Raw genomic sequence first — 56967 nt, 5'->3', positions numbered from 1 at the left:
GTGACCACCGACGCGCCGGCGCCGCCGCGACGGCGCGCGGCCCGCGCGGCGGTGCTGCTCGCGGTCTTCGTCTGCGCGGCCTGCGGCCTGGTGTACGAGCTGGCGCTGGTCGCCCTCGGCAGCTACCTGATCGGCGACGCGGTCGGCCAGGCGTCGATCGTGCTCGGCGTGATGGTCTTCGCGATGGGCATCGGCGCGCTCGCCGCGAAGCCGTGGCAGTCCCGGGCGGCGGCCGCGTTCGCCGCGGTCGAGCTGACCCTCGCCCTGCTCGGCGGCCTCTCCGTGCTCGGCCTATACGCCGCCTTCGCCTGGCTCGACCTCTACGGGCCGGCGCTGGTCGGCACCGCGTTCGTGCTCGGCCTGCTGATCGGCGCGGAGATCCCGCTGCTGATGGTGCTGCTGCAACGCATCCGCGAGCAGTCCGCCGGCGACGCGGTGGCCGACCTCTTCGCCGCCGACTACGTCGGCGCGCTGCTCGGCGGGCTGGCCTTCCCGTTCCTGCTGATACCGGTCTTCGGCCAGCTCAAGGGCGCCCTGGTGGTCGGCGCGGTGAACGCGGTCGCCGGCCTCGCGCTGGTCTGCACGGTGTTCCGGGCCGACCTCGGGCGCCGGGCGCGGCTCGCGCTGGGGGCCGGCTCCGTCGTGGTCGCCCTCCTGCTCGGGTACGCCTGGATCACCGCGCACGACTTCGAGGTGACCGCTCGCCAGCAGCTCTACCGCGACCCGGTGGTGCACGCCGAACGCAGCCGCTACCAGGAGATCGTGCTGACCCGGTCGGTGCGCGAGGTCGGCCACGCCGACAGCGACCTGCGGCTCTTCCTCAACGGTGACCTCCAGTTCAGCTCGGTCGACGAATACCGCTACCACGAGTCGCTGGTGCACCCGGTGCTGCGCGGCCCGCGCGGCGAGGTGCTGGTGCTCGGCGCCGGGGACGGGCTGGCGCTGCGGGAGATCCTGAAGTACCCGGACGTGCGCCGGGTGACCGTGGTCGACCTCGACCCGGCCGTGGTACGGCTGGCGATGCGCGAGCCGCAGTTGCGCGAGCTCAACGGGAATTCGTTCGCCGACCCCCGGGTGCGGGTGCTCAACCTGGACGCGTTCGGTTGGCTGCGTACCGCCACGGAACGCTTCGACGTGGTGGTGGCCGACCTGCCCGACCCGGACGAGACGGCCACCGCCAAGCTCTACACGATCGAGTTCTACGCGCTGGTCCGCTCGGTGCTCGCCGCCGGCGGGCGGCTGGTGGTGCAGGCCGGGTCGCCGTACTTCGCGCCGCGGTCGTACTGGTCGATCGAGCGATCGGTCCGCGAGGCGGGCTTCGCCACCGTGCCGTACCACGTGGACGTGCCGAGCTTCGGCGACTGGGGGTTCGTGCTGGCCGCACCAGGCACCGGCGCGCCGGCGCTGGAACTGCCCGCCGACGCCCCGCCGCTGCGTTTCCTCACCCCGTCGGTGCTGGCCGCGGCGGCCACCTTTCCGGCCGACCGGTCCCGGGTGGACGTGCCCGCCTCCACGTTGCTGCAACCCCACGTGCTGGAGTACGCCCGCGCGGAGTGGCGCGGCTATTAGGTTCCGGGCGCGGCGGGTCCCCGCTCTCGTGTCGTGCCCTCCTGGCCTGGTCTCGTTACCGTGGTCGTGTGATCTAGGGAAGGAGAAACAATGGTCGATGCCCAGGGCCCCCCGGCCCGCACCCGCCCGGGAGTGGTGACGCTCTCCAGTTGGCTGCTCATCCTCGTCGCCGCCATTCAGGTGGTGAACCTGATCCTGACGCTCGCCACCATCGGCACTGTCCGGGACGTCCTGCGGGACGCCTATCGGGGCAGCGCCGCCGAGCAGGCGGGCGATTTCGCGTACGCGGCCGCCATCGGCGGCGCCGCGCTCACGCTGCTGCTCGCGATCGCGCTCGTCGTGCTCGCGCTGCTGAACAACCGGGGAAAGAACGGCGCCCGGATCACCACCTGGGTGCTGGGCGGCATCCTGTTCTGCTGCAGCGGCGCGGGCCTGGTGAGCAACGCGACCGGCGGCCTGACCGGCGGTGGCTCGACCGGCGGCAACATGCCGAGCCCGGAGGACCTGCAGCGCCGGCTCTCGGACGCCCTGCCGTCCTGGTACGGGCCGGTCAGCAACCTGCTCGGCCTGGTCGCCCTGCTGGCCCTGCTGGCCGCGCTGATCCTGCTGGCGCTGCCCAGGTCCAACGAGTTCTTCCGCAAGCCGAAGCCGGCCTGGGAGCCGCCCCTGCCGGGTGGCACCTACCCGGCCTACCCGCCGGCCCCCGGGTACCCGCCCGCGCCGGGCTACCCCGGCCAGCCGCCGGCGCCCGGCTACCCGCCGGCTCCGGGTCAGCCACCGGCTCCGGGTCAGCCTGGCCAGCCCGGTCCGTCGTCGGCTCCCGAGGACCGGCCCGGTCCCCAGCCGCCATCCGGAAGTTGACGCTCCGATAAGAGCGACTCGGACGATCCCTCCGAGTAGGTTGCAAGCCGACGCCTACCGGAGGGATCTGTCGTGTCGCACCCCGTTCAGGCTCCGCCCCGCCGTCCGGGGGTGGTTGTCGCGGCGGCGGCGGCGGTGCTGCTGCTGATGGCGGCCGGCGCCGTGGCGTACGCGGTCGCCAACCTGGCGGTCACGCCCGGCACGGTGGACCGGTTCCGGGTGGCGGCGCGCGCCACCGGGGCCCGCGAGAGCGAGATCGACCCGCTGGTGTCGCTGCTGCGGGGCTCCACCGCACTGTCGGCCGTGGTCGGGGTGCTCGTCGGGCTGGTGCTCGTCGGGCTCGCTCTCGGCCTGCTCGCCGGCCGCCCCGGAGCGCGAGTCGGCACCTGGGTGGTCGCCGGCCTGGGCCTGTTCTGCGGCTGCTGCGGACTGGCGGTGCTGGTCGGTCAGCGGGCCGCCCCGCTGCGTCTCGGCGCCGACGAGCGGGTGACCGCCGACCTGCTCGCCCGGCTCGGCGACGCGTACCCAGGCTGGTGGATTCCGCTGAACGCGGCCCTGTCGGTGGCCCAGGTGCTCGGGTACCTGGTGGTCGCCGCCCTGCTGACGCTGCCTGGCGCGAGCGCCTTCTTCCGCCGACCCGCGCCCACCGGTCCCACCGCCGGCCCGGCGGCCCCCACCGGCCCCGTCCCGCCGGCCGGTCCGCTGCGCCCGATGCCGTCGGCCGGTCCGCTGCCGCCGGCCGGGCCGGCCACGCCGGCATCCGGTCCGGCCTACGGCCCGCCGTCGTCCGCGCCGCCCGCGTCCGCCGGCTCGGCTCCGCCGTATTCCGGCCCGCCCGCTTCGACACCGCCGTATCCCGGTCCATCCGCGGCCCACGGAGCCCGCTCGCCGTGGGCGCCACCCGCACCTCCGCCGGCCGGGCCGGGACCGGGCGGCCCGCCGCCCACCCCGTCCGGACCGACGCCATCCCCTGAGGATCGCCCGTGACCGACGAACCGCTCCCCTCCCCGCGCCGCGCGTTGATCACCGGCGCCAGCCTGGGCATCGGCGAGGCGTTCGCCCGCCGGCTCGCCGCCGACGGCTGGGATCTGGTCCTGGTGGCCCGGGACGCCGGCCGGCTCGCCGCCACCGCCGCCGAACTCAGCGGGCGGTACGACCGCCAGGTCGAGACGATTTCCGCGGATCTGTCCACCGACGACGGCTGTTCGGTGGTGGAACGCCGCCTCGTCGCCGAGCCGCCGGTCGGGCTGCTGGTGAACAACGCGGGCATCAGCCTGAACACCCCGTTCGTCCGCTCGACGGTCGAGGACGAGGCCCGGCTGCTGCGGTTGAACGTGCTGGCCGTGCTCCGGCTGACCCACGCGGCTCTCCCGCCGATGATTGAGCGGGGCAGTGGGGCAGTGATAAATGTCTCTTCCGTTGCGGGTTTCGGCGTGCCCATGCCCGGATCGACGTACTCGGCCAGCAAGGCCTGGGTGACGAATTTCAGTGAGTCGATCGGCCAGTCGGTGGCGCCGCTCGGCGTGCGGGTAATGGCGCTCTGTCCCGGCTACACCCGCACCGGCTACCACGAGCGCGCCGGCATCGACATGTCGCGCACCCCCGGCTGGATGTGGCTGCGGCCCGCCGAGGTGGTCGAAGAAGGGCTGCGTGACCTGCGGAAAGGCAAGTTGGTCAGCGTGCCGAACTGGAAGTACAAGCTGGCCGTGGCGGGCCTGCGGCACGCGCCGCGACGGCTGCTGCGCGGCGTCTCCCGGGACACCCGGGGGCGGGCCGGCCGGGGCCGGGACTGACCGCCGGCCGGTCGCGTGGGCGTTTCCGTCGCCGGGATCATCGTCCGGCAACCCGGATGGACGGTCGCACAGCGTAGTCGGGCATAGCCACTCGTCGGTCGCCCGCAGGGTTGACGCGGGAGGACCCCACACACACCTCCCAGACTCGCGAAGTACCCTCTATCGCCATGGAGGACCACGACGACCTGCGTAAATTCATCACCGACCTGGCTGTGGTCCATGGCCGTGTGGTGCTCTCGTCCGGCCGCGAGGCGGACTGGTACGTGGATCTGCGTCGCGTCACGCTCCATCACCAGGCGGCGCCGTTGGTCGGCCGGGTGATGCGTGACCTGACCGCCGACTGGGCGTACGACGCGGTCGGCGGGCTGACCCTCGGGGCCGATCCCGTCGCCGCCGCGATGCTGCACGCCTCGGCCGGGACCGACCGGCCGCTGGACGCGTTCGTGGTCCGCAAGGCGGGCAAGGCGCACGGTCTGCAGCGGCGCGTCGAGGGGCCGGATGTCGCGGGTCGCCGGGTCCTGGCGGTGGAGGACACCTCGACCACGGGTGGCAGCGTGTTGACCGCCGTCGAGGCGTTGCGTGAGGCCGGGGCCGACGTGGTGGGCGTTGCGGTTATTGTTGATCGAGGCGCCGGCGACGCGGTGCGAGCCGCCGGACTGCCGTATCGGGCGGCCTATACGTTGGCTGACCTCGGCCTTGTGGCCTAAAAGTTTGCCGATTCGGATCTGCTGATATGCAGGCGGATCGATGCTGCTGGTGGAAGGATGGAATACGTGGGAACTGCGTTGGCTGAAATGACCATGCCTCAGATCTCGCCGCTTGCCGGCGAGCCGATCGAACGTGCCGACGCCGAGCGGCTCGCGGGGGTCCTCAAGGCCCTCGCCGACCCCGCCCGGCTGCGGCTGCTCAGCCTGATCCAGTCGGCCCCCGAGGGCGAGGCGTGCGTGTGTGACCTCACCGCGCCGCTCGGCCTCTCGCAGCCGACGGTCAGTCACCACCTGCGTATCCTCACCGAGGCCGGCTTGCTGGAGCGGGAGAAGCGCGGTGTCTGGGCGTACTACCGGCTGGTGCCGACCGCGATCGCCACGATCGCGGATCTGCTGACCCCGCCGCGTAAGCGGGCCACCAAGAAGGCCCGCTGAAACCGGACGTGTCCGAGCTTCGGGGTTGACTGTCCGGGCTAAGGGCGCGGCGTCAGACGGCCTTCATTCGGCCCGGCGTGCCGCCGAGCGGCGCAGCGGCCGAATTATGGCCGCCGGCCGAGCCCGGATGTCCGTAGGCCGCCCCGATTGAGTGCGGCGATGGGTGGCGTGCCAGGGGTGGCGCCACCACCGGACGGTGACGGCTGCCCGTCATCCGTTCCACCCGCAGAGCGGCAGGTTATACGCGGATGGCCGGCCCCCCGGTGAGGGGGACCGGCCATCCGGCGTATGTCGGTCAGCGGTCCTGCGGGCCGCGGCGTCGGTGGTCGTCGTCCCGCAGGGCGTCCCGGTACGCCTCGGCCGCGCCCGCCGCGCTGGAAGCGGCGACCACCGCGGCGGCCTCGCCGCGCTTGCGCGCCCGCCGGTCGCGGAGGAACTCGAAGAAGATCGGCAGCACCGAGATCACGATGATCAGGGCGACCACCGGCAGGATGTACCGGTCGATCTTGTCGCCGATGGCGTTGTAGATCTGGTCGGCCAGCAGGTAGCCGACCAGCAGGATGCCGTCCACCCAGAGGATCGCGCCGACGACGTTCCAGAGCAGGAACTGCCGGGCCGGCATGCCGAGCACCCCGGCCACCGGGTTGAGGAAGGTCCGCACGATCGGGATGAAGCGGGCCAGCACCACGGCCTTCGCCGGGCCGAACTTCTGGAAGTAGTACTCGGCCTTCTCCACGTACTCCCGCTTGAACAGGCGGGAGTTGGGGCGCTCGAACATCCGCCGGCCGTACCGGGCCCCGAACCAGTGCCCGAGCTGCGCGCCGATGATCGCGCAGAGCGGCCCGCCGACCAGCAGCGCGACCAGGTTCAGCCGGGTGCCGGCGCCGAAGATCGCGTCGGCCACCGGCGAGGCGGCTACCCCGGCCAGGAAGAGCAGCGAGTCGCCCGGGAAGAAGAAGCCGACCAGCAGGCCGGTCTCGGCGAAGAGGATCACCCAGACGCCGACCAACCCGAAGGTGTGGATCAGGTCCTTCGGATCGAGCGGGTTCAGCGCCACGCTTTCGGAGAGCGTCCGGGTCTTCTCTGCTGTGTCCACGGCCACAAAGGGTACCTGGGCCCGGCCCGGCCTCACGCCGGACCGGGCGTACCGGTCACAGCCGGGGGTCGACCGGCTCGGACTCGCAGGCCAGGATCGCGAAGACCAGCTCGTGGCGGCGCCAGAGCGGGGCGTCCTCGGCCAGCGCATCCAGGGCGGCCAGACCGAGGCCGTGCTCCCGCAGGGCCAGCCCCCGCTTGCGCCCCAGCGAGCGCTTGCGCAGCGCGGCGAGCTGCCCCGGCTCGGTGTAACCCGGGCCGTAGATGATCCGCAGGTACTCCCGGCCCCGGCACTTGATCCCGGGCTGGAGCAGCGCACCCTTCGGCGAGCGGGCGGCGAGACCGGCGTACGGCTTGACCACCATGCCCTCGCCGCCGGCCGCGGTGAGCGCCAGCCACCAGTCGGTCGCCGCCGCCACCGCAGCCTCGTCGGTCAGGTCGACCACCTGCCGCCGGGTCGCGGTGAAGAACTCCGGGTCCGCCGCGCCGAGCCGATCCGCCACGTCGAGATGCCAGCCGTGGTCTCGGTCGGCGTAGCTCGCCCCGGCCCCGGCCAGCACGGCGAACGGTGCCAGCGTCACCCCGCGCAGCCCGTCGGTCGGCCCGACGTACGCCCGGTACGCCGCCGAGTACGCCCGGACCTCGGACTCCCGGTCGGCCATCCGGCCGCGCAGCTCCGCGACCGGCAGCCCCCGCCCGGCGGCGGCGTCCAGCGTGGCGAGCACCGCCGGCAGCGCCGCCCGGCCGGCCGCGCCGACCCCGGCGTACTGCTCGCGGATCAGCCCGCCCGCCTTCGCCGACCAGGGCAGCAGCTCGCAGTCGAGCAGCAGCCAGTCGGTGTCCAGCTCGGCCCAGAGCCCGGCCGTGGTCACCGCGGCGCGTACCCGGGCCAGCAGCTCGTCGTCGAGCGGTGGCCCGAAGAAGGGCCGGCCGGTGCGGGTGTGCACCGCCCCGCCGGCGAACCGCCCCGGCTCCTGTTCCACCAGCACCACGGCCCGCGAGCCCATGTGCTTCTCCTCGCAGACCACCCGCTCGACACCGGCCGAGCGGTAGTCGGCGAACGCCTGCTCCGGGTGCTCCAGGAACCCCTCGACCGCCGACGTCGAGCAGGGCGCCATGGTCGGCGGCAGCCAGACCAGCCGGCCCGGGTCGACCGCGTACCGGCTCATCACCTCCAGCGCGGCGGCGGCGTTCTCCGCCGGCACGGTCAGCGTGCCGTACGCGTGCGTGAGGTGCCGCCGCCCGGTGACGTCGGCCAGATCCAGCACCGTGTCCGGGCGGGTGGCGGCGGGCGCGACCAGCGGTCGGGCCGGGGCGTACCACTCCTTCACCGCCGGGACGGAGACCAGCTCCTTCTCCGGGTAACGCAGCGCGGTGAGCCGGCCGCCGAAGACGCAGCCGGTGTCGATGCAGATGGTGTTGTTCACCCACTCCGGCTCCGGCGTGGGGGTGTGCCCGTACACGACCATGGCCGATCCCCGATAGTCGCGCGCCCACGGGTAGCGCACCGGCAGGCCGTACTCGTCGGTCTCACCGGTGGTCTCCCCGAACAGCGCGAAGGCGCGGACCCGGCCGGACGCCCGGCCCTGGTACGCCTCCTTGAGGCCGGCGTGCGCGACCACCAGCCGGCCGCCGTCCAGCACGTAGTGGCTGACCAGGCCGTCGATGAAGGCGGCCGTCTCGGCGACGAAGCGCTCCGGCTCCGACTCCAGCTGGGCCATCGTCTCGGCCAGGCCGTGGCTGAGCCGCACGTCCCGGCCGCGCAGCTTGCGCAGCAGCTTCTGCTCGTGGTTGCCCGGCACGCAGATCGCGTGGCCGGCCGCCACCATGCCCATCACCAGGCGGAGCACGCCGGGGGAGTCCGGGCCGCGGTCCACCAGGTCGCCGACGAAGACCGCGGTACGCCCCGCCGGGTGCACCGCGTCCACCGGGCGGCCCGCGTCGTCCCGTCGCAGTGACCAGCCCAACCGGAGCAGCAGCTCCGCCAACTCCTCCCGGCAGCCGTGCACGTCGCCGACGATGTCGAACGGCCCGGTCAGCTCGCGCCGGTCGTTGAACAGCTTCTCGTAGCGAATCTCGGCGGCGTCGATCTCCTTGACCCCGCGCAGCACGTGCACCTTGCGGAAGCCCTCCCGGGCCAGCCGCCCGTAAGACTGCCGCAGGTCGCGCTGCATCCGGGCGAGCACCTGCCGGCCGTGCGTCCGGTCGGCCCGGCCCTGCGTACGCTCCCAGGCCAGCGCCTCCGGTACGTCGAGCACGACCGCCACCGGCAGCACGTCGTGCTCGCGGGCCACCCGGACCAGGGCGGCCCGGGCGTGCGGCTGCAGGTTGGTCGCATCGACCACGGTGAGCCGGCCCCGGCGCAGCCGGAGCCCGGCGACGTGGTGCAGCGCGTCGAACGCGTCGCCGGATGCGGACTGGTCGTTCTCGTCGTCGGCCACCATCCCCCGGAAGGCGTCCGACGAGAGCACCTGGCTGGGCCGGAAGTGCCGCCGGGCGAAGGTGGACTTGCCCGACCCGGAGACGCCTACCAGCGCCACCAGGGCGAGCTCGGGAATGTCCAGGATGGTCATGCGCTCGTCTCCTCCTTCCGGGTCAGCACGGCGAGCTGCGTGGGGGTGCCCACCTCGGGGTCGTCGTCGCCGACGCCGTCGATGGTGGCGGTGTAGCCGTGGGTCGCCGCCACCCGCTCGACCCACGCGGCGAACTCGGCCCGGGTCCACTCGAACCGGTGGTCGGCGTGCCGGAACCGGCCCGCCCCCAGGCCCTCGTAGCGGACGTTGTACTCGACGTTCGGGGTGGTCACCACGATCGTGCCCGGTCGGGCGTGCCCGAACACCGCGTCCTCCAGCGCCGGCAGGCGCGGCGGATCGACGTGCTCGACCACCTCCATCAGCACCGCCGCGTCGTACCCGCGCAGCCGGTCGTCCCGGTAGGTCAGCGCCGACTGCCACAGCCGGATCCGGTCCCGCTGCCGCTCCGGCAGCCGGTCCAGCCGCAGCCGCCGGGCGGCCAGGGTGAGCGCCTGGCTCGACACGTCGGTGCCGACGATCTCGGTGAACCGCCGGTCGGCGACCAGCGCGGTGAGCAGCGCCCCGCCCCCGCAGCCCAGGTCCAGCACCCGGCTGGCGCCGCTGGTCCGCAGCGCGGCCAGCACCGCCTCGCGCCGGCGCACGGCCAGCGAGGCACGTGGCGCCTCGCGCGGCTGGTCGCTCTCGACGCTGTCGTCGACGGGTACCTCGTCGGCGAGGCGCAGCTCGGCCAGGCGGGCCAGCGCCTCGCCCGCGAGGGCCCGGCGGTGGGCCAGGTAACGGCGGCTGATCAGGGACCGCTCCGGGTGGTCGGCCAGCCAGCCCGCACCGGCCCGGAGCAGCTTGTCCACCTCGTCCGGCGCCACCCAGTAGTGCTTGGCGTCGTCCAGCACGGGCAGCAGCACGTACAGGTGGTTGAGCGCGTCGGCGAGCCGCAGCGTGCCGGAGAGCGTCAGGTCCACGTAACGGCTGTCGCCCCACTCCGGGTACGTCTCGTCCAGCGGGATCGGAGTGGCCGTCACCGTCCAGCCGAGCGGGGCGAAGACCCGTACGGCCAGCTCGGCGCCGCCCCGGCAGCGCAGCACGGGCACCCGCACCTCCAGCGGGATCGGGGTGGCGGCCAGCTCCGGCCGGTCCCGGGACTCGCCGCGCAGCGCCGACCGGAACACCTTCGCCAGGGCCGAGGAAAGCAGGCTGGACGCGGCGTACGGGCGGTCGTTGACGTACTGGCCGAGGGTGAAGGTTTCCGGGGTGGTCGCCTGTGCCCGGCCGCGACCCCGGCCGCCGCCCAGCCGCAGCGGGTCGATCTCGACCAGCAGGGCCGCCGTGCACCGCTGCTCGTCCGCCTCGGGGTAGAGCACGTGCGCGGTGCCCGCCGGCAGGTCGAAGCTCTGCACGCGGTCCGGGTGCTTGACGAGGAGGTGGCCGAGGTCGGTCGCGGGGCGGTGGGTCGTGGTCAGGGTCAGCAGCACGGTTTCGATGCTCTCAGGGGTGTCGATCTGATTTCGGGTCTCCCCTTACCTGTGGGGGTTCCCGCTCGCGGTGGGGGTCCGGGGAACCCCGCCCGCTCCGGGCGGTCAGGCTTGATCCCTCCGCAGGCGGGAGCCCCGGAAACCCGTTGGTGGTCGTCCGGCGTCCGTGCGGTTCAATGCTGCTGCCGCTGGTGGGGTACGTCTGCCGGGGTGACCCGGAAATGCAAGGTGCCCCGCCGACCGGGGGTCGGCGGGGGCACCTTTCGTTGGGTGCCTCTGGTCAGGCGACGAAGCGGGTCTTGCGGCGACGGGCCACCAGGTAGCCGCCCAGCCCGGCGACCAGCAGCAGGGCACCGATGCCGGCGATCAGGCCGGTGGAGCTACCGGTAATCGGCAGGGAGCCCCCGTCACCGCCCTCCCCACCGCCGTTACCGCCGCCGCTGCCCGGGCTGTTGTCGCCATCGCCTGGGTTGTCGCCACCGCCGGGGGCGTTGACCAGGATCTTGGCGGTGTCGTTGGCCGGGTTGAGATCGGTCTCGCCGGGGCCGGGGTTCACCGCGATCACACCGGTTAGCGGACCCGCCTTGTCGATGCGGAGCGCGAACTCGAGCGTCACCTGGTCGCCCTTGTGCAAGATGGTCGAGTCCTGGCAGACGTACGCCGGGAAGCCGGGCATGTTGACCGGCTTACGGTCGAGGTCGCCGTTGTAGCCCCTGGGCACGCACCGGTCCGGCACCTTCGCCGCGTAGGCACCGGCCGGGATTTCCACCAGCGCCGTGGCGGTGGCGGCCGCCGGCCCGTTGTCGGTCCAGCCGACCGTGACCGGGACGGTGCGGCCGACCGTGCCGGTGACGCTGGCGCCGTCGGCGACCACGTCTGCCTTCTGGTCACCGGTCACCACGAGCCACATGTTGGCGCCGTTGTCCGGGTTGGTATTGGTCTGCGGCGTCGACTGGGCCCTGGCCGGCGTCGCCAGCTTCAGCGTCGGTCCGGTGCCCTTCTGGAATTGGCCGAAGACGCTTGGCTCGTCCCGGAAGTCCTGCCACTCGGCCCGGGTCAGCCAGCGGTGGCTGGCCTCCTGCGCGTTCGGCGCCCAGGCGTCGGACGGAATGGTGAAGCCGAACGACGAGTCGACGACGGCACTCACGCCCGGCGCGAGCGGGTCGTCGAAGGTGCAGGCGAAGGCGTGGTCCTTGAAGCGCGTGACGGAGTACTCGCAGTTCTCGTAGTGCTCCGAGGGGATGAAGTGGGCGGGGCCGTAGAAGAAGAGGACGACTCCGTCCGCGGTCGTCCTACCCACGTTGAAAACCCTGATCGGGGCCCGGACCGTCTCGCCGGGCGCGCCCTTCATCTCCATCGTGGGCCCGGCGGCCAGGTCGACACCCTCGCCGACGATGACCGTGGAGCGGAAGGTCTGGGTGCCCGCGTAGGGGGTGGAGACGGTGAAGGTGAGGTCACCGTGCTGCCCGAGCTTGGCCGTGTCCTTGGCGAACACGGGCAGCACGAGCAGTCTGCTGTCGCGCTCGTCGTCGTCCTCGACCGTGCAGCTCAGGATCGGGCCGTCCTCCCGGCAGACGCCGTTGTTGAACCCACCTGACTGCACATGGGCGAAGCTTTGGACCGCGCTGCGGTCCACCTTTACCGTGTAGCTCGTCAACGGCTCGGTTGCCAGCGAGTCGAGCCGCACCCATTTCATGGATCCGTCCGAAGCGACGATGACGTTGTTCGCGTACAGCCCGAACTCGGTGGCCTGTCGGTCCGACAGTGGGACCCCGGGGGCCGCGACGGCGGGGACGGCGGAGGCGGCGATCAGCGCGCCTGCGACGCCGAGCCCGGCCAGCCAGCGCCGGGTGGGGTTGCTGAGCATGTGCGGGATCCTCTCGAGGGATGGATGTAGCGGTGCCCCGCCGGCCTTGGGCCGGCGAGGCACCTTCGTCCTACTGAGGTGTCCGGATCAGGCGACGAAGCGGGTCTTGCGGCGGCGGGCCATGACGTAGCCACCCGCGCCGGCCGCGAGGATCAGGGCGCCGATGCCGGCGATCAGGCCGGTGGAACTGCCGGTGATCGGCAGGGTGCCGCCGTCACCGCCGCCCTGGCCACCGTCGCCCTTGATGACCAGGGCCGCGGTGTCGTTGCGCGGGTTGAGGTCAGCCACCGGGCCGTCGCTCTCCAGGTCGAAGTGGATCAGCTTCACCGAGCCCGGCGCGGCGTCGACCTTGTCGATCCGCAGGCCGAACTCGAAGAGGGCCTGGTCGCCCTTGTGCAGGGTTTCGAACCACTCACAGAAGTAGACCTTGGCACCCGCCTCGGCCGGGCCGCCCTCGATGTCGGTGGCGCACCCGTCCGGTGCGGTCACGACGGTGGCGCCAGCGGGGATGGAGACCTGTGCAACGGTCACGATCTCCCCGCCCGGCGAGTACGAGTTGGTCATGGCCGGGCCGTTGTTCACGAAGCCGACCTTGGCCCGGACCGTCTTGCCCTTGGTGCCCGGCAGCTCAGCGCCGATCGCGGCTACGTCGGCCCGCTGCTCGCCGGTCACCTTCACCTCGATGCCGGCGCCGTTGTTGGTGGTGTCCTTGTCGGTCTGCCGCAGCGGCTGCAGCTGCGCCTTCGTCGCGGGGGCCAGCTTCAGCGGCGCACCGGTGCCCTGCTGCCAGCCGTCCAGCTCCTTGAGCTCGGTCTCGATGTCCTCCCAGTCGCCCTTGGCGTACCACGACGCGAAGCCGAACAGCTCGCCCGGGGCCCAGGCGTCCGGGGCGATCCGCAGCCCGGACGTGCTGTCCAGCCGCATCCCGGCACCGGGGGCGATGTCCTCGTCGAAGGTGCACTGGGCGAAGTGCGACCCGAAGCCGTCGAGGTAGGAGCAGTTGCTGTAGCGCTGGGTGGGGGCAAGTGCCTCCATGGTGGCCAGCAGGAGCACTGCGCCGTGGGTGGTCGTGTCGCCGACGTTCGCGACCATGATCGGAGCCGTGATGGTGGCGCCCGGAGCACCCGCCGCGGTGATGTCGGCCCCGGCCGCGAGGTCGACGCCCTCGCCGATCTCGACGGTGGAGTGGGTGGTTGCCTTCCGGCCGTCGCCGGCCAGGCTCAGTACGATGTCGCCCTTCGCGCCGACCTCGGCCTTCTCCTTGGCCTGGACAGTCAGGTCGACGACGTAGTCGACGAGGTCCTTGTCCTTGAAGGCACAGGTGATGACAGCGCCGCTCTCGGTGCAGTTCTTCAGGTCGTCGGTCAGGGTGACCGAGGCGAAGCCCTGGACAGCGGTGCGGTCGATGGTGAGGGTCAGGTTCTTGGGCAGGGCCTCGGCGTAGGCGAACAGGGCGACGTTCCGGGCCTCACCGCCTGGAGCGACCAGGGCGTTGTTCGCGTAGAGCAGCATGTCGTCCGAGGCCGGGGCGGCTGCGGCGGGGGTGGCGGAGGCGGCGACGAACGCGCCTGCGACGCCCAACCCGGCGAGCCAGCGCCGAGTGGAGTTGCTGAGCATGTGGGGGGTTCCTCCCGTGGGAATTTCAGGCGGAGTCGGTGGAGCTTAAAGAATCTTTAAGTCGCGCCGCTGCCCTGACTGGCTGGTTGGCCTGCCGAACCGACCGAAAGGTTGATCGCCCGGGTGTGCAATCTTCGGCCGCCCCGGGTCCGTCAATGAGTCGGGACACCGGGAGGTGCAGATGACGTACGAGGAGTTCGCCGACGCGCGGCTGGATGCCCTGCTGCGGTACGCGGTCATGCTGACCGGCGATCCGCACCAGGCGCAGGACCTGGTGCAGGACACCATGGTGCGGGTCCACCTGAACTGGCGGCGGGTGGCCCGTAGCGACTCCCCGGAGCGGTACGTCCGCCGGATGCTCACCAACCAGTACGTCGACTGGCGGCGCGGCTCGTGGGCTCGCCGGGTGCTGCTGCGCGGCGAACCGGACGCGGCGGTGCCGGCGCCGACCGACCACGCGCAGGCCGCGGTGGATCGCGACCAGGTCTGGTCCTGGCTGTCCCGGCTGCCCCGACGGCAGCGCGCCACGCTGGTGCTCCGGTACTACGAGGACCTGCCCGACGCGGAGATCGCCGAGATCCTCGGCTGCGCCGTCGGGACCGTCCGGTCCTGCATCTCCCGCGCGCTGGCCACCCTCCGAGCCGAGTACGTGGAGGTCTGCTCATGATCGAGGACGACCTGCGAGCCGCCTTCGCGCGGCACGAGTCGCTGGCCCCGCCCGCCGGCCCGGTCCGGGCCGCCATCGACCGGGCCGTGGTCCGCCGCCGGCGACGCCGATTCCGCCTCCGCCTCGGCGGCACCGCGCTGGCGGTGGCGGCCGCCGCTCTGGCCGGCTTCACGGCGGTCGTGCCGCGCCAGCCGCCGCCCGCGGCCCTGCTCGGCGAGCCGGCACCGCCGGCCCCCACCGGCGCGCTGAACGTGCTGCTGCTCGGCATCGACTCGACGTCGGCACAGCGCCCACCGCGGGCCGACTCGGTGCTGCTCGTGCACATCCCGGCCGACCGTGGCCGGCCGTACCTGATCTCAATCCCGCGCGACCTGGAGGTCGACATCCCCGGGCTGCACCGGGACAAGATCAACGCCGCCTTCGCCTACGGTGCGGGCTACGACCCGGCCGACCGGAGCAAGGGCTACGACCTGACCCGTCGGACGGTCGCCGCCCTGACCGGCGTACGCGTCGACGCCGGCGCGGTGCTGACCTACCCAGTGCTGCGGAAGGTGACCGACGCGCTTGGCGGGGTGGAGGTCTGCCTGCCGCAGCAGATCACGTCCTCCCACACCCGCCGGGTCTACCCGGCCGGCTGCCAGCGCCTCGACGGTGCCGCCTCGGTCGACGTGCTGCGCCAGCGGCGCGGGCTGCCCGACGGCGGTCTGGACCGTGACCGCAACGCCCAGCGCTTCGCGGCCGGCCTCCTCCGGCGCGCCGGGGAGGAGGACGTGCTGCGCAACCCGGTGTGGCTCTCCCGCGTCGTCGCCGAGGTCGGTCCGGATCTGACCGTGGCCGGCGGATCGGTGCTGGACCTGCTGCGGGTGGTTCCGGAGCTGGCCGCGATGGAGCCGGTCGGGCTCAGCCTTCCGGTCAGGGGTCCGGAGGGCCGCGACCCGCGGCTGCGTGCGGATCCGGAGAGTGCTCCGGCCTTCCTCGCCGCGCTGCGCGAGGACCGGCTGGCCGAGTGGGCGGCGGCGCACCCGGACGAGATCACCCCGACCCGCTGACCGGGCGCCGCCCGGCCTGTTTGCCGGGCGGCGCCTGCGCGAGCGCGGTGCGACGTCGGGCCGGTGTGCCGGCCGCCGGGAACGGCGTCAGCGGTAGTCGTCCTCGTCGGCGGTGACCACCCGGGCCTGTTCCATCGCGTCCCAGTCGCCGACCTCCAGGCCGCGGTTCGGCTCGATGTCGCCGTCCTCCGGGTTGATCGCCGCCGCCTGCTCGACCGCGTCGGCCGGCTCCGCCTCCAGGTCCCGCTCCTCCGGAGCGAGGTGGTCGCTCGGGGCGAAGTCCTCGTCGGGCTGACCCATCGTCCCTCCCTGGATCTCGGTGCGGACAGTCACCACCACACCGTACGGGCTGGCTCCGGGTCCCGCTCGGTGCCGGCCGAACCGCAGGGCGGGGCCCGGCGGCGGGTGCGACCTGACCCCCGCCCGGGCGAGTCGGCGGATTGTCCCTCCGGGCCCGGTTTCCGGTGCCAGGATGGTGGCGTGGGCCTCCTGATCCGACTGGTGATCACCGCGTTCGCGCTGTGGATCACCACGCTGATCGTGCCGGGGGTGGAGGTGACCGGGCGCACCGGTACGGAGACGGTGCTCACCCTGGTCGTGGTGGCGGTCATCTTCGGCGTGGTCAACGCGGTGCTCAAGCCGGTCATCAAGGTGTTCGGCTGCGTGTTCTACCTGTTCACGCTCGGTCTGTTCGCGCTCGTGGTCAACGCCCTGCTGTTCCTGCTCACCGGCTGGATCGCCCGGCAGCTGCAGCTGCCGTTCCAGGTGGACGGATTCTGGGCCGGCTTCTGGGGAGCGATCGTGATGGCCGTGGTGAGCTGGCTGATCAATGTCGTGGTGCCGGACCGGCCGGGCCGCCGGTGAGCCGTTCCCGGGCCGGTTGTGCCGGTCGCCGCCTGCTACGGGATACTGCCCGCGGTGGACAGCGCGGTCCGGCGCACCCAAGGAAGACAGCGGCCTGCACGGCCGACAGCGGTAAGTAAGGAGCGTTCGACATGCCCATCGCTTCCCCCGAGGCTTACGCGGAGATGCTGGATCGCGCCAAGGCCGGCCACTACGCGTACCCGGCCATCAACGTGACGTCGTCGCAGACGCTGAACGCGGCGCTGAAGGGCTTCGCCGACGCGGAGAGCGACGGCATCATCCAGGTCTCCACCGGTGGCGCCGAATACCTCTCCGGCCCGTCCGTTAAGGACATGGTCAGCGGCGCGGTCGCCTTCGCGAAGTACGCCCACGAGGTGGCGAAGCACTACCCGGTCAACATCGCCCTGCACACCGACCACTGCCCGAAGGACAAGCTGGACAAGTTCGTCCGGCCGCTGATGAAGATCTCCCAGGAGCGGGTGCAGCGCGGCAAGGAGCCGCTGTTCCAGTCGCACATGTGGGACGGCTCGGCCGTGCCGGTGCCGGAGAACCTGCAGATCGCCGAGGAGCTGCTCACCGAGGCCGCCAAGGGCAAGATCGTCCTCGAGATCGAGGTCGGCGTGGTCGGCGGCGAGGAGGACGGCGTCGAGAACGCCATCAACGAGAAGCTCTACACCACCGTCGAGGACGGCCTGGCCATGGTCGAGGCGCTCGGCCTCGGCGAGAAGGGCCGCTACATGGCGGCGCTGACCTTCGGCAACGTGCACGGCGTCTACAAGCCGGGCAACGTCAAGCTCCGCCCCGAGGTGCTCAACCACATCCAGGTGGCGGTCGGCGCCAAGTACGGCAAGGAGAAGCCGCTCAGCCTGGTCTTCCACGGCGGTTCCGGCTCGCTGCTGTCGGAGATCCGCGAGGCGCTGGACTACGGCGTGGTGAAGATGAACATCGACACCGACACCCAGTACTGCTTCACCCGCCCGGTGGCGGACCACATGTTCCGCAACTACGACGGCGTGCTCAAGGTCGACGGCGAGGTCGGCAACAAGAAGATGTACGACCCGCGGGTCTGGGGCAAGGCCGCCGAGGCCGGCATGGCCGCCCGGGTCGTCGAGGCCTGCGAGGCGCTGCGCTCCACCGGCACCACGATGAACAAGTAGTCCACCAGCCCGTCACGGCGGCCGGCTCCCCGCAACGGGAGCCGGCCGTTCGGGTCTCACGCGGCGGTGAGCAGCCGGACCGCCTCCCGCACGTCGTCGGTGAGGTGCACCGTGGACGACAGGTCGCCGAATGGGGAGGCGGCCAGCAGCGGCCGCAGCAGCGACTCGACCGGCAGTTCGGTGGTCCAGTAGGTCCGGTCGAGGAACACGTACGCGCCGCTGGCCCCGTCGGTGCCGTAGTAGGTCTTGGTGGCCGCCTGGAACACCTCCTGCACCGTCCCGGCCCGACCGGGCGCGAAGACGATCCCGCCGCGGGCCAGCCGCAGGATGGTGTCCTCCCGGATCGCGTTGGAGAAGTACTTGGCGATCCGCCCGGCGAACAGGTTCGCCGGCTCGTGCCCGTATAGCCAGGTGGGGATGGCCAGCCCGCCGGAGCGGGCCCACTCGGTGCCGGCCGCGGCGGGACGGGGCGTGGGCAGCGTCGGCCCGGCGGCGTACCGCTCCCGGACCCGGAGCGCGACCTCGGTGTAGCGGTCGTGGTCGGTGAAGTCGGGGGCGGTGGCGAGCAGGTCGATCGCCGCGGTCAGCTCCTCCGCCGGCCAGGCCGCGAGGAAGGCGCCCAGGTTCGCCGCCTCCATCACGCCGGGCCCGCCGCCGGTCACCACCAGCCGGTCGGCCCGCGCCAGCTCCCAGCCCAGCACCGCCGCCATCCGGTACGCGGCGCTGCCGCGCGGCACCGCGTGCCCGCCCATCACCCCCACCACGGACTGCGGCCCGTGCACCGCCAGCCAGGTCCGGGTGGCATCGGCCAGGGCGTTGTCCACCCCGTGGTCATGCAGCCGCTGGCCGAGCGCCTCCCGGACGTCCGGCAGCGCGCCGCCGTGCGCCCGGAAGTGCGCGTACACCCGGGTGTCGTACATCCCGGCGAAGCCGCCGTCCGGGAAGCCGGCGGCCAGTTCGTCGGCGGTGTAGAGGTGGGCCGGCTGGGTGGGGTAGGGCAGCCCGGAGAAGGGCGGGACCACGTTGGCGCCGCGCCGGACCAGGTCCGCGCCGACCTCCCGGCCGGCGAACCGGCAGCCCACGAAGAGGGTTCCGGCGACCTCGACGCCGCGCAGGTCGGGGACCGGGTCGAGGTCGAGGCGGAGGCCCTGCACGGTCAGCCCGGCGAGGGTGCCCTCGGCCAGCCGCCGGTCGAACTCGGCCCGGGTCTCGATCTCGTCGATGCTGGTGTCGTGCGGCTCGATGACGTCCGCGGGAGGTGGGGTCGGCACGAGATCATCCTGCCCCGGCCGGGCAAGCCGGCCAAACGTCGGCCGGACGGACAGGAGCCCGGCGGCCAGGCCACCGGGCTCCTGCATAACCGGGTCCTGGGGAGGCTCCGGATCTTTAGTTGTAGTGGAAAATATCTCCGGGTGGCATGGGCCGGGGGTACGTGCCGGCCCGCCGCAGGCGTGACGAACCCCTCAGCCGTTCAGTTGACCGGCTCGCCGGACCCCCTCGCGTACCCCTACGCGAAGCGGGTTGAATGGGGCGATGCAGAACCTGTTGCCTGAGCCACCGGCCACCCTCCTGCCCGCGCACGAGGAGGCCGACGCCGCGCTGGCCGCCGCCGCCGAGCAGGACACCGACGAGGCGTACCAGGACGTCGCGGCCCGCTTCCCGGCCCACAGCGCGGCCTGGGCGGCACTGGCCGCCCGGGCGCTCGCCGCCGGCCAGGTCGTCCCGGCCTACGCCTACGCGCGTACCGGCTACCACCGCGGGCTGGACCAGCTGCGCCGCGCCGGCTGGAAGGGGCACGGCCCGGTGCCGTGGTCGCACAAGCCCAACCGGGGCTTCCTCCGCTGCCTCTACGTGCTCTCCCGGGCCGCCGGCGAGATCGGCGAGGCCGACGAGGCGGCCCGCTGCGCCCAGTTCCTCCGCGACTGCGACCCGGCCGCCGCGGACGCCCTCGCCACCCTCTGACCTGCGGCGACGGCCGGTCCGACCACCGGGTCGGGCCGGCCGTCGCGCCTGTTTACAGTCCTTCCGCCACGGCGGCGGCGATCTTCAACCAGGCGTCCCGGGTGGCCGAGGAGAGCTGCCCGTACCGGATCGGCTCGCCGGTGTCGATGAGCCGCTCGTACGGCGCGAGCAGCACCGCCCGGGTCCGGGCGGCGAAGTGCCCCTGGATGGCCGGCAGGTCGATCTCCTTGCGCGACGGCGGCATCGACACCACCGTCACCGCCTGCCGGACCAGCCGCTGCCGGCCGCTCTGCTCCAGGTGGTCGAGCATCCGCGCGGCGGTCTCCGCCGAGTCGTTCCGCGCCGACATGGTGACCACGAGTTGGTCGGTGGCGTCCATCGCGGCCTGCCAGTTCTGCGCCCGGACGTTGTTCCCGGTGTCCACGAAGATCAGCTTGTAGAAGCGGCTGACCACCTCGCGGATCTCGGCGAACGCCGCCGCCGTGAGCATCTCGCCGCCGGTCGCCGACTCGTCCGAGGCGAGCACGTCGAACATCCCCTCGCCCTGCGAGCGGACGTACTGCGACAGGTCGCCGACCCGGCCGTGCGCGCCCTGGAACTGGGCCAGGTCGCGCAGCATGTCCCGCACCGTACGCGAGTGGAAGTCCTGCTGGGCCCGCATCCCGAGGGTCCCCTGGGTCTCGTTGTTGTCCCAGGCCAGCACGTATCCGCCGCGCTTCTGGCCGAAGGTCATGGCGAGCAGCAGGATGGCCACCGTCTTGCCGGCGCCGCCCTTCGGGTTGACCACGGTCACCTGGCGCAGCCCGCCGAAGTTGCGGCGGACCATCTCGATGTCGCGCCGTACCTCCTGCTCGTGCTGCCCTGGTGGGAGCCGGACCAGGCCGAGCCGGTTCACCACCGCGCGGACGCCCATGGTGGCCACCGGATCGAGCGGCCGGGCCTGCCGGCGTCGGGCGAAGTCCTCGGCGGTCGGGGGCGCCCCGCCCTCCGGCGTCCAGGCCGGCTCCGGGTACGCGGCGGGCGCCGGCTGCTGCGGCGGGCCGGGCTGCGGCGGCGGGGTGCCCTGCTGGGGCCAGGCGGACGGGTACCAGCCCGGTGTCGGGGTGGGCGACACGGGCCCGCCCGCCGCGGGTGGCGGCGGGTACGCCGACCCGTCCGGCTGCCCGTACCCGCCCGGCCCCGGCGGATAGCCCGTGCCGTTCCCGTACGCGGACTGCGGGAGCGGCACGCCCGGCGACGGCGGGAACGGCCCGAGTCGGGGCGACGGCGGAGCGTCCGGCTGCCCCTCGGCGGGCGGCACGGCGTCCGGACCTGGCGCGTCGGTGGCCGGCTCGGCCGGCCCGGTGGTCGACCGCTGCGGCGGCTGGGCCCAGGGCGAATCCGTCCGGCTGCCGGTGCCGGCCGGGGGGTCGTCGGCCTGCCCGGACCCGTTCGAGGAGCGGTCCGGGGCGCCGGATCCGCCGCCCGCCCCCGCGCCGGCCGATGCCGACCCGGCCGCCGGGGTGCCGGCCGACGGGCCATCGGCGCCCGTGGACCTGCTCGGGGCGACCGCCGGTTGGTCGAGGGTGAACGGGAGGTCCAGGTCGACCGGAGGCTGTGCCGGGCGGGGCGTGGGCACCCCGTGGCCGGCGCCGCCCGCCCGCGTCACGTCGTCCGTCGCCGCGCCGGTGGCCGTGGCGTCCCGGGCCGGCCCCGTGGGCGGGCCGTCCACCGGCACGCCGGGCGCCGGTGCGGCGGCGTCCGGGGGCGGGGCGGGCCCGGCGGGCCCGGCGGGCGCGCCTGGTTGGCTGGGAGCCGCCCAGGGCGGAACGGCGGTGGTCGGGTCGGTCTGCTCCGGCGGCCAGAGCGGTTCGATGTCCCGCTCCGGCACCTGCGGATGGCCCGGTACGTGGGCCCGGTCGGCGTTCTCGTGCACCACGGTTCCTCCCCCTTCCTCCCGCCGAGGATAGGCCGTCCGGTCAGCCGGGGAGCCGCACGAGATCGACGGAGGTCAGGACGTCCAGACCGCCCAGGCGCCCGGCTCGGTCCACCAGGACCGCTTCCGGTTCAGCTCGCCCTCGACGCCGTCGTCGAGGAAGGGCACCTTCTCGTCGCGGGGCACGACCGCCACCGCCCGGCCCCGGGCCCGGCGCACCTCGAGGCGTACCCGCCTGCGGCCCAACCTGGAGCGGGTGACCACCGGAACGGCCACCGCCACCTCGACCCGGCCGTCGGTCGGGTCCGGGCCGGCCAGCAGCGTCACGTCGTCGAGGCGCGCGTACCCGGCGGCGTTGCCGATCGCGCAGGCCATGATCGCTTCCTCGCCGTCGGAGAGGATCGCGTCGTCGACCTCGACCCGGCCGCGCCAGTGCAGCGGCCGGCCCGCGTCGTCGGCCGCGCCGAGCAGCGCGCCGTCCAGGGTCACCGAGCCGCCGTCGTTGCGCAGCAGGTCGAGCCGGCGGGCGGTGCCGTCCAGCACCGTGGCGGCCACCGCCGCCGGGTCGCGCGGCAACCCGAGCTGCGCGGCCAGGTCACGGGCCGTCCCGGTCCGGGCCGGATCGAGCGGGAGTACGCCGACCGGCGGCAGGTCCGGGACCGTCCGGTTGCCGGGCAGGTCGGCCGGACGGCGGCTCGGCGGCGGAGCGTACCGCCGGACCAGCCGGCGCAGCACGGCGCGCAACTGCCCGTCACTGGCCGTGGCGACCACCAGGCGGGTCTTGCCGTCCGGATCGGGCCAGGTGAGGCCGTCCGCCCGCGGCGGTCCGTCGAGCCGGGCCAGCACCTGGTCGATGTCGGCGTCCGAGCGGGCGGTGACCGTCTCCACCCGGGCACCCCGGGCGGTCAGCGCGTCCGCGCAGGCCAGCACCGGTACGCGCGGGGTCTCGCAGCGCTCCTCGGGCGTCGCGCCGCCGGCTTCGTCGGCGCCACCGCAGCAGGCCCCGCCGCTGCCGCAGCCGCCGCCGGGCGCGTCCCGCTCCGAGCCGAGGCTGAGCAGCACCACGTCGTACACGAAGGAGCCTCCTGCTTCTCGACGAACCCCTGCTGGTCCCGCCGTTACCTCTTGTTAGCCTGACACCCCGGGCTCGCTGACCGGTCGCCGCCTGGCACCCGAGCCTTCTGGAGGCGGAGAAGATGCCAGCGATCGTGCTCCTCGGCGCCCAGTGGGGCGACGAGGGTAAGGGCAAGGTTACCGACCTGCTGGGTGGGCGGGTTGACTACGTGGTGCGCTACTCCGGCGGCAACAACGCCGGGCACACGGTGATCACCCCGGACGGCCAGAAGTACGCGCTGCACCTCATGCCGTCCGGCGCGCTCTCGCCGAGCGCGATGATCGTGATCGGCAACGGCGTGGTGGTCGACCCGAAGGTGCTGCTGGAGGAGATCGACGGTCTCGCCGAGCGGGGCGTGGACGTCTCCCGGCTGCGCATCTCCGGCGACGCGCACCTGATCATGCCGCACCACCGGGCGCTGGACCGGGTGGTCGAGCGTTACCTCGGCTCGTCCCGGATCGGCACCACCGGCCGCGGCATCGGCCCCGCGTACGGGGACAAGGTCGCCCGGATGGGCATCCGGCTCCAGGACCTGCTCGACCCCGGCATCCTGCGCAAGAAGCTGGAGCTGGCGCTCCGCGAGAAGAACCAGGTGCTGTTCAAGGTCTACAACCGCAAGGCGATCGACGTCGACGCGACGATCGAGGAGTACCTCGGGTACGCCGAGCGGCTCAAGCCGTACATCGCCGAGACCCGGGCGATGCTCTGGGACGCGCTGGACCGGGGCGAGACGGTCCTGCTGGAGGGTGCCCAGGCCACCATGCTCGACATGGATCACGGCACGTACCCCTTCGTGACCTCGTCGAACCCGACGGCCGGTGGGGCGTGCGTGGGCGCGGGCATCCCGCCCACCGCGATCACCAAGGTCATCGCGGTCAGCAAGGCGTACACCACCCGGGTGGGCGCGGGACCCTTCCCGACCGAGCTCTTCGACGACAACGGCCGGCACCTTGTCAAGATCGGCCACGAGTACGGCACCACCACCGGCCGGGAGCGCCGGGCCGGCTGGTTCGACGCGGTCGTGGCCCGGTACGCGTGCCGCCTCAACGGGGTCACCGATCTGGTCGTCACCAAGCTGGACGTGCTCACCGGCCTGCCCAAGGTGCCGATCTGCGTCGGCTACCAGATCAACGGCGAGCGGGTCGACGACATGCCGATGACGCAGACCGACTTCCACCACGCGACGCCGATCTACGAAGAGCTCGACGGCTGGTGGGAGGACATCACCAAGGCCCGCACCGAGGACGAACTCCCCGAGAACGCGCGCCGCTACATCGCGCGCATCGAGGAACTAACCGGCACCCGGGTCAGCGTCGTCGGCGTAGGCCCCGGCCGCGACGAAAACGTCCTCCGCCACCCCCTCCTCTAACCCACCCCCCATCCCGGATCGCTTCGTTGATCATGAGATTAGCGGCACGGTCAGAGATCCATCTCGCCGCTAACCTCATGATCAACGGGGTGGGGAGGCGGGGTCAGTAGGATGCGGGGTTGTGCGGGTTTTGCTTGTGGGTGGTGGGGGGCGGGAGCACGCGCTCGCGCTCGGGTTGGCCGGTGATCCGTCCGTCACGGCGCTGATCGCGGCGCCGGGGAATCCTGGGATCGCGGCGGTGGCTGAGCTGCGGGAGGTTGCTCCGACCGATCCGGCGGCGGTGGCGGCGCTCGCCGTCGAGGTGGGTGCCGACCTGGTGGTGATCGGGCCGGAGGCGCCGCTGGTGGCCGGCGTCGCCGACGCGGTACGCGCCAAGGGCATCGCCGTGTTCGGTCCGTCGGCGGAGGCGGCCCGGCTGGAGGGTTCCAAGACGTTCGCCAAGGACGTGATGACCGCCGCCAAGGTGCCGACCGCGCGGGCGTACACCTGCACGGAGCAGGAGAGCACCGGCAGGGCGCTGGACGAGTTCGGGCCGCCGTACGTGGTGAAGAACGACGGGCTGGCCGCCGGCAAGGGTGTCGTGGTGACCAGCGACCGGGCGGTCGCCGAAGAGCACGCACGGGACTGCGGCCGGGTGGTGGTCGAGGAGTACCTGGCCGGCCCCGAGGTCTCCCTCTTCGTGGTCACCGACGGGGAGGCGGCCCTGCCGCTGCTGCCCGCGCAGGACTTCAAGCGGGTCGGCGACGGCGACACCGGCCCGAACACCGGTGGCATGGGCGCGTACGCGCCGCTGCCCTGGGCGCCGCCCGGCCTGGTGGATGAGGTGATGCGCGACGTCGTGCACCCGACGCTGGCCGAGATGCGGCGCCGGGGCACCCCGTTCGCGGGCCTGCTCTACGTGGGTCTGGCGATCACCGCCGCCGGCCCTCGTGTGATCGAGTTCAACGCCCGTTTCGGCGACCCGGAGACCCAGGTCGTCCTCGCCCTGCTGGAGACGCCGCTCGCCGGGCTGCTGCACGCCGCCGCCACCGGCACGCTGGCCGCGCACCCGCCGCTGCGCTGGCGGGACGGGGCGGCGGTCACCGTCGTGGTGGCGGCCGAGGGATACCCGGCGGCGCCGCGTACCGGCGACGTGATCACCGGCGCGGACCGCCCCGGGGTCATCCACGCCGGCACCCGCCGGGACGCCGACGGCAAGCTGCGTTCCGCCGGGGGCCGGGTCGTCTGCGGTACGGCCACCGGCCCGGACCTGGCCGCCGCGCGGGATGCCGCCTACGCCCTGGTACGGGACATCGAGCTGGCCGGCTCGCACCACCGCACCGACATCGCTGCCGCGGCGGTGGCCGGCCAGGTGACCGTCCCCGCCTGACCCGGCGACCCGCGGAGCGGCCGAGGCGCCAGAAGGTGGTGCGCGGCCGACCGTATGCCCTCGGGCGACGGGACGGGCGGCGACGTCGACTGCCGGCTCGATGAGATCCGACCTGCACGATGATCAACCGCGGCGCCGATTGCGGCACGAACGGCCCGGCCCGGCGAGCCGGGCGGTCGGTCTCGCTATCCCGCAGCGGGCTCGGACGCCCGGGCCTCGGCCGCGGTTCGGGCGCGGCCGACGATCCGGTCGAGCAGGTTGGCGGTGGCCCGTTCGATCCGCTCGTCGCGGTGCCCGGGGCGGTTCAGCGCCATGGTCCAGCAGAGCGTGCCGGTGGCGAAGACGAGACCGCCCTGCGGCGTCTCGTACAGGTGCGTGTTCTGCACCCGCCGCCCGCCCTCCCGGGTCCGGTACGGCGACCGGCTCAGCACGGTGGCGGTGACGGCGGCCGGGCGGGGCGTCCTGGGGTTGAGGCCGTCGGCCTCGCCGCCGACCACCCCGGGGATCCGGTCGCCGTCGGCCACCCCCGTGCCGGCCCAGAACCAGTGGCTCGCCGAGTTGACGACCAGCGGTTGCGGCGCGCCGACGATGCCGTTGTATTGCACGCCGATCAGCGCCTGTTCGGGCTGCCGGATGCTGCGCCACCGGAGAGTGGGGCCGGCGCCGTCCTGACCAGGATCGGGCATGGTCTTGGCGCAGGCGACCACGCGCTCGGCGCGCCCGTCGGCGGCCGGCCGGACCCGGACGTGCCAGTAGACGCTGTTGGCGCCGAGGAAGGCCAGGCTCCGGCCGGCCGCGACCGCCCGTTCCGCGGCCCGCCGCATCTCCACCGACCAGTACTCGTCGTGCCCGGCGAACACAATGCCCTGGTGCCGCGTCGGGTCGAGCCGACCGGAGTGCAGGTCGAAGCTGGTCGCGTAGCTGACGTCGTACCGGTTGCGTTCCAGCCACTGGATGACGTCGTGGTCCCGGCTGAGGTGGATCGGGATGCCCTCGTCGGAGTACGGCCGGTCGAACGAGACCTCCCGGGCCCGGACCAGCGGGTCCCGCCGGCCGGCTGTGTAGCCGTTGTAGAGGCTCTTGCCGATCAACCGGTCCGTCGGCCACTGGTTGTACGCCTGCCAGGTGGTCACCGGCAGCACCACGCAGAGCGCGGCGGCGCGCCGGTCGTCGCGCACCACGAACGGCGTGCCGGCGCGCCAGCCCGCGGCCGAGGTGAACACCGCCTGGTAGAGGCCGGAGGTCCAGTGGTCGGGGATCCGCAGGGTCCAGGACACCGGCCAGCGGCACGCGATGGTGCCGGTCGCCGGGTCGGCCGGCGGGACGGGTTGCGGCACCCCGGCCAGCTCGGGACTGGTCAGCATGGTGCGGGCGCCGGCGCCGTCGTACCAGCCGAGCCGGTGGACGGTGATCCGGAACGGGCCGGCCGGGTTGACGGCGACGTGGAAGTCGACGGTCTGCCCGGGGGCGACGCTGGTCGCCGAGGCGTACCCCTGGATCTGGCGCTGCCGGTCGTCGGCGGCGCGGGGGCCGTCCTGCGGCCACCAGGGTTCCCCGGCCGCGTGGTTCTCCACCTCGACGGGCGGGGGCTGGCGGCGGACGAGGGTGCCGGCGCGGCGCCGGCCGAGGACGGGTTCGGTGGCGCCGAGTGCGGTGGCGGAGGCGCCGCCGAGGAGGAGGCCGAGTGCCCAGCGTCGGCGGAGTCGGACCATGGAGGCAGCTCCCGGACGAGTGAACGGACCTGCCGGGGACCGCCGGCGGATGGAACGTACCATCCCGCCCTCCCAGGGCAGTAGGTCCCTTTTGGCCCCTTGACTCAGCCGTAGTAGCGGCGTAGCTCGCGGGCGAGCACCTTGCCGGTGGCGTTGCGCGGCAGGTATTTCACGAAGACCACGTCCCGGGGCACCGAGTAGCGGGCCAGGTAGTGCCGCACGTACTCGCGGACCGCCTCCGGGTCGAGGGTTTCGCCGGGGTACAGGGCCAGGAACGCGGCGAGCCGCTGGCCGTACTCGGCGTCCGGTACGCCGATCACCGCGACCTCGCGGACCTGCGGCAGCCGGGCGATCAGGTCCTCGACCTCGGCGGGGAAGACGTTCTCGCCCCCGGAGACGATCATGTCGTCGGCCCGCCCGTCGACGAAGAGCAGCCCGTCGTCGAGCCGGCCCAGGTCGCCGGTGTCCAGCAGGCCGTCGCGGCGCTCCCGGCTGGCCCCCGAGGTATAGCCCTCGAAGAGCATCTCGTTGCCCACGAAGATCCGCCCGACCTGCCCCTCCCCGACCGGCTCGCCGGCGTCGTCGAGGATCGCCAGCCGGGTGCCGTGCGGCGGGCGGCCGGCACTGTTGGGCGCCGCACGCAGGTCGGCCGGGCCGGCGATGGACGCCCAGGAGACCTCGGTCGAGCCGTAGAGGTTGTGCAGGACATCGCCGTAGCGGTCCATGAACGCGGTGGCCAGCCCGCCGGGGAGGGCGGAGCCGCTGACCGCGACCACCTTCAGCGGCGGCCGGGGGTCCGGCGCCGGCACCTCCATCAGTCGTTGCAGCATCACCGGTACGGCGAACAGTGCGTCGCAGGACTGCGCCACCAGGGCGGCCAGCGTGGCTGCCGGGTCGAAGCGGCGGTGCAGCACGATGGTGGCGCGCATGGCGAACGCCACCTGGAGGGCGGCGTACCCCCAGGTGTGGAAGAGCGGCGCGGCGATCATCACGGTGTCCCGGGCGTGCAGCGGGATCCGGTCGATGATGGAGACCAGGGGGCCGAAGCCGTTCGGCGTGGGCCGGCGGGCGCCCTTGGGCGCGCCGGTGGTGCCGGAGGTGAGGACGATGGTCCGCCCGTCCCGCTCCGGCGGCTGGAGCTGTTCCCCGGGCAGGGCCCCGGCGATCAGGTCGTCCCGGGCGCGCTCGTCGACCCGGTGCACGTCGGCGGGGAGGCCGAGGATGCGCTCGGCGAACTCGGCGTCGTGCACCAGCACCCGCAGCGCCTGCTCCTCCGCCACGGTGGCGAGCTGCGCCGCGGAGAGTCCGGTGTTCACCAGTACGGCGTCCGCGCCGAGCAGCATCGACGCGACGACCGTCTCGACCAGCCCGTGGTGGTTGCGGCAGAGCACGCCGATCCGGTCGCCGGCCCGTACGCCGAACCCGGCCCGCATCGACCGGGCCAGCCGTTCCGTCCGGTCCAGCAGCTCCTGGTACGTCAGCGTGGCGCCGTGCTCGTCGACGATCGCGGTGCGCCCGGGGTCGCGGGCGGCGGCCTGGCGCAGCTCACCGGCGAGGCTCCAGCCCCATTTCCGCAGCGCGCCTAGTTGGGTGGCGACCCGGATCGGCCGGCCCGGGTTGAGCAGGCCGCGTCGGGTCAGCGTGGCGACGACGAACGGCAGGTCCACGGGGCAACCCTCCTCTCGATCAGGTACCGTGGCGGCGCGGCGCCCAGCCGGGGTGATCACCGCCGGAGCGCCTGGGCCGCCTGTGCCGGAGACCGGCGGCCCGACCCGCGACGGCGTGCCGCTCGGCACAGCGGTCGGTCGTCGCGGGCCGGATCGGGGTCCGCCGGCGATCAGCGGAGCTGCATCCCGGAGATGGCCCGGGAGATGACCAGGCGCTGGATCTCGGAGGTTCCTTCGAAGATGGTGTAGATCTTGGCGTCCCGGTACCACCGCTCCACCGGGTGGTCCCGCAGGAAGCCGGCCCCGCCGAGGAGCTGGACCGCCTTCTCGGTGACCGAGACGGCCACCTCGCCGGCCTTGAGCTTGGACATCGAGCCCTCGCCCGCGGTGAACGGCCGGTTGTTGCGGCCCATCCAGGAGGCCCGCCAGACCAGCAGCCGCGCTGCGTCGATCTCCATCTTCATGTCGGCGAGCGCGAACGCGACCGCCTGGTTCTCGATGATCGGGCGGCCGAACTGGACCCGGTTCTTGGCGTAGTCGAGGGCGTACTCGTACGCGGCGCGGGCCACGCCGAGCGCCTGCGCGCCGACGGTCGGGCGGGACAGTTCGAAGGTGCGCATCGCCGCCTGGCCGGAGGCGCGCTGCCCGGAGCGGGCCCGGGCCAACCGCTCGTCGAGCGCCTCCTTGCCGCCGAGCAGGCAGCGCCCCGGCACCCGGACGTCGTCGAGGAAGACGTCGGCGGTGTGGGACGCGCGCAGCCCGAGCTTGCGCAGCTTGCGGGTGGCGTTGAGCCCCGGCGTGCCCGGCGGTACGACGAATGCGGCCTGCCCCCGCGAGCCCAGCTCGGGGTCGACCGAGGCGGTGACCACGTGCACCCCGGCGATCCCGCCGTTGGTGGCGTACGCCTTCTGCCCGCTCAGCACCCACTCGTCGGTGGCCTCCTGGTAGACGGCCCGGGTGCGCATCGACCCGACGTCGGAGCCGGCCTCCGGCTCGGTGGTGCAGAACGCGGCGACCGCGGGCTGGTCGACGTCACCGAAGCACTGCGGCACCCATTCGACGAGCTGGTCGGGTGTGCCCGCGCCATAGATGGCGGCGACGGCCAGCGAGGTGCCGAAGATGCCCAGCCCGATGCCGGCGTCGCCCCAGAACAGTTCCTCGCTGGCGATCGGCAGCGAGAGCCCGGTGGGGTCGGCCCAGCAGGTGGCGAGGAACTCGAAGCCGTACAGGCCGACCTTCGCCGCCTCCTGGATGATCGGCCAGGGCGTCTCCTCGCGGGCGTCCCACTCGGCCGCGGCCGGGCGCACAACCTCGGCCGCGAAGCCGTGCACCCAGTCGCGGAGGTCCCGCTGTTCCTCGTTCAGGTCGAGCGAGAACTCCACCACTTCAGGCCTTCGGGATGTCGAACAGGTTGGCGATGTTGGCGGCGAGGCCCAGGTCGCCCTTGGCCTTCAGCTTGCCGGTCATGAACATCATGACCGGGTTGCCGCCACCGGAGACGATCTTCAGGAACTCGACCGGGCCCATGGTGAGGCTGAGCTTCGGGTCCCGCTGCGGGGTGTCGGAGACGGCGCAGGTGCCGTTCTCGATGACGATCTCGTAGGTGTCGGTGCCGCCGTCAGGGCGCCCGGTGACGTTCCAGTGGATGACCGCGTTGGTGGAGCCGGCACGGTCGGCCCGGAACAGGCTCGGCATCCGCTCGAAGACCGCGCTGAGGATCTTGCCGCGCAGGTCGCCGGACATGACCTCGGCGATCTTGTCGTCAGGGGTGGACTTGACCAGCTGCGCGAACTCCTTCGGGCCGACGTTCGCGAAATTGGCCGGGTCGAAGTCAGTCATGGGGGTTTGCACCTTCCGGAGCGGGCCGACTTTGGTTACTCAGCCGTAACCCTACGCACGAGTAGGTATGCTCGCAAGAGTGTCCAGCCCGACCTTCAAGCGCCTGCCCCGGGCCGTACGCGAACAGCAGATGCTGGACGCGGCGGTCAAGGTGTTCTCACGCAGGGGTTTTCACGCGGCCAGCATGGACGAGATCGCCGAAGACGCCGGCATCTCCAAGCCGATGGTGTACGCGTATCTCGGCACGAAGGAAGAACTCTTCGTCGCCTGCCTGCATCGGGAGGGCACCCGGTTGATGGAGGCCATCGCCGGGGCCGCCGCCCCCGACCTGCCCGCCGACGAACGGCTCTGGCGCGGGCTGCGCGCCTTCTTCGGCTTCGTCGGCGCGCACCGCGACGGCTGGGCGGTGCTCTACCGGCAGGCCCGCGGCGAGCGGCCGTTCGCCGCCGAGGTGGCCACCATGCGCGGCCGGCTGGTCGAGGTGGTCGCCGGCATGCTCGACCACGCGCTGCGCGCGAAGGGGCGCGAGGTGCGCGGCACCGACCTGGAGGTGGTCGCGTACGCCCTGGTCGGGGCGAGCGAGTCGCTGGCCGACTGGCTCGCCGACCACCCGGAGGCGGACCCGGAGAAGACCGCCACCCGGATGATGAACGTCGCCTGGCTCGGCGCCGACCGCCTGCTGCGCGGCGTCACCTGGCACCCGCCGGCCGACTGACCGGCGCGTCGGCGGGCACTCGCCCGCGGCCACGTACCCAACGCACCGTCTCCACGACCAGGGTCACGGCCAGTGCGATCCCCAGCCCGAGCAGCAGGCCGCGTACGGGATCCCGCTCGAAGGCGAGCCCGCCCAGGTAGCCGACGAGCGCCGAGTAGACGCCCCAGGAGGCGGCGGCTAGCGCGTCGAAGGCGAGGAACCGCCGCCGGGAGAACCGGGTCGCCCCCATGGTGAGGGTGACGGCGGTGCGTCCACCGGGGATGTAACGGGCCACGATCAGGAGCAGGCCGCCGCGGACCGCGATGGCGCGCCGGGCCCACTCCAGCGCTGCCCGCCGGCGACCCCGCCTACGACGGTGCGGCGCGTCGGATGCGGTGTCGCGGCCCGGCACGGTCGCCAGCAACCGCCCACCGGCGTGGCGGCCGATGGCGTACGAGATGTGATCCCCGACGAGCGCGCCGCAGCCGGCCACCACGATCACCAGCGGCAGGTCGGGCTGGCCGGTCGCGGCGAAGACCCCGGCGGTGATCACCGCGGTTTCACTCGGCACCGCCGGGAAGAAGCCGTCGACCACCGCGATCGCGAAGAGCGCCAGGTAGACCCAGGGTGAGGACATCGTCTGGTGGAGCAGATCGAGCACCGAATCCATGGCTCCGATGCTGGTCGCGCCGCCCGTGCGGGCCATCTGCCGTCGGTCGGCCGGCGGGGGTCACTTTCGTCGCGTCATACCCCGAGGCGTTCTCAGGGTCGGCACCCAGCCCTCCCCGGAGCTGCCCCGCGGAACTCCACCACAGCCCGCCGCCCGCCTAGGCTTGCGAGGTGACCTCCCGCGCCGCCCTGCTCCGGCGGGCCGAGCGGTACGCGCCCCTCCTGCTCGCCGTGCTGGTGGCTGCCGGCACCTGGGCCTCGGCGACCGGGGCGCTTGGCCTCCGCTCGCCGCTGCCCCAGGTGCACACTCTCGGCATCGCGCTGGCCTCGGGCGCCGCCGTCCTCGGGTCCCGCCGGTGGCCGCTGGTCACCATGGCGGCCGTCGGCTGGCTCGTGCTGGCCGCGTGGCCGGCCGCGGTCGTCGCATCCTGGCGGGCCGGCGTGCGCCTGCGCGGTCGCCGGCTCGCCGGCTACGTGCTCGGCGCCGCGCTCGTCCTCTTGGCGGGGGCGGTGATCGGCGCGGCGATTGGCGGGGAACGCCGGCTGAGCACCGGTACCCCGGCGAACGCGCTGGCGCTCTTCGCCTGGCTGGTGATCTTCCCGCTGGTCGCCGGGCTGTGGATCCAGGCGCGGCGGGACACCCTGGCCGCCCTGCGGGACCGCGCCGAGCGGCTGGAACGCGAGCAGGAGGCGCGAGCCGACCGGGCCCGGGCCGAGGAGCGGGCCCGGATCGCCCGGGAGATGCACGACGTGGTGGCGCACCGGGTCTCACTGATGGTGGTGCACGCCGGCGCGCTGGAGGTGACCGCAGCCGAGCCCGCCACGATCGAGGCGGCCGCCCTGATCCGGTCCACCGGCCGTTCGGCGTTGGCCGACCTGCGGGACGTGCTCGGCGTGCTGCGTCAGCCGCCGCCGGCCGCTGACGGCGCGCCGCTCAGCGTAACCTCCACGCCCCCGCCCGCCGGTCTGGACGCGATCGACGAATTGGTCGGGGAGTCGCGTGAAGCTGGCCTCGAGGTACATCGCCAGGACGAGGGGACGCCGCGGCCGGTGCCGGGTGCCGTCGCGCGGACCGCGTACCGGGTGGTGCAGGAAGGGCTGACCAACGCCCGCAAGCACGCCCCGAATGCCGAGGTCACTGTCCGCCTGTGCCACCTGCCCGACGGGGTCGAGGTCAGCGTCCGTAACGGCCCTTCGGCCCGGCGCGGTCCCGCCCTGCCCGGCGCGGGGCTCGGTCTGGTCGGGCTGCGGGAGCGGGTCGAACTGGTCGGCGGGCGGTTGGCGGCCGGCCCTGGGGCGGACGGAGGATTTGTGCTTCGGGCGCTCATCCCGACGGAGGTGGGGTCTTGATCCGTACCCTGATCGCTGACGACGAGCAACTGGTCCGTGCAGGCCTGCGGCTGATCCTCGATGCGGCGCCGGACATCGCGGTGGTCGGCGAGGCCGCCGACGGCGACGAGGCGCTGGTCGCAGCCATCCGGCTGCGACCCGACGTGGTGCTGCTGGACGTCCGCATGCCCGGCACCGACGGGCTGGCGGCTGCGCCGCGGATCGTCGCGAAGGGCCCCAAGGTCGTCATGCTGACCACCTTCGACCTGGACGAGTACGTGCACGAGGCGCTGCGTGCCGGGGCGGTCGGCTTTCTGCTGAAGGACACGCCGCCGGGGGAACTCGCCGCAGCCGTGCGGACCGTCGCCGCCGGCAACGCCATGCTCGCCCCGGCGGTGACCCGGCGGCTGATCAACTCCTTCGCCGAACGTGGCCCGGGCCGGCGGGAGGCCGCCCGGCAGCGGCTGGCCCGGCTGACCGACCGGGAGGCGGCGGTCGTCCGGGAGGTGGCTCGGGGAGACGCGAACGCCGACGTGGCCCGACGACTCGGGATGAGCGAGGGCACCGTCAAGGCGTACGTCAGCCGGGCCCTGGCCAAGCTCGGGGCGAGCAACCGGGTGCAGCTCGCCATCCTGGTCCACGATGCCGATCTGCTGTGAGGCCGGGGCGGGCTCAGCGGCGGGTGGCGGCGCGGGACCGGGACCGGCGGCGGGCCCAGCGGACAGCTTCGAACACTCCGGTGGCCACGAGCGACAGACCCACCCCGAGCAGCAGGCCCTCGATCGGGTTCTGCTTGAAGGTCAGCCCGCCGAAGTAGCCGAGCAGCCCGCAGTAGAGCGCCCAGGCGGCGCAGGCGAGCAGGTCGTACATCAGGAAACAGCGGAGCGGGTAGCGGACCGCGCCCATGGTCAGGGTGACCGCCGTCCGGCCGCCCGGGACGTAGCGGGCGGTGGTCAGGATGAGCCCGCCGCGCCGGTCGACCGCCCGGCGGGCCCACTCGGAGCTCGCCCGTCGCCGGCTGTCGGCGGGCAGCCGGGCCAGCCGGTGCGCGCCGCCGCCGCGCCCGATGGCGTACGAGAGGTGGTCGCCGGCGAGCGCGCCGAGCGCGGCGGCCACGATCAGCGCGACCAGGGCGGGTTCCCCGTCCGCCGCGAAGACCGCGGCGGTGATCACCACCGTCTCGCCGGGCAGCAGCGGGAAGAACGCGTCGATCGCGGTGACCACGAAGATCACCAGGTACGCCCACGGCGAGGTCGCCGTCTGGCGCAGCAGGTCGAGCACGTCCCCCATGCCCTCATGCTGGTGCCGCCGGACGGGCCGGCGGGCCGAGTCACCGGATCACGTCCCCGCGCCCGCTGCCCTGCCGGCCCCGCACCCACCGGTGAGAAGGCCCTTCCTTACCGGTCACCTTGTCCGCTGCGGTCGGGCCGTCCGGTTTGGGGTCAGCGGACGGTGCCCACCAGCTGCGGCCCGCCGGACCGCGCGTCGTGCAGGGCGAAATCCCAGGTCCCGCCGGTCGCGGTGGCGCTGAAGGCCACCGTGGACGGCAGCGGCACCGGCAGCTTGAACGCCACGTTCACCGAGTACGCCTCCGGCAGCCGGCTCTCCAGCGCGGCCAGGCAGTGGGCCTTGCTCCACATGCCGTGCGCGATCGGGCGGGGGAAACCGAACAGGCGTGCCCCGAGCACCGAGGTGTGGATCGGGTTGTGGTCGCCGGAGACCCGGGCGTAGTCGCTGCCCACCCGGGGGGTCACCCGCCAGTGCGCCGCGGTGGCCGGCAGGTCCGGGCGGTCACCCCGGTCGCGTCGCGGGCCGCCGCCCGCCTTCCGCTCCTTCCCGAGGTACGTCGAGACGCCCCGCCAGACCTCCGTGCCGTCGACCGAGCCGACCAGCACCACGTCGAGCTGCCGGCCCCGCTCGTGCGGGCGCAGGTTCTCGGCGTACGTGTGGAAGTCCAGGGTCTCGCCGGCCTCGATCGGCCGGTGCACGGTGATCCGGTTCGCCACGTGCACCACCCCGGTCAGCGGGATCGGGAACTCCGCCGCGGTCATCAGCCGCAGCGCCAGCGGGAAGCCCAGCACGTGCACGTACGTCGCCGGCAGCCGGTCGGTGAGCCGGAAGCCGCAGACCCGGTCGTAGTCGGCCAGGTGCGCCCGGTCCACGGTCACCCCGCCCACGCCGAGTTCCACCTCGGGCAGCTCCTGGCCGCGCCGGCCGCCCATCCCGGGCAGGGCGCCGAGCAGGGCCCGCCGGTAGAGCACGCCAGCCGCCGGCATCCGAGGCAGGTCGATGCGGACGCGCCCCGCGGTGCCGACGGTCGCTGGCGCGACCGCCGCCCCGGCGACGGCCGACAGGTCCCGGGTGACCTCGGCGGCCGCGCCGGAGAGGTCCTGCGTCTCGTCGGCGGACGGGCGCGGCTCGCCGGCCGCCCCCGCCACGGCGGCCCGGGCCGCGGTGAGGTCCTGGGTCGGGCCCTCGATCAACTCGTGTACCGACAGCTCCTCGACCGGCTCCTCCGGCCGCCGCTGCTTGCGCCGCGCCATCACGCCCCCAGCAGGCTCTGGCCGCAGACGCGGACCACGTTGCCGCTGACCGCGCCGGTCGCCGGCCACGCGAGCCAGCCGATCGTCTCGGCCACGTCCACCGGCAGTCCGCCCTGGGCCATGCTGTTCATCCGGCGGCCCGCTTCCCGGATCAGCAACGGGATCCGAGCGGTCAGCCGGGTCTCGATGAACCCGGGCGCGACCGCGTTGAGGCTGATCCCGCGTTCGCGCAGCACCGGGGCGAGCGAGTCGACCAGGCCGATCACGCCGGCCTTGCTGGTCGCGTAGTTGGTCTGCCCCCGGTTGCCGGCGATGCCGGCGATCGAGGAGACCGAGACGATCCGGCCGCCGGCCGGGATCAGGTCGCGCTCCAGCAGCAGGTCGTTGATCCGCTCCTGGCTGGACAGGTTCACGTCGATCACCGAGTCCCAGCGGTCGGCGTCCATCCGGCCGAGCGTCCGGTCCCGGGTGATGCCGGCGTTGTGCACCACCACGTCGACCCGGCCGTGCCGACTCGCCAGGTGCTCGGCCAGCCGGGTCGGCGCGTCCGCCGCGGTCAGGTCGAGCTGCACCGCGCTGCCGCCGACCTCGTTGGCGACGGTGGCCAGCTCGTCCCCGGCAGCGGGGATGTCCAGCGCCACTACCCGGGCGCCGTCCCGGGCGAGCACCCGCGCCAGTGCCGCGCCGATGCCCCGGGCCGCCCCGGTGACCAGGACCACCTGGCCGTCCAGCGGCCGGTCCCAGTCGGCCGGCGGGGTGGCCGCGCCAGCGCCGACCCGGATCACCTGCCCGGAGACGTACGCGGAGCGGCCCGACAGCAGGAAGCGCAGCGTGGACTCCAGGCTGACCGGGGTGCCGGCGTCACCGTGCCTCGTGACGTACGCGAGCTGCGCGGTGACGCCCCGGCCGAACTCCTTGCCGATGCTGCGGGTCAGCCCCTCCAGGGCGCGCTGGGCGGTCGCCTCGCGGGGCGAGTCGCACTCGGCCGGCGGGGTGCCCAGCACGATCACCCGGCCGCAGGGAAGCAGGGCCCGGGCGTGCGGGTGGAAGAAGTCGTAGAGCTGGCGCAGTTCGGACGAGTCGGTGAGACCGGTCGCGTCGTACACCAGGGCGGCGAAGCGCGAGGTGGCGTCGGTGGCGGCGGCTGGGTCGGGCAGCTCGACCCCGGCGGCGGCCAGGATCTTGCCGATCGGTTCGGCGAGCCGGCCACCGGTCGACGAGCCGAGCAGGACCGGCCCGGGAACGAGCGGGTCGCCCGGAGTGTGCCGGCGCAGTCGGGGCGGGTCGGGCAGCCCGAGGCGCTTGACCAGGGTGCGGCCGGCCCCCGTGTGGACGAAGCTCGCGTAGCGGTCGCTCATGCCCGTAGCCTACTGGCGAGTAGGTTGGACGCAACCCCTGCCATGCCGGCGCTGGTCGTCCGCCTGGAACCGGGCCGGCGGCCCAGGACTCGCGCCGTGGCCGCCGCGCGGCGTAGCCTACTGGCGAGTAGGGTACGGGCAACCGAATCGAGGAGGCCGATCATGCAGAGTGTCCGGCGGGTCGCGGTGATCGGCGGCAACCGCATCCCCTTCGCCCGGTCCAACTCGCGCTACGCGCACGCGTCCAACGCCGATCTGCTCGGCGCGGCGCTCGACGGCCTGGTCGCCCGCTTCGGCCTGGCCGGGCAGCGGGTCGGCGAGGTGGTCGCCGGCGCGGTGCTCAAGCACTCCCGCGACTTCAACCTCACCCGCGAGGTGGTGCTCGGCTCCCGGCTCGACCCGCACACCCCGGCGTACGACATCCAGCAGGCCTGCGGCACCGGACTCGAAGCCGCCATCCTGGTCGCCAACAAGATCGCCCTGGGGCAGCTCGAGGTCGGCATCGCCGGTGGTGTCGACACCACCTCGGACGCGCCGCTGGCCCTCAACGAGGACCTGCGCCGTACGCTGCTCGCGCTCAACTCCGCCCGGACCGTCGGCGAGCGGCTGAAGGTCGCCGCCAAGCTCCGCCCGCTCCAGCCGTTCAAGCCGGAGATCCCGCGCAACGCGGAGCCGCGTACCGGGCTGTCCATGGGGGAGCACGCGGCGCGGACGGCGCTGCGGTGGAACATCGACCGGCAGGCCCAGGACGAGCTGGCGCTCCGCTCGCACCGGCGGCTCGCCGCCGCGTACGACAAGGGGTTCTTCGACGATCTGATGACCCCCTACCTCGGGCTCACCCGGGACCAGAACCTCCGCCCGGACACCAGCCTGGAGAAGCTCGGCTCGCTGAAGCCGGTCTTCGGCACGAAGGGCCCGGACGCCGAGCGGGCCACCATGACCGCCGGCAACTCCTCCCCGCTCACCGACGGCGCGTCGACGGTGCTGCTGGCCTCCGAGGAGTGGGCGCGCGAGCACCACCTGCCGGTGCTGGCCTGGTTCTCCTGGTCCGAGACCGCCGCGGTCGACTTCGTGCACGGCGACGAGGGGCTGCTGATGGCCCCCGTGTACGCGGTGCCCCGGATGCTGGCCCGGGCCGGCCTCACCCTGCAGGATTTCGACTTCTACGAGATCCACGAGGCGTTCGCCGCGCAGGTGCTGGCCACCCTGGCCGCCTGGGAGTCGCCGGAGTTCGGCAAGGAGCGGCTGGGCCTGGACGCGCCGCTCGGGTCGATCGACCGGGACAAGCTCAACGTCAACGGCTCCTCGCTGGCCGCCGGGCACCCGTTCGCGGCCACCGGCGGCCGGATCGTGGCCACCCTGGCCAAGCTCCTCGACCAGAAGGGGAGCGGTCGGGGCCTGATCTCCATCTGCGCCGCCGGCGGGCAGGGCGTGACGGCGATCCTGGAGCGTTGAGCCTGCCCCGTCCTGATCCCGTCCCGGGCAACCCGCGCCCACCATCCCTCCGTCACCTGGGCATGAGGCGAACTAGGGGCCCCGGATCGTGAACCGGGCCGACGAGGACGAATACCGGCAGTTCGTGGTTGCCCGGCTGGAGGCGTTGCGCCGCACGGCGTACCTGCTCTGCCGCGACTGGCACACCGCCGACGACCTGGTCTCCATCACCATCGGCAAGCTCTACCGGCACTGGCGCCGGGTCCGCGCGGCGGACAACGTCGACGCGTACGTGCGGGGTGTGCTGACCAACGCCTGGCTGGACGAGCGGCGCCGGCCCTGGCGGCGCGAGCAGGCGACGGACGAGGTGCCGGACCAGGTCGATCTGGCGTTGCCGCAGACGGCCCTGGTCGACCGGCAGGCCCTGCTTGAACTGCTGGGGGAGCTGCCGCCGCGGCGGCGGGCGGTGATCGTGCTGCGCTTCTACTGCGACCTGTCCGTAGAGGAGACCGCCGAGGCGTTGGGGATCAGCCCCGGCACGGTGAAGAGCCAGGCGGCCCGCGGCCTCGAGATGCTCCGCGTCCTCGCCACCAGCGCGTCGGGCCGATCCGTGGAGGAGTGGGCATGAGCTACCGGGAGTTTCTGGACGAGGCGATCGGCGACTCGCCGGTCTCGACGATCGACGTCGATCAGGTGATCATGCGGCAGCGCCGTAACCGCAGGCTGCGCCGCTGGGGGGTGTGCGGTGGCGCGGCGGCAGCGGTGCTGGGGGTGACCGCCACGGCGGCCCTCGGGCTGCCGTCGGTCGGGCGGCAGCCGGCCCCCGCCGAGCGGCCCCGGATCACCACCGTGGCGGGCACCCCGGAGGACGTGGCGCGCCTGGACGGCGCGGTGAAGGCGGCGGTGGAGCGGGCGGTGCCTGGCGTGACCTGGGGCATCAACGCCACCGAGGGGTCGCCCTTGCGCCACGCCAATGATCCGCGGAACGGCGGTGAAGACCCTTCGAACGGTGTCGCCTCCTACCGCGGGTACGGCACCATCACGGTGAACGGAGTCAAGGCGCATCTCTCGATCTTTATCAACCGCCAGCAGGGCGACCGGTCCCGCGAGGCGCCCTGTGTCGAGCGGCCCGAGGTGAACCAGACCTGCCGGGAGAGCGTTGGCCCGAACGGCGAGCGGATCACACTGATGAACATGTCGCGGGTGGAGCAGGCATCGAGTGGTCGGCGACACATCCGAGACAATCGCTACCTGCTCGTCCACCGGCCGGACGACAGCCTCGTATCGGTGTTGCTGGAAAGTGCGGCGTCGACGGGCGGATTTGCGCTTACCGCCGAGCAGTTGACCGCCGTCGGTCTCGACCCCGGCCTCGTGTTGGCCCCGCTCCCGCCCGGTGTGCGTCTGACCCCACCGGCGTCGCCATCGGCGTCCCCGCGGCAGCCTTCCCCGCAGCAGAAGCGGATCGACAACGCGATATTCGCCGCGCTGCGCAAGCAGGCACCCGGGGTCAAGGGCGCGGGCGGTGCCTCCGATACCCCGACCGACCTGGCCTCGGTCTGGACGGACGGCGGCGGGAAGAACACCGCCGACGAGTACTGGGGACAGGGGCGGCTCCGGGCCGACAAGGCGACCGGGCTCTTCTCGGTGCAGATCTGGCGGACCGACCCGGGCCTGGGCAGCCTGACCTGCGGGAAGAACACCAAGATGTACACCTGCAAGGCCGGAACCGGGCCGCACGGCGAGAAGTACCGCACTGTCACCATCGGGGGCAGCTCGGCCGAGCGGACGGTCGACGTCCGGCGCGCGGACGGCTCCTGGCTCTGGGTGAACCTCATCGGCGACAGGGGGAACTTCCCGCTGACCCCGGCGCAGCAGCAGGCCATCGCGTTCGACCCGGCGATCGCCCTGGCGCAGTGAAGTAGTGAGCAGACCGGGGCGGGCCGATCCGCCGCCCGCCCCGGCTCCTCGTCCGGCCCGGCGACTCCTGCCCGCGGCGCCGGGCCGGATCTGCAACCGGATCAGGCGGTGCCGCCGCCGTCGATGGCGATCGACGCGCCGGTGATGTGCCGCCCGCCGTCGCCCACCAGGTGGCTGACCGTCGCCGCCACGTCGGCGGGCGTCCCGTACCGGCCGAGGGCGATGTGTTCCCGCTGTGCGTCGGCGCCGGCGCTGTCCGCCGGGTTCATGTCGGTGTCGGTGGAACCGGGCAGGAGCACGTTGACGGTGATCCCGCGCGGGCCGAGTTCCCGGGCGAGGGCCCGGGTGAGGCCGTTGACCGCGCTCTTGGTCATGGCGTAGACGCTCACCCCGGGGGCCGGGACGCGGCTGGCGAAGCTGCTGCCGATGTTGACGATCCGCCCGCCGGTGCCCATGTGGCGTACCGCCGCCTGGGTGGCCAGGAACACCCCGCGAACGTGCACGGCAATAGCCCGGTCGAGGTCGTCGAGGCCGACCTCCTCGATCGGTCCGTACGAGAACACCCCGGCGTTGTTCACCAGGATGTCCAGCCGGCCCAGTTCGGCGACGGTCTGCTCGACCGCCCCGACCACCGCCGTCGCGTCTGTGCTGTCGGCCTGGATCGCCAGGCCGGTGCGGCCGTACGCCTCGACGTCGGCGACCACGAGCTTCGCGCTGTCCCCCGCCTCGCGGTAGGTGAACGCGACGTGGGCGCCGTCCTCGGCCAGGCGGCGCACGACGGCGGCACCGATACCACGGCTCCCGCCGGTGACCAGGGCGACCTTGCCGGTAAGTCTGGACACGCTTCCCCAATCCTGTTTGTCGACTCAGGAGTGTGATCACCCTATCCGGGTTGCCGGCCGTCCCTACCGTGGACGCCAGCCCGCCCGGACGTCACCGGCGGCGGCACCCGCGAGGGAGTGGTCATGCCCGGTCAAGCCCTGCTCCGTACCACCGTCGTCGCACTGGCTGCCGTGCTGGCCGCCGGATGTGCGGCCACCGGCAACGCCACGGAGTCCACCGCCACGACCTCGGTGACCGAGGCCCCCGGCGACGCGGCGGCGTCCACCGCGCCCGCGAGCGGCGCCCCGACAACCTCCGCGGAGCCCACGGGAGACGGTACGACCGGCAGCGGGTCGACGGGCGGCGGCACCAAGAGCAACGGCGGGCAGCCCGGCAGCAGGCCGACGACGAGCGCCCCGAAGCCGGCCGGCCCGACGATTACCTACTTCCGGGTCGCCCAGAAGCCCTCCTGCCCGGCGGGCACCAACGCCGATCCGGTCGCGGGCACCCCGGTCGTCGTGGAGTGGAAGACCAGCAACGTCGATTCGGTCGCCCTCTCCGTCGACGGCCCCGGCGTGTACGCCGACAACTACCCGCCCACGGGCAGCGAGACCCTGAACTTCCCCTGCTCCGGCGCCGAGGGCGACGTGCAGAAGCACACCTACCTGCTGACGGTCCGCAACGCCCACGGCACGCAGAAGAAGACCCTCGTGGTGACCGCCACCGTGCACGAGATCACCCAGGTGTGACGTAACCCGCGTTCCGGCGGCTACAGGGCATCGCGATTTCCAGCTTGGCGAGCAACCCCGTCGCCACTTCGTACCGTTCCCCAGGCATGAAACGGACGAGAGGTCGGGCGCGGTGAACCGCGCTGACGAAGACGAGTACCGGCAGTTCGTGACCGCCCGCCTGGAGTCGCTACGGATCACGGCGTACCTGCTCTGCCGTGACTGGCACACCGCCGACGACCTGGTGTCCATCACGATCGGCAAGCTCTACCGGCACTGGCGCCGCGTCCGCCCGATGGAGAACGTCGACGCGTACGTCCGGGGGATGCTCACCAACGCGTGGTTGGACGAGCGGCGCCGGCCGTGGCGGCGGGAACGCAGCACCGACGACGTGCCCGATCGGGCGGACGTGGCGTTCCCCGAAGCCGCGCTGGCCGACCGGGAACATCTGCTCGACCTGCTGGCCCAGTTGCCGCCGCGCCGGCGGGCGGTGGTCGTCCTGCGGTTCTGGTGCGACTTCTCGGTCGAGGAGACGGCGCGGACCTTGGGCGTCAGCACCGGCACGGTGAAGAGCCAGGCGGCCCGCGGGCTGGAGAGCCTGCGTCTGCTGGCGACGTTGGATTCCGCGGTGAAGGGAGAGGGCGCATGAGCTACCGGACGATGTTCCGTGAGGCGGTCGGCGAGATCCCGCCCACCTCCATCGACATGGACCGGGTCATCGCCCGGCAGCGCCGCGCCCGGCGGCTCCGGCGCGTCGGCGTGGCGGCCCTGGCCGCGGCGGCCGTCGGTGTCGTCCTCGTCGGCACGACCGCCGTCACCGGTCGGCCCCGAGCCGGCGTGCCGGCGGTGCCGAGTCCGACGAACCCGCCGGTACGCACCCCGGCACCGTCGTCGGGTGCCTCGTTCACCGCGATGGACCTGGCCATCTTCGAAGCGGTGGGCCGGGTGGCACCGGACCTGGACTGGGCACCCAGGCGTGGCGCGCCGGAGGGTGAGGGAGCGGTCTGGTTCTCCGGCCCGAGCCTCAGTGGTTACACCCCGGACGGCTACCACGGGCACGGGAGGGTCCGGTCGGGCGACCGGATGGGCGTGCTGTCCGTGCAGATCACCGACGACTGGGGGCCGCTCGGGGCGTGCACCGCCGAGGCGCTCAGGACGAGCGGGTGTGCCGTCACGACCGGACCGGCCGGCGAGAAGATCATGACCCTGTCGGCCCGCAACCCGGCGCTCGGACCGGATCTGAAGCCGTCCGGGATTGCCGTGTCGAGCAGCGTGCAGGTGCAGCGGTCCGACGGGGTGACGATCATCGTGCGCATTCGGGGTGAGGACGAGGATCCCCCGCTCTCCATCGCGCAGTTGGCCGCGTTGGCCCTGGATTCGGCGGTCGCCGGGCAGGCCGCGCAGCCGCTGCAGGGCAACACAGAGGCCCGCCGGAGGTGGCTCGACAGCGTGGTACTCGCCTCGTTGCAGCGACACGTGCCCGGTGTCACGGGGGCCCAGGGGAGGGGAGCCGCCATGACCCCGGGCGACCTGGGCGCTTTCTGGAGCAGCGAGAGCACCACGGACAGCTACGCGGGCCAGGGGCGGGTCCTGGTGGACGGCGTGTCCGGGACCCTCTCGGTGCGGATCCACCGGCGGGGTCCGGGCACCGCCGGTGACCTGACCTGCGACGCGAGCACCAGGACCCACACGTGCGAGGCAGGTACCGGTCCCGCCGGGGAGCGGTACCGCATCACCACCGACGGTTCTGGGGCGAAGGCGGAGCGGACCGTCCACGTGTTGCGTCGGGACGGCGTCTGGCTAGCGGTGAGCCTCACCGCCGGCGAGAAGGGGAAGCTTCCCCTGACCGCCGCGCAGCAGCAGGCCGTCGCGTTGGATCCGGCAGTCAACCTCACCGACCGTTTCGGTTAGCCGGCCGGGAGGTCGCCGGTGGGTGGTGGGCACGCCGCCGGCCGGCGACCTCCGGACCGTCCGGCGTCTGAGCGGCCGACTTCCTCCTCGGGGCCGCCGCCGCGGTCATGGGAGACTGAGGTACGTGACGACGATCCCGAACGTGCTCGCCAACCGGTACGCCTCGCCCGAGCTGGTCGCCCTCTGGTCGCCCGAGGAGAAGGTCCGCATGGAGCGGCGGCTCTGGCTCGCCGTACTCAAGGCCCAGCGGGACCTCGGCGTGCCGGTGCCGGACGGGGTGGTCGAGGCGTACGAGCGGGTCATTGACGACGTCGACCTGGCCTCGATCGCGGAGCGGGAGCGGGTCACCCGGCACGACGTGAAGGCCCGGATCGAGGAGTTCAGCGCGCTCGCCGGGCACGAGCACGTGCACAAGGGGATGACCTCCCGGGATCTCACCGAGAACGTCGAGCAGCTCCAGATCCGCGCCTCGCTCGAGCTGATCCGGGACCGGGTGGTCGCCACCCTGGTCCGGCTCGCCTGGCACGCCCACGAGTACTCCGGCCTGGTGATGACCGGCCGGTCGCACAACGTCGCCGCGCAGGCCACCACGCTGGGCAAGCGCTTCGCCTCGGCCGCCGAGGAGCTGTTGATCGCGTACGAGCGGCTGGATGACCTGATCGGTCGGTACCCGCTGCGCGGCATCAAGGGGCCGGTGGGCACGGCCGCCGACCAGCTCGACCTCTTCGACGGCGACGCCGACAAGGTGGCCGAGCTGGAGCGCCGGGTCGCCGAGCACCTCGGGTTCAGCCGGGTGCTGGACAGCGTCGGCCAGGTCTACCCGCGTTCGCTGGACTTCGACGTGCTCTCCGCACTGGCCCAGGTGGCCGCCGCGCCGTCGTCGCTGGCCACCACGATCCGGCTGATGGTCGGCCAGGAGCTGGTCACCGAGGGCTTCAAGCCCGGCCAGGTGGGCTCCAGCGCGATGCCGCACAAGATGAACACCCGCTCGTCGGAGCGGGTGAACGGCTTCGCCGTGATCATCCGCGGTTACCTGTCGATGGTCGGCGAGCTGGCCGGCGACCAGTGGAACGAGGGGGACGTCTCCTGCTCGGTGGTCCGCCGGGTGGCCCTGCCGGACGCGTTCTTCGCCGCCGACGGGCTGTTCCAGACCTTCCTCACCGTGCTGGACGAGTTCGGCCCGTACCCGGCGGTGATCAACCGGGAGCTGGAGCGCTTCCTGCCGTTCCTGGCCACCACCAAGATCCTGGTCGCGGCGGTCCGGCGCGGCGTCGGCCGGGAGGTCGCGCACGAGGTGATCAAGGAGCACGCGGTCGCGGTGGCGCTGGCCATGCGGGAGAAGGGCGCGGCCGAGAACGACCTCTTCGACCGTCTCGCCGCGGACGGGCGCCTCGGCCTGACCCGCGCGGAGATCGACGCCCTGGTCGCCGACCGCAACGCCTTCGTCGGCGCCGCAGGCACCCAGGTCGACCGGGTCACCGCCCGCATCGCCAAGATCGTCCAGTCCCACCCCGACGCGGCCGCCTACTCCCCACCCCCCATCCTCTGACCCACCCACCCACCCCACCCGAGCCTGGTTGATCATGAGGTTGGCGGCGAAGTGGATCTCTGGCACCGCCGCTAACCTCATGATCGACCCCGGCAGGCCCGGCGGGGGCGGGGGTCAGGGGGATTTGGGGGTGGGGGTTTCGGCGGCGGAGGAGAGGTTGGGGGCGCTCGCCGGTTCGGCGATGCCACCGGGGGCCGAGGCGATCTCCGGCTCGTGGGCGGTGTCGGCCGCGACCATGGGCTGGTCGGGCGGCATGACGTCCGGCATCTTGGGTACGACGATCACCGCCGTGCCGTACGCGCAGATCTCCATCCACATCTCGCCGCAGTCCCGGCTGTCGAAGCGCATGCCGATCACCGCGTTCGCGCCGAGCCGGCGGGCCTCCTCGCCGAGCCGGGCCACCGAGTCGGTACGCCAGCGGGTGAGGTTGTCCGGCGCCATCGGGTCGTAGGCGCCACCGCGCAGGTTCTTGACCCCCTCGCGGTACGGGTTCCGGGTCCTCGCCATGGAGGAGACCACTTCGCCGAGGATCTGGCGGATCTCGTAGCCGGGCAGTTGATCCGTCGTCACGACCAGCACGTTTCCGATGCTGTCAGCCGGTCGGCGGCCCGAACGTGTGCCTTGTTCACCTGATCGGATGCTGCGAAACGAGGCGGCGCGGACGGTCGGCACGTCACCGACCATCCGCGCCGCGACCGGCGCTAAGTGTCAGACACCGGCCACCGAGGTGATCCAGGACCGGTTGTACGCGACGCTGCCGTAATTCTGGATGCTCACGCCGTCGGCGGTGGAGGCCACGCCGACCTGCTGGCCGTTGTAGAACTGCGGGCCGCCCGAGTCGCCCCGCCAGGCGTTCCCGTTGATCCGGGAGCTGCGGATGGCCTGCCCGCCGTACGCGTCGGAGGCGCTGTTGCTGGTCACCTGGACGGTGGCGGTCTTGAGCTGGCTGGACGGGTTGCAGCCGCTGTAGCAGGTCATGCCCCAGCCGTAGATCGAGTTGGTCGACCCGATGGGCGGGTTGCTGCTGGCCAGCGACACGGTGGAGGTGGTCACCGGGCTGGAGAGCCGCATCAGCGCGAGGTCGTAGCGGGTGTAGGTGGTGCTCACGGTGCGGGTGGTGCCGCCCGAGGCGTAGTAGACGCTGCCGACCCGGACGGACATGCTGCCGCTGATGCAGTGCCGGGCGGTGAGCACCCACTGGGACGCAATGACGCTGCCGGAGCAGGTGAACGAGCCGTTGCTGAACACCGCGGCGGCCCAGGGCGCGGAGGAGACGGTGCCACCTCCGATGATGTACGGGCCGACGGGGGCGGCGGCTGCGCCGGACGCGGCGCCGAGGACGCCGACCATGGCGACGCCGATGGTGGCGAGCAGGGAGCGGATGCGCATCGGGAACTCCTTCACGTCGGGGGCACCCGGGGTCGCCGGGTGACGGGGAGCGGGCGACGGGTGGTCGCCAGGGCTGTGCATCGACTTACATCGATGTACGGTAGGGCCCCGGCGCGGCACTGACAAGGAGTCGATAGAGATTAACCGATGTAACGATTTGGCCACCTGGCGGCGCTGTCGTTCCTGGTAAGGGTGCGTTCCGTGCAGGCCGGGACATCCGGTGCGGCCCCCTCGACGGGGTCACGTCGATCACTGCCCGGACGCGCCGGCCGGTTCGGCCGAGGCGGTATCTGCCAGGTAGGCTGGCTGCGCTCGCCCGTAGTGGGCCGGCACCCAACTGCGTACACAGTCAGGAGTGCCCCGTGCCTCGCGTCGTCGTCGACGTCATGCTCAAGCCCGAGATCCTCGATCCGCAGGGCCAGGCCGTCGCAAACGCGCTGCCCCGGCTCGGCGTCAGCGACGTCGCCTCGGTCCGGATCGGCAGGCGGATCGAGATCGAGTTCACCGGTGAACCGGACCTGGACCGGGCCCGGGAGATCGCCGACAAGCTGCTGGCCAACCCGGTCATCGAGGACTTCACGGTCCGCGTGGTGGAGACCGACGAGCCCGTGGACGCGCGCCAGTGACCGCCCGGGTCGGTGTGGTGACCTTCCCCGGTTCGCTCGACGACGGGGACGCGGCCCGAGCCGTCCGCATCGCCGGCGCCGAGCCGGTCCGGCTGTGGCACGGCGACCCGCAGCTGCACGGCGTGGACGCCGTGGTCCTGCCCGGTGGCTTCTCCTACGGTGACTACCTGCGGTGCGGCGCCATCGCCCGGTTCGCCCCGGTCATGGAGACGATCGTGGACGCCGCCCGGGGCGGCCTGCCCGTGCTCGGCATCTGCAACGGCTTCCAGATCCTCTGCGAGGCCCACCTGCTGCCGGGCGCGCTCACCCGCAACCAGCACCTGCACTTCCGTAACCGGGACCAGATCCTCCGCATCGAGGCCGCCGGCACCGCCTGGACCAACGCGTTCCAGCCGGGCCAGGAGGTGCTGATCCCGGTCAAGAACGGCGAGGGCTGCTACGTCGCCGACCCGGCGACGCTGGACCGCCTGGAGGCCGAGGGTCGGGTTGTCGCCCGCTACCTCGGCGGCAACCCCAACGGTTCGCAGCGCGACATCGCCGCGATCACCAACGAGGCCGGCAACGTGGTCGGCATCATGCCGCATCCCGAGCACGCGGTGGAGGCGCTCACCGGCCCCTCCCTGGACGGCCTCGGCTTCTTCACCTCGGTGCTCAAGCACCTGGTGGGGACGCCGGCGTGACCGTGCGCGGCGGGATCATCGGTCGGCTCACCCGCCGCCCCGGCGGCGAGCGCAGCGAGGAGAGGTCATGACCACCCATCCGGACCCGGACCTGCGGGAGGCACCGGGCGCCCACCCGGCCGACCCGGCGGAGCCGCGTACGGCCACCGTGGTGCCGCAGGCCGGCCCGGCCGACGACTGGACCGCGGCCGTGGACACCGTGCCCCGGGCCACCGGCACGCCGGAGGAGCTCCAGCCGTACGCGGAGCTGGGCCTCCGCGACGACGAGTACGACCGGATCCGGCACATCCTCGGCCGCCGCCCCACCCAGGCCGAGCTGGCCATGTACTCGATCATGTGGAGCGAGCACTGCTCCTACAAGTCGAGCAAGGTGCACCTGCGCCAGTTCGGCGAGAAGGCCCCGCCGAGCGACCGGCTGCTGGCCGGTATCGGTGAGAACGCCGGCGTGGTCCGGGTCTCCGACGAGCTGGCGGTGACCTTCAAGGTCGAGTCGCACAACCACCCGAGCTTCGTCGAGCCGTACCAGGGCGCGGCGACCGGCGTCGGCGGGATCGTCCGCGACATCCTCGCCATGGGTGCGCGTCCGGTCGCGGTGATGGACCCGCTGCGCTTCGGCGCGGCCGATCACCCGGACACCGCCCGGGTGCTGCCCGGCGTGGTCGCCGGCGTCGGCGGTTACGGCAACTGCCTCGGCCTGCCGAACATCGGCGGCGAGGTGGTCTTCGACCCCTGCTACCAGGGCAATCCCCTGGTCAACGCGCTCTGCCTCGGCGTGCTGCCGGTCGACCGGCTGCAGAAGAAGGAGGCCGCCGGCCCCGGCAACGTCGTGGTGCTGATGGGCGCCAAGACCGGCCGGGACGGCATCGGCGGCGTGTCGGTGCTGGCCAGCGCCACCTTCGACGAGGGCAGCGAACAGCGCCGCCCGTCGGTCCAGGTGGGCGACCCGTTCACCGAGAAGCTGCTGATCGAGGCGTGCCTGGAGCTGTACGACGCCGAGCTGGTCGTCGGCATCCAGGATCTCGGCGGCGCCGGCCTGACCTGCGCGCTCACCGAGACCGCCGCGGCGGCGGGCACCGGCATGCGGGTCTGGCTGGAGCGGGTGCCGCTGCGGGAGCCCTCGATGGAGCCGCACGAGATCCTGGCCAGCGAGTCCCAGGAGCGGATGCTGCTGGTCGTCGCCCCGGACAAGCTGGAGGCGGTGCTCAAGACCGCCGAGAAGTGGGGCGTGCTCGCCACCGCGATCGGTGAGGTCACCCCGCCCGCGCCGGACGGCCAGCCGGGTCGCCTGGTGGTCTCCTGGCGCGACCACGTCGTGGTGGACGTGCCGCCGGGCTCCCTGGTCGACGACGGTCCGGTGTACGCCCGCCCGATGCGGGAGCCGGCCGACCTGATCCTGCTCCAGGCCGACCGCGCGGAGACGCTGCCCCGGCCGAGCAACCCGGAGGCGCTGCGGGAGACCGTGCTGCGCATGATCGCGTCGCCGAACCTGGCCGACAAGACCTGGGTCACCGAGCAGTACGACCGGTACGTGCTGGGCAACACCGTGCTCGCCCAGCCGGAGGACTCCGGCGTGATCCGGATCGACGAGCGGACCGGCCTCGGGGTCGCCCTCTCCGTCGACGGCAACGGCCGGTACGCGCGCCTCGACCCGTACCACGGGACGAAGCTGGCGCTGGCCGAGGCGTACCGGAACGTTGCGGTGACCGGCGCGAAGCCGATCGCCGTGACCAACTGCCTCAACTTCGGCTCGCCGGAGGACCCGGGCGTGATGTGGCAGTTCGCCGAGGCCGTCCGCGGCCTGGCGGACGGCTGCCTGGAGCTCGGCATCCCGGTGACCGGCGGCAACGTCAGCTTCTACAACCAGACCGGCCCGGCACCCATCCACCCGACCCCGGTGGTCGGCGTGCTGGGCGTGCTGGACAACGTCGCCGACCGGGTGCCGATGGGCTTCGTGCCGCGTCCTGGCGGCGACCACGACCAGCTCTTCCTGCTGGGTGAGACGCACGTCGAGCTCTCCGGCTCGGAGTGGGCGTGGGTGACCCACGAGCACCTCGGCGGCATTCCGCCGCAGGTCGACCTGGCCCGCGAGCGGCAGCTCGCCGAGCTGCTGGCCGCCGCCGCCCGGGTGGGGCACCTCAGTTCCGCGCACGACCTCTCCGACGGTGGCCTCGCCCAGAGCCTGGTCGAGTCCTGCCTGCGGCGTGGCGTCGGGGCCCGGATCGCCGTGCCCGAGCACTTCGCTGGCGGGTCGATGCCGTTCGTCTTCCTGTTTAGCGAGTCGGCCGGCCGCGCGCTGGTGTCGGTGCCGCGTGGGCACGAGAAGGCGTTCACCGCGCTCTGCGCCGAGCACGGGGTGCCGTGGGAGTTCATCGGCGTCACCGACCCGGCAAGCGGCGCGCTGGAGGTGCACGACCAGTTCCGGATCGGTCTCGACGAGCTGCGCGCCGCGCACACGGCGACCCTGCCGCGCCTCTTCGGCGGCGTGGAGGCGGGCCAGGTGGCGGCGCTCGGTACGGGCGTCGTCCCGGCCGTCGGCGAGCAGCCGGCGGGCGACCCGGCGACCGATCCGGCCCCCGACCCGGCCGGCCAGGCCGACGGCGGGGCGCCGGCGGAGGGGGCGGACGCTCCTGCGGCGGAGACCCCGGTGGCGGCGGACGCTGCCGCGACGACGGCCCCGGACACCGTAGTGGCGGCGGATGCTCCCATGGCGGCCCAGGACGCCGCCGTGGAGGCGTCGGAGGCTCCGGACGTTCCCGTGGCCGCTACGGACGCGGCTGCGGAGGCGAGTGACGCCCCGGCGGAGGCCGGGGACGCCGCACCGGGCGCCGACGGGCCCGATGTCCCGGTCGACGCCCCCGAGGCGACGTCCGACCCGGCGACGGCCGGGCCGGCGGGCTCCGCGACGGCTACCGGTGACCCGGACGACCAGGCCCCCGCGCCGGATCAGCGCTGAGGCCCTGGCCTTGGCCGTCTACGCCCAACCCGGCTCCGGCGCCCGGTTCGACTGGGGGCTGACCGGGGCGGCGGAACTCGGCCGGGTCTGCGCGGCCCTGGTGGTGGTGGACGTGCTCTCGTTCACCACCGCCGTCGAGGTGGCGGTCGGTCGCGGCATGCGGGTGCACCCGTTCCCCTGGGGGGAACAGGCCGCCGAGTACGCCCGCCGGGTGGGGGCGATCGCCGCGGTCGGCCGCCGGCAGATGACCCTGGAGCATCCATGGTCGCTCTCGCCGGCGGCGTTGCGGACCGCACCGGCCGTCGCCGACCTGGTCCTGCCCTCGCCGAACGGCTCGGCGATCAGCGCCGCCGCGAGCGCCACCGGTCTGCCGGTGGTGGCGGCGTGCCTGCGTAACGCGCCCGCCGTCGGGCGATGGCTGCGTGCCCAGGGGTACGGCTCGAACGACGCGCCGGTGGGTGTGGTGGCGGCCGGTGAGCGCTGGCCGGACGGTTCACTGCGCCCCTGCGTGGAGGATCAGCTCGGGGCGGCCAGTGTGCTGGACGCCCTGTCCGGGGTGCCGGGCGGGCTCTCGGTGGAGGCGGCGATGGCCCTGGCCGCGCTGGCCAGCACGCCCGACGTGCCGGCCGCCGTCCGGGGGTGCGTCTCCGGGCGGGAACTCGCCGAGGGCGGCTTCGCTGGGGACGTGGAGGTCGCCGTCCAGGTGGGTGTCTCCGACGTGGTACCGGTTCTGCGCCAGGGTTACTTCGCCGCCGCCTGATCCGGCTCTGCCGCCTGGCCCGGCTCTGCCGCCTGGCCCGGCTCTGCCGCCTGGCCCGGCTTCGCCGGCTGGCCTGGCTCTTCGGTTCGGTCCGTGGGTCCGCCGCCTGGTCGCTGTCTGCTGGTCCGGCTCTGCCCGTTGGTCCGGCTCTGCCCGTTGGTCAGGCCCCGCGCCGGTTGGTCCGGCTCGGGCCGGTGTTTCGGCGCGCTGGCTGCTTGCGTCTCGGTGACTACCGACCTGATGACGTAAACGACTCACGTGTTCGCGAACGATCTGCGACTTCGGGTGCAGTTGTTGTCGTCCCAGCGACCACAACTGCACCCGAAACCGGCAGCCGCTCTGTCCGGCGGCCGGACGCGCCGGAGCTGTGCTGGCCCATCCCGGTGATTCATCTATGCCATCAGGCGCACGTGCTCCGGCTGGATGACGCCCGGCACGCCCGCCGCCAGGTTTGTCACCGGGGCCCGACAACTGATCGGTGGCGAGGGCGGACCGAACCGAACCTCCGTGGGTAGGCGCCGCCGCTGCGGCAAGTCGACCACGGCGGTCCGTTCGGCAGCTCCGCGACCTGGCTCTGGGCGCCTGTGTCCGGATCCCGACCCGCGAGCCGAGCCGGGCGGCCCTCCCAGGTCCGGCAGGTCGGCCACTGCGGACTGCCGTACCGATCATGCGAAGTGGCCGCCCGGATCGCCCGGGCGGCCACTGTCGATATCGGTGCGGGGCACGTGGCCCCGGCGGTCAGTCGTCCAGCCAGTCGAGGCGGCGGCCGCCGCGCTCCTGCGGGCCGTCAGGTCGGCCCCGGCCGGCCTGGGCCGGATCGCCGTAGTGTCCGCCCTGGTCGTAGCCCTGGTTGTCGTAGCCGCCGGTCCGCTGCTGCGGCGGCTGCTCGTGGCCGTAGCCGCCCTGCTGCGGCTGGCCGTAACCGGCGCCGCCGCGGTAGCCGCCCCGCTGGTCGTGGCCGTCGTAGCCCTGCTGCGGGCCGTTGTCGTAGCCGCCACGCTGGTCGTAGCCGTCGTAGCCCTGCTGGCCGCCGTCGTAGCCGCCCGACGGCCCGTTGTCATAGCCACCGGAGGGGCCGCCGTAGCCGCCTCCCTGGCCGTAGCCGGTGCCGGGCTCCGGGCCGCGGCCGTACTGTCCCTGGCCCGGCTGGTCGTAGCCGCGACCCTGGTCGGGCTGGTCGTAACCGCGGCCCTGGTCCGGCTGGTAGGTGCTGGTCGGGTACGGGTCGGCCGGCGGCGCGTACTGGGTGGTGTCGCCGGTGTAGCGGCCGGTCGGCTCGTCGTACCGCTCGCCGCCGTAACCGCCGCCCTGGGCGGGCGGGTAGCCACCGGCACCGGCGCCGTAGTCCCGGCTGCCGTAGCCGCCACCCGAGGACGGCGCGTTGCCGTAGCCGCCACCCGAGGACGGCGCGTTGCCGTAGCCACCACCCGAGGACGGCGCGTTGCCGTAGCCACCACCCGAGGAGGGCGCGTTGCCGTAGCCACCACCCGAGGAGGGCGCGTTGCCGTAGCCGCCTCCCTGGCCGTAGCCACCCTGGCCGGCCGGCTCGTCGCCGTAACCACCGCCGCCCCAGCCGTCCTGCCCGCCGCCGACGCCGTAGGCGGGCCCGGGCGGGGCGCCGTACGGGTCCGGCGGGACGTCGTCCACGACCGGGCGGTGCATCATGGTCGGCGCGTCGCTGAGCGAGGGACCGCCGACCATCGTCGGCGCCGCTCCGGCGCCCATGCCGCTGACCACCCGGGTCTGGTCGTCGGCACCCCGGTAGGCGCCCCGGGCGGCCGGCACGGCACCCGCGCCCGCCGGGCCACCCGGACCCATCGGACCACCCGGGCCGTCACCGTCGATGTCGTCGTCGCCCTCGTTCTTGCGCTTCATGTAGAGCAGCACGATGGTGCCGACGCCCACGGCCACGAAGAGACCGCCGAGCAGGATCAGCAGCCAGTTGCCGAAGCCGCCGGAGTCCTGCTGGGCGGCGGGCTGCGGCCCCGCAGCCGCCTCGGTGGCCGGCGTGTCGGTGGCCTCGTCGGTCGGCTCCTCGGTCGGCACCGGCTCCGCGCTGGCGGACGGCGACGGGCTCGGACTCTTCTCGACCTTGATCGGCACGCTGATCCGCACGCCGGTCACGGCCTGGCCGGCCGACGCGTTGACCGTCTTGTAGCCGGTCTTGCCGTCCTTGCCAGAGGCCAGGTCGACCCGGCCGGGCGCGATCGGATCCGAGGACGAGCCGGTGAACCGGAAGTTGCCGCTGCCGTCGGTGTTGGTCTGGCGGGTGATGCCCTTGCTGTCCCGGAGCATGACCACGACGCCCTCGAGCGGCTCGCTGTTGTCCGCGATGATCACCTTGCCGGAGATCGACTTGACCGTCTGCGCCTCCGGCGGCGCAGCCGCCTTGACGGTGACGCTGAGCGGCTGGGCGTCCGACCCTCCGTTGCCGTTGCCTTCGACCCGAATTGTCGCCCGGGTTCCGTTGGCCGCAGGTGCGTTAGCTGCCGCCGACAGAGTCAGGGTCACCGGCTGCGGGGTCGGCAGGCCCCCAGGGAAGTCGACCTTTTTCCCGCATCCCCCGCAGTTGACTCCGTCGGGCAGACCGGTGATGTTGATCGTCGCTGAGTTCTCGCCAGGTTCCGGTGTGACGCTGATGTTGACGGAACTGCTCTTGCCGGCATCAATCGTCACCGAGTCGTCCGCTGAGGTGATCCTGGCGGCGAAGGCGGGTGTGGCGGGGACGGCGAGCAGCGCGCCGACAACCAGCGCCACCACCACACCGGCCCGCTGCTTCCAGGCACGTCGGTGTGTTGACACGTCCACCGCCTTCCGGGTCTGATCTCTCCCCGCCGGCCGGCGCCGGGCCGGGGACGATCACTCACGGTACGAATACGCCGTCGGCAACTATGCCTTGTCTGGCCGGATCATCTCTACCCAGGGCCAGCGTCGACCGTGATGCTGTCGAATCGTATCGTCCCGTCGTGTCCTCTCCGCACACTAAGTCCGCCGCGGTCGCGGCCGCGTTGACAGCGCTGGATGAGGGGCGTACGCCCGAACGGCCGGTGTTCCGGGAGGCGGTCCGTACCCTCCTGGCCGTCCTCGCCGAGCGCGCCCCCGGCCGATCGGTGGAGGTGCGCGTTCCACCATACGGTGCCGTGCAGTGCGTGGCCGGACCGCGACACACCCGTGGTACGCCGCCGAATGTGGTGGAAATGGACCCGGAGACCTGGCTCGCGCTGGCCAGCGGCCGCCTCGGCTGGGCGGAGGCGGTCACCGAGGGTCGCGTACGGGTCAGCGGGATCCGCGCCGACCTCGCCGACTACCTCCCGCTCTAGCTGGGGGTACACCCACTCGCCATCACGATCAGCAGGCGAGCTGTGACTGTCAGTGTCGACTGCTATTCGCGTACACTGTCAGGCGACGACGGCCCCGGCCGGTCCGCGCGGAGCTGGCCCCCGACTCCGCCAGGCCGGGTCCAGACCAGCATGAGGGAGCGGCAGGTGCCCCGAGGCGATGGCCGGCTGAGCCACGACCTTGACCCCCAGCGACCCGGCCCCCAGGACGCGTGTGGCGTCTTCGGTGTCTGGGCCCCGGGGGAGGAGGTCGCCAACCTGACCTACTTCGGGCTGTACGCCCTGCAGCACCGTGGCCAGGAGGCCGCGGGCATCGCGGTGAGCGACGGCTCCGGGGTGGTGGTCTACAAGGATCTTGGCCTGGTGGCCCAGGTGTTCGACGAGCCGACTCTGGCCAGCCTGCGTGGGCACGTCGCGATCGGCCACGCGCGTTACTCGACCACGGGTGGCTCGACCTGGGAAAATGCCCAGCCGACCATCCGGGCGACCAGTTCCGGCACCACGATCGCGCTGGCCCACAACGGCAATCTGGTCAACACCGCCGAGCTCCAGCGCGAGGCGGCCACGCGGGGCATGGACTCCGACGGCTCGACCAACGACACCTCGCTGGTCACCATGCTGCTGGCCAGCCGTCCTGATCTCTCCGTCGAGGCGGCCGCGCTGGAGGTGCTGCCCCAGCTGCGCGGCGCGTTCAGCTTCGTGTTCATGGACGAGTCGACCCTCTACGCGGCCCGCGACCCGCACGGGGTGCGCCCCCTGGTGCTCGGCCGGCTGGAGCGCGGCTGGGTGGTCGCCAGCGAGACCGCCGCGCTGGACATCGTCGGCGCCAGCGTGGTCCGCGAGGTCGAGCCCGGCGAGCTGATCGCCATCGACGAGGACGGGCTGCGATCCACGCGGTTCGCCGCCCCGGAGCCGAAGGGCTGCCTCTTCGAGTACGTGTACATCGCCCGCCCGGACGCCACCATCGCCGGGCGCAACGTGCACGCCGCGCGGGTGCAGATCGGCCGCCAGCTCGCCCGGGAGCACCCGGTCGAGGCCGACCTGGTGATCCCGGTGCCGGAGTCCGGCACCCCGGCCGCGATCGGCTACGCCGAGGAGTCCGGGATCACCTACGGCCAGGGCCTGATGAAGAACCCGTACGTCGGGCGCACCTTCATCCAGCCGTCGCAGACCCTGCGTCAGCTCGGCATCCGGCTCAAGCTGAACCCGCTGCGGGAGAACGTCCGGGGCAAGCGCCTGATCGTGGTGGACGACTCGATCGTCCGCGGCAACACCCAGCGGGCCATCGTGCGGATGCTGCGCGAGGCGGGCGCCCTGGAGGTCCACGTGCGGATCTCCTCCCCGCCGGTCAGCTGGCCCTGCTTCTACGGCATCGACTTCGCCACCCGGGCCGAGCTGCTGGCCAACGGGCTGGACAACGAGGGCATCCGGCGGTCGATCGGGGCGGACACGCTGGGTTATGTATCGCTGCCCGGCCTCATCGCCGCGACCGAGCAGCCGAAGACGCGGCTCTGCCGGGCGTGTTTCGATGGGGAGTACCCGATCGAACTGCCGGCCGGGCACCTGATCGGCAAGCACGTGCTCGAAGGCGTGGGCCGGCGGGTCACCGCCGAGGCGGCCCAGGCCACCGCTGACA

50 protein-coding genes and 1 pseudogene (2 of these 51 running past the window's edge) are annotated in these 56967 nt (G+C 73.2%); 30 read left to right on the top strand and 21 right to left on the bottom strand.

Features of this window, described 5'->3' with window-relative positions; genetic code table 11:
* A protein-coding gene (locus tag ACGF4F_RS19145; protein WP_357434553.1) for a hypothetical protein crosses the window boundary here: on the top strand, positions 1-4 show its end. It extends 845 nt beyond the left edge of the window; the window shows 4 of its 849 coding nt (coding positions 846-849); its start codon lies beyond the left edge, outside the window; the stop codon is at positions 2-4.
* A complete protein-coding gene (locus tag ACGF4F_RS19140; protein ID WP_357434554.1) occupies positions 1-1569 on the top strand; it encodes a polyamine aminopropyltransferase in 1569 nt (522 codons plus the stop codon). The genes ACGF4F_RS19145 and ACGF4F_RS19140 overlap by 4 nt, the downstream gene beginning before the upstream one ends.
* 90 nt (positions 1570-1659) lie before the next feature.
* A complete protein-coding gene (locus ACGF4F_RS19135; protein WP_357434555.1) occupies positions 1660-2430 on the top strand; it encodes a hypothetical protein in 771 nt (256 codons plus the stop codon).
* A 147-nt stretch (positions 2431-2577) separates the two neighbouring features.
* A pseudogene (locus tag ACGF4F_RS19130) lies at positions 2578-3105 on the top strand (hypothetical protein); the annotation flags it as partial.
* 308 nt (positions 3106-3413) lie between these two features.
* Entirely contained in the window at positions 3414-4223 is an 810-nt protein-coding gene (locus ACGF4F_RS19125) for an SDR family oxidoreductase (RefSeq protein ID WP_357434556.1), read from the top strand.
* Between the two features lie 167 nt (positions 4224-4390).
* The gene (pyrE, locus tag ACGF4F_RS19120) at positions 4391-4930 is read left to right on the top strand and encodes an orotate phosphoribosyltransferase (protein ID WP_357434557.1); all 540 of its coding nucleotides are present in this window, start codon (positions 4391-4393) and stop codon (positions 4928-4930) included.
* A 57-nt stretch (positions 4931-4987) separates the two neighbouring features.
* On the top strand, positions 4988-5365 hold the full coding sequence (locus tag ACGF4F_RS19115) for a helix-turn-helix transcriptional regulator (RefSeq protein ID WP_007073957.1): 378 nt from the start codon (positions 4988-4990) through the stop codon (positions 5363-5365).
* Positions 5366-5660: 295 nt separating this feature from the next.
* Here ACGF4F_RS19115 and ACGF4F_RS19110 read toward each other — a convergent pair whose 3' ends face one another.
* The 5 genes from ACGF4F_RS19110 to ACGF4F_RS19090 all read right to left on the bottom strand — a co-directional run bounded on the left by ACGF4F_RS19110 (position 5661) and on the right by ACGF4F_RS19090 (position 13947).
* Positions 5661-6467 carry a DedA family protein gene (locus ACGF4F_RS19110; protein WP_393078870.1) on the bottom strand — a complete coding sequence of 269 codons (807 nt, stop codon included), beginning with the start codon at positions 6465-6467 and terminating at the stop codon, positions 5661-5663.
* Between the two features lie 49 nt (positions 6468-6516).
* Positions 6517-9033, bottom strand: a complete 2517-nt coding sequence (locus tag ACGF4F_RS19105; protein WP_357434558.1) for a polynucleotide kinase-phosphatase — start codon at positions 9031-9033, stop codon at positions 6517-6519.
* Complete coding sequence (locus tag ACGF4F_RS19100) at positions 9030-10463, bottom strand: 3' terminal RNA ribose 2'-O-methyltransferase Hen1 (protein ID WP_357434559.1); 1434 nt, start codon at positions 10461-10463, stop codon at positions 9030-9032. The genes ACGF4F_RS19105 and ACGF4F_RS19100 overlap by 4 nt, the downstream gene beginning before the upstream one ends.
* A 280-nt stretch (positions 10464-10743) precedes the next feature.
* Positions 10744-12330 carry an LPXTG cell wall anchor domain-containing protein gene (locus tag ACGF4F_RS19095; RefSeq protein WP_393078866.1) on the bottom strand — a complete coding sequence of 529 codons (1587 nt, stop codon included), beginning with the start codon at positions 12328-12330 and terminating at the stop codon, positions 10744-10746.
* Positions 12331-12417: 87 nt separating this feature from the next.
* Positions 12418-13947: an LPXTG cell wall anchor domain-containing protein gene (locus tag ACGF4F_RS19090; protein WP_357434561.1), complete on the bottom strand. Its 1530-nt coding sequence runs from the start codon at positions 13945-13947 to the stop codon at positions 12418-12420.
* A 181-nt stretch (positions 13948-14128) separates the two neighbouring features.
* Here ACGF4F_RS19090 and ACGF4F_RS19085 point away from each other — a divergent pair, with 181 nt between their 5' ends.
* Positions 14129-14614: a SigE family RNA polymerase sigma factor gene (locus ACGF4F_RS19085; RefSeq protein WP_357434562.1), complete on the top strand. Its 486-nt coding sequence runs from the start codon at positions 14129-14131 to the stop codon at positions 14612-14614.
* On the top strand, positions 14611-15663 hold the full coding sequence (locus tag ACGF4F_RS19080; RefSeq protein ID WP_357434563.1) for an LCP family protein: 1053 nt from the start codon (positions 14611-14613) through the stop codon (positions 15661-15663). The genes ACGF4F_RS19085 and ACGF4F_RS19080 overlap by 4 nt, the downstream gene beginning before the upstream one ends.
* Positions 15664-15750: 87 nt before the next feature.
* Here ACGF4F_RS19080 and ACGF4F_RS19075 read toward each other — a convergent pair whose 3' ends face one another.
* A complete protein-coding gene (locus tag ACGF4F_RS19075; RefSeq protein ID WP_357434775.1) occupies positions 15751-15963 on the bottom strand; it encodes a hypothetical protein in 213 nt (70 codons plus the stop codon).
* Between the two features lie 180 nt (positions 15964-16143).
* Between ACGF4F_RS19075 and ACGF4F_RS19070 the strand changes: the two genes are divergently transcribed.
* The gene (locus tag ACGF4F_RS19070) at positions 16144-16527 is read left to right on the top strand and encodes a phage holin family protein (protein WP_357434564.1); all 384 of its coding nucleotides are present in this window, start codon (positions 16144-16146) and stop codon (positions 16525-16527) included.
* 131 nt (positions 16528-16658) lie between these two features.
* A complete protein-coding gene (gene fbaA / locus ACGF4F_RS19065; protein WP_073835029.1) occupies positions 16659-17684 on the top strand; it encodes a class II fructose-bisphosphate aldolase in 1026 nt (341 codons plus the stop codon).
* A gap of 56 nt (positions 17685-17740) precedes the next feature.
* Here the strand turns inward: fbaA and ACGF4F_RS19060 are convergent, their stop codons facing one another.
* Positions 17741-18955, bottom strand: a complete 1215-nt coding sequence (locus ACGF4F_RS19060) for a hypothetical protein (protein WP_357434565.1) — start codon at positions 18953-18955, stop codon at positions 17741-17743.
* 262 nt (positions 18956-19217) lie between these two features.
* Here ACGF4F_RS19060 and ACGF4F_RS19055 point away from each other — a divergent pair, with 262 nt between their 5' ends.
* Positions 19218-19646 (top strand): DUF3151 domain-containing protein, encoded by a 429-nt coding sequence (locus tag ACGF4F_RS19055; RefSeq protein WP_357434566.1) that lies wholly within the window; start codon positions 19218-19220, stop codon positions 19644-19646.
* Positions 19647-19698: 52 nt separating this feature from the next.
* On the opposite strand, the gene ACGF4F_RS19050 is transcribed toward ACGF4F_RS19055, so the two are convergent.
* Entirely contained in the window at positions 19699-21564 is a 1866-nt protein-coding gene (locus ACGF4F_RS19050; RefSeq protein WP_357434567.1) for a chromosome partitioning protein, read from the bottom strand.
* Positions 21565-21636: 72 nt separating this feature from the next.
* Positions 21637-22635 carry a diacylglycerol kinase family protein gene (locus tag ACGF4F_RS19045; protein ID WP_357434568.1) on the bottom strand — a complete coding sequence of 333 codons (999 nt, stop codon included), beginning with the start codon at positions 22633-22635 and terminating at the stop codon, positions 21637-21639.
* Between the two features lie 122 nt (positions 22636-22757).
* On the opposite strand from ACGF4F_RS19045, the gene ACGF4F_RS19040 reads away from it, so the two are divergent.
* Together ACGF4F_RS19040 and purD are read left to right on the top strand one after the other, a co-directional pair.
* Positions 22758-24044 (top strand): adenylosuccinate synthase, encoded by a 1287-nt coding sequence (locus tag ACGF4F_RS19040; RefSeq protein WP_073835025.1) that lies wholly within the window; start codon positions 22758-22760, stop codon positions 24042-24044.
* Positions 24045-24165: 121 nt separating this feature from the next.
* Entirely contained in the window at positions 24166-25413 is a 1248-nt protein-coding gene (gene purD, locus ACGF4F_RS19035; protein WP_357434569.1) for a phosphoribosylamine--glycine ligase, read from the top strand.
* A gap of 185 nt (positions 25414-25598) precedes the next feature.
* On the opposite strand, the gene ACGF4F_RS19030 is transcribed toward purD, so the two are convergent.
* The 4 genes from ACGF4F_RS19030 to ACGF4F_RS19015 all read right to left on the bottom strand — a co-directional run bounded on the left by ACGF4F_RS19030 (position 25599) and on the right by ACGF4F_RS19015 (position 30631).
* Entirely contained in the window at positions 25599-27125 is a 1527-nt protein-coding gene (locus ACGF4F_RS19030) for a N,N-dimethylformamidase beta subunit family domain-containing protein (RefSeq protein WP_393078858.1), read from the bottom strand.
* 104 nt (positions 27126-27229) lie between these two features.
* Positions 27230-28792, bottom strand: a complete 1563-nt coding sequence (locus tag ACGF4F_RS19025; RefSeq protein WP_393078855.1) for an AMP-binding protein — start codon at positions 28790-28792, stop codon at positions 27230-27232.
* A gap of 170 nt (positions 28793-28962) precedes the next feature.
* Positions 28963-30177 carry an acyl-CoA dehydrogenase family protein gene (locus tag ACGF4F_RS19020; RefSeq protein ID WP_357434572.1) on the bottom strand — a complete coding sequence of 405 codons (1215 nt, stop codon included), beginning with the start codon at positions 30175-30177 and terminating at the stop codon, positions 28963-28965.
* 1 nt (position 30178) lies between these two features.
* Positions 30179-30631 (bottom strand): SCP2 sterol-binding domain-containing protein, encoded by a 453-nt coding sequence (locus ACGF4F_RS19015; RefSeq protein WP_357434573.1) that lies wholly within the window; start codon positions 30629-30631, stop codon positions 30179-30181.
* A 67-nt stretch (positions 30632-30698) separates the two neighbouring features.
* Between ACGF4F_RS19015 and ACGF4F_RS19010 the strand changes: the two genes are divergently transcribed.
* Complete coding sequence (locus ACGF4F_RS19010) at positions 30699-31346, top strand: TetR/AcrR family transcriptional regulator (protein ID WP_357434574.1); 648 nt, start codon at positions 30699-30701, stop codon at positions 31344-31346.
* Here ACGF4F_RS19010 and ACGF4F_RS19005 read toward each other — a convergent pair.
* Positions 31321-31995 (bottom strand): DedA family protein, encoded by a 675-nt coding sequence (locus ACGF4F_RS19005; RefSeq protein ID WP_357434575.1) that lies wholly within the window; start codon positions 31993-31995, stop codon positions 31321-31323. The two genes, ACGF4F_RS19010 and ACGF4F_RS19005, sit on opposite strands and share 26 nt — an antisense overlap.
* A 170-nt stretch (positions 31996-32165) precedes the next feature.
* On the opposite strand from ACGF4F_RS19005, the gene ACGF4F_RS19000 reads away from it, so the two are divergent.
* Positions 32166-33344: a sensor histidine kinase gene (locus ACGF4F_RS19000; RefSeq protein WP_393078850.1), complete on the top strand. Its 1179-nt coding sequence runs from the start codon at positions 32166-32168 to the stop codon at positions 33342-33344.
* Entirely contained in the window at positions 33341-33982 is a 642-nt protein-coding gene (locus tag ACGF4F_RS18995) for a response regulator (protein ID WP_393078847.1), read from the top strand. The genes ACGF4F_RS19000 and ACGF4F_RS18995 overlap by 4 nt, the downstream gene beginning before the upstream one ends.
* A 13-nt stretch (positions 33983-33995) precedes the next feature.
* Here ACGF4F_RS18995 and ACGF4F_RS18990 read toward each other — a convergent pair whose 3' ends face one another.
* The 3 genes from ACGF4F_RS18990 to ACGF4F_RS18980 form a co-directional block, all read right to left on the bottom strand.
* Positions 33996-34613, bottom strand: coding sequence for a DedA family protein (locus tag ACGF4F_RS18990; RefSeq protein ID WP_357434578.1), 618 nt, complete (start codon positions 34611-34613; stop codon positions 33996-33998).
* 152 nt (positions 34614-34765) lie between these two features.
* Positions 34766-35599, bottom strand: coding sequence for a MaoC/PaaZ C-terminal domain-containing protein (locus tag ACGF4F_RS18985; RefSeq protein ID WP_357434776.1), 834 nt, complete (start codon positions 35597-35599; stop codon positions 34766-34768).
* A gap of 266 nt (positions 35600-35865) precedes the next feature.
* Complete coding sequence (locus ACGF4F_RS18980) at positions 35866-37224, bottom strand: 3-oxoacyl-ACP reductase (protein WP_357434579.1); 1359 nt, start codon at positions 37222-37224, stop codon at positions 35866-35868.
* Positions 37225-37386: 162 nt separating this feature from the next.
* Here ACGF4F_RS18980 and ACGF4F_RS18975 point away from each other — a divergent pair, with 162 nt between their 5' ends.
* The 3 genes from ACGF4F_RS18975 (at position 37387) to ACGF4F_RS18965 (ending at position 40575) form a co-directional block, all read left to right on the top strand.
* Entirely contained in the window at positions 37387-38679 is a 1293-nt protein-coding gene (locus ACGF4F_RS18975) for an acetyl-CoA C-acetyltransferase (protein ID WP_393078841.1), read from the top strand.
* 88 nt (positions 38680-38767) lie between these two features.
* Entirely contained in the window at positions 38768-39286 is a 519-nt protein-coding gene (locus ACGF4F_RS18970) for a SigE family RNA polymerase sigma factor (RefSeq protein WP_393078838.1), read from the top strand.
* Positions 39283-40575, top strand: a complete 1293-nt coding sequence (locus tag ACGF4F_RS18965) for a hypothetical protein (RefSeq protein WP_393078835.1) — start codon at positions 39283-39285, stop codon at positions 40573-40575. The genes ACGF4F_RS18970 and ACGF4F_RS18965 overlap by 4 nt, the downstream gene beginning before the upstream one ends.
* Positions 40576-40676: 101 nt before the next feature.
* Here ACGF4F_RS18965 and ACGF4F_RS18960 read toward each other — a convergent pair whose 3' ends face one another.
* The gene (locus ACGF4F_RS18960) at positions 40677-41417 is read right to left on the bottom strand and encodes an SDR family NAD(P)-dependent oxidoreductase (RefSeq protein WP_393078832.1); all 741 of its coding nucleotides are present in this window, start codon (positions 41415-41417) and stop codon (positions 40677-40679) included.
* A 123-nt stretch (positions 41418-41540) separates the two neighbouring features.
* Between ACGF4F_RS18960 and ACGF4F_RS18955 the strand changes: the two genes are divergently transcribed.
* The 4 genes from ACGF4F_RS18955 to purB all read left to right on the top strand — a co-directional run bounded on the left by ACGF4F_RS18955 (position 41541) and on the right by purB (position 45585).
* Entirely contained in the window at positions 41541-42146 is a 606-nt protein-coding gene (locus ACGF4F_RS18955) for a hypothetical protein (protein ID WP_393078829.1), read from the top strand.
* A gap of 112 nt (positions 42147-42258) precedes the next feature.
* A complete protein-coding gene (locus ACGF4F_RS18950; RefSeq protein ID WP_357434585.1) occupies positions 42259-42774 on the top strand; it encodes a SigE family RNA polymerase sigma factor in 516 nt (171 codons plus the stop codon).
* Complete coding sequence (locus ACGF4F_RS18945) at positions 42771-44036, top strand: hypothetical protein (RefSeq protein ID WP_393078825.1); 1266 nt, start codon at positions 42771-42773, stop codon at positions 44034-44036. Before ACGF4F_RS18950 ends, ACGF4F_RS18945 begins: the two co-directional genes overlap by 4 nt.
* A 124-nt stretch (positions 44037-44160) precedes the next feature.
* Entirely contained in the window at positions 44161-45585 is a 1425-nt protein-coding gene (gene purB / locus ACGF4F_RS18940; RefSeq protein WP_393078822.1) for an adenylosuccinate lyase, read from the top strand.
* 114 nt (positions 45586-45699) lie between these two features.
* Here purB and ACGF4F_RS18935 read toward each other — a convergent pair whose 3' ends face one another.
* Both ACGF4F_RS18935 and ACGF4F_RS18930 read right to left on the bottom strand, forming a co-directional pair.
* Positions 45700-46269 (bottom strand): YbjQ family protein, encoded by a 570-nt coding sequence (locus ACGF4F_RS18935; RefSeq protein WP_393078819.1) that lies wholly within the window; start codon positions 46267-46269, stop codon positions 45700-45702.
* Between the two features lie 24 nt (positions 46270-46293).
* Entirely contained in the window at positions 46294-46974 is a 681-nt protein-coding gene (locus ACGF4F_RS18930) for a DUF1986 domain-containing protein (RefSeq protein ID WP_357434589.1), read from the bottom strand.
* 362 nt (positions 46975-47336) lie between these two features.
* Here ACGF4F_RS18930 and purS point away from each other — a divergent pair, with 362 nt between their 5' ends.
* From purS to ACGF4F_RS18910, 4 genes are all read left to right on the top strand, one after another.
* Positions 47337-47600 carry a phosphoribosylformylglycinamidine synthase subunit PurS gene (purS, locus tag ACGF4F_RS18925; protein WP_073835003.1) on the top strand — a complete coding sequence of 88 codons (264 nt, stop codon included), beginning with the start codon at positions 47337-47339 and terminating at the stop codon, positions 47598-47600.
* Positions 47597-48280 carry a phosphoribosylformylglycinamidine synthase subunit PurQ gene (purQ, locus tag ACGF4F_RS18920; RefSeq protein ID WP_357434590.1) on the top strand — a complete coding sequence of 228 codons (684 nt, stop codon included), beginning with the start codon at positions 47597-47599 and terminating at the stop codon, positions 48278-48280. The genes purS and purQ overlap by 4 nt, the downstream gene beginning before the upstream one ends.
* A 67-nt stretch (positions 48281-48347) precedes the next feature.
* Positions 48348-51233 (top strand): phosphoribosylformylglycinamidine synthase subunit PurL, encoded by a 2886-nt coding sequence (gene purL / locus ACGF4F_RS18915; RefSeq protein WP_393078816.1) that lies wholly within the window; start codon positions 48348-48350, stop codon positions 51231-51233.
* 10 nt (positions 51234-51243) lie between these two features.
* A complete protein-coding gene (locus ACGF4F_RS18910) occupies positions 51244-51993 on the top strand; it encodes a 2-phosphosulfolactate phosphatase (protein ID WP_393078813.1) in 750 nt (249 codons plus the stop codon).
* A gap of 738 nt (positions 51994-52731) precedes the next feature.
* Here the strand turns inward: ACGF4F_RS18910 and ACGF4F_RS18905 are convergent.
* Positions 52732-54795, bottom strand: a complete 2064-nt coding sequence (locus tag ACGF4F_RS18905; RefSeq protein WP_393078810.1) for a carboxypeptidase regulatory-like domain-containing protein — start codon at positions 54793-54795, stop codon at positions 52732-52734.
* 164 nt (positions 54796-54959) lie between these two features.
* Between ACGF4F_RS18905 and ACGF4F_RS18900 the strand changes: the two genes are divergently transcribed.
* Both ACGF4F_RS18900 and purF read left to right on the top strand, forming a co-directional pair.
* Positions 54960-55313: a sterol carrier family protein gene (locus ACGF4F_RS18900; protein WP_357434592.1), complete on the top strand. Its 354-nt coding sequence runs from the start codon at positions 54960-54962 to the stop codon at positions 55311-55313.
* A 165-nt stretch (positions 55314-55478) separates the two neighbouring features.
* Positions 55479-56967, top strand: partial view of an amidophosphoribosyltransferase gene (gene purF / locus ACGF4F_RS18895; protein ID WP_357434593.1) — the 5' portion only. Its footprint extends 59 nt past the window's final position; the window shows 1489 of its 1548 coding nt (coding positions 1-1489); its start codon is at positions 55479-55481; its stop codon lies beyond the right edge, outside the window.

Source organism: Micromonospora sp. NPDC047740 (assembly GCF_043204735.1).
In the GTDB taxonomy this organism is placed as follows: Bacteria; Actinomycetota; Actinomycetes; order Mycobacteriales; family Micromonosporaceae; genus Micromonospora.
Note: the sequence above shows the minus strand (reverse complement) of the source record. Positions and strands in the feature narration are given on the sequence as shown.

Coding starts and splice junctions, on each gene's coding strand:
- ACGF4F_RS19135 (WP_357434555.1), top strand. CDS start 1,660: ATGGTCGATGCCCAGGGCCCCCCGGCCCGCACCCGCCCGGGAGTGGTG.
- pyrE (WP_357434557.1), top strand. CDS start 4,391: ATGGAGGACCACGACGACCTGCGTAAATTCATCACCGACCTGGCTGTG.
- ACGF4F_RS19115 (WP_007073957.1), top strand. CDS start 4,988: ATGGAATACGTGGGAACTGCGTTGGCTGAAATGACCATGCCTCAGATC.
- ACGF4F_RS19105 (WP_357434558.1), bottom strand. CDS start 9,033: ATGACCATCCTGGACATTCCCGAGCTCGCCCTGGTGGCGCTGGTAGGC.
- ACGF4F_RS19095 (WP_393078866.1), bottom strand. CDS start 12,330: ATGCTCAGCAACCCCACCCGGCGCTGGCTGGCCGGGCTCGGCGTCGCA.
- ACGF4F_RS19090 (WP_357434561.1), bottom strand. CDS start 13,947: ATGCTCAGCAACTCCACTCGGCGCTGGCTCGCCGGGTTGGGCGTCGCA.
- ACGF4F_RS19085 (WP_357434562.1), top strand. CDS start 14,129: ATGACGTACGAGGAGTTCGCCGACGCGCGGCTGGATGCCCTGCTGCGG.
- ACGF4F_RS19080 (WP_357434563.1), top strand. CDS start 14,611: ATGATCGAGGACGACCTGCGAGCCGCCTTCGCGCGGCACGAGTCGCTG.
- ACGF4F_RS19075 (WP_357434775.1), bottom strand. CDS start 15,963: ATGGGTCAGCCCGACGAGGACTTCGCCCCGAGCGACCACCTCGCTCCG.
- fbaA (WP_073835029.1), top strand. CDS start 16,659: ATGCCCATCGCTTCCCCCGAGGCTTACGCGGAGATGCTGGATCGCGCC.
- ACGF4F_RS19055 (WP_357434566.1), top strand. CDS start 19,218: ATGCAGAACCTGTTGCCTGAGCCACCGGCCACCCTCCTGCCCGCGCAC.
- ACGF4F_RS19040 (WP_073835025.1), top strand. CDS start 22,758: ATGCCAGCGATCGTGCTCCTCGGCGCCCAGTGGGGCGACGAGGGTAAG.
- ACGF4F_RS19030 (WP_393078858.1), bottom strand. CDS start 27,125: ATGGTCCGACTCCGCCGACGCTGGGCACTCGGCCTCCTCCTCGGCGGC.
- ACGF4F_RS19015 (WP_357434573.1), bottom strand. CDS start 30,631: ATGACTGACTTCGACCCGGCCAATTTCGCGAACGTCGGCCCGAAGGAG.
- ACGF4F_RS19010 (WP_357434574.1), top strand. CDS start 30,699: ATGCTCGCAAGAGTGTCCAGCCCGACCTTCAAGCGCCTGCCCCGGGCC.
- ACGF4F_RS19005 (WP_357434575.1), bottom strand. CDS start 31,995: ATGGATTCGGTGCTCGATCTGCTCCACCAGACGATGTCCTCACCCTGG.
- ACGF4F_RS18990 (WP_357434578.1), bottom strand. CDS start 34,613: ATGGGGGACGTGCTCGACCTGCTGCGCCAGACGGCGACCTCGCCGTGG.
- ACGF4F_RS18985 (WP_357434776.1), bottom strand. CDS start 35,599: ATGCCGGCGGCTGGCGTGCTCTACCGGCGGGCCCTGCTCGGCGCCCTG.
- ACGF4F_RS18980 (WP_357434579.1), bottom strand. CDS start 37,224: ATGAGCGACCGCTACGCGAGCTTCGTCCACACGGGGGCCGGCCGCACC.
- ACGF4F_RS18975 (WP_393078841.1), top strand. CDS start 37,387: ATGCAGAGTGTCCGGCGGGTCGCGGTGATCGGCGGCAACCGCATCCCC.
- ACGF4F_RS18965 (WP_393078835.1), top strand. CDS start 39,283: ATGAGCTACCGGGAGTTTCTGGACGAGGCGATCGGCGACTCGCCGGTC.
- ACGF4F_RS18955 (WP_393078829.1), top strand. CDS start 41,541: ATGCCCGGTCAAGCCCTGCTCCGTACCACCGTCGTCGCACTGGCTGCC.
- ACGF4F_RS18945 (WP_393078825.1), top strand. CDS start 42,771: ATGAGCTACCGGACGATGTTCCGTGAGGCGGTCGGCGAGATCCCGCCC.
- ACGF4F_RS18935 (WP_393078819.1), bottom strand. CDS start 46,269: ATGGTCGGTGACGTGCCGACCGTCCGCGCCGCCTCGTTTCGCAGCATC.
- ACGF4F_RS18930 (WP_357434589.1), bottom strand. CDS start 46,974: ATGCGCATCCGCTCCCTGCTCGCCACCATCGGCGTCGCCATGGTCGGC.
- purL (WP_393078816.1), top strand. CDS start 48,348: ATGACCACCCATCCGGACCCGGACCTGCGGGAGGCACCGGGCGCCCAC.